This window comes from Actinoplanes sp. NPDC020271 (genome assembly GCF_044388125.1).
Classification (GTDB): Bacteria; Actinomycetota; Actinomycetes; order Mycobacteriales; family Micromonosporaceae; genus Actinoplanes.
In genome coordinates this window covers 144,058-199,126 of record NZ_JBIRWQ010000019.1, presented here as the reverse complement: position 1 = coordinate 199,126, position 55,069 = coordinate 144,058, and the positions used below count along the sequence as shown (strand labels likewise).

Sequence of the window (55,069 nt, the reverse complement as noted above, 5' to 3'; positions counted from 1 at the left end):
AGAAATAGATGCCGGAGAAGACCGCGAACACGATCGTGCCGAAGAGCACGTAGTGGAAGTGGGCGACCACGAAGTACGAGTCGGAGACGTGGAAGTCCATCGGCGGCGAGGCCAGAATGATGCCGGACAGGCCGCCGAACAGGAACGTGACCAGGAAGCCGACCGCGAACAGCATCGGCGTCTCGAAACTGACCTGGCCGCGCCACATGGTGCCGATCCAGGTGAAGAACTTCATGCCGGTCGGCACGCCGATCATGAACGTGAGGAAGCTGAAGAACGGCAGCAGCACCTGACCGGTCGCATACATGTGGTGCGCCCACACGCTCATCGACAGCGCGGCGATCGCGATGGTGGCGGCGACCAGACCCTTGTAGCCGAAGAGCGGTTTGCGGCTGAAGACCGGAATGACCTCGGTGATGATGCCGAAGAACGGCAGGGCGATGATGTAGACCTCGGGGTGGCCGAAGAACCAGAACAGGTGCTGCCAGAGCATCGGGCCGCCGGTCTCCACGTCGAACACGTGCGCGCCGATCACCCGGTCGGCGGCGAGCGCGAAGAGCGCGGCCGCCAGGAACGGGAACACCATGATCGCGAGCAGTGCGGTGACCAGCATGTTCCACGTCATGATCGGCATCCGGAACATGGTCATGCCGGGCGCGCGCAGGGTCAGGATCGTGGTGATCAGGTTGACCGAGCCGAGGATCGTGCCGAGACCGGAGATGGCCAGGCCGACCACCCAGGCGTTGCCGCCGATGCCGGGCGAGTGCAGCGAGTCGCTCAGCGGGGTGTAGGCGAACCAGCCGAAGTCGGCCGCGCCGCCCGGCATGACGAAACCGGTCATGGCGGTCAGCGTGCCGAACAGGTACAGCCAGTACGCGAACGCGTTCAGCCGTGGGAACGCGACGTCGGGCGCACCGATCTGGATCGGCACCACGAAGTTGCCGAACGCGAACACGATCGGCGTCGCGAAGAACAGCAGCATCGCCGTGCCGTGCATGGTGAAGAGCTGGTTGTACTGCTCCGGTGACAGGAACTGCATGCCCGGCCGGGCCAGTTCGGCCCGGATCAGCAAGGCCATGATGCCACCGATGACATAGAAGATGATCGAGGTGACCATGTACATGATCCCGATCTGCTTCGCATCGGTGGTGCGCAGGGTCCGGGCCAGTGCCGACCCTCTCACCTGCCGGCGGACCGGATGAGGCCTGATCGGGGTGGGCCTCGGGGCGACGGTGGTCATCCAGACTCCTCGACTGCGCATACGGAGATCTACTGCTCACCCTCTGTTATAGGCTTCTTGCGCATTAAGTCGTGGCAGATCGGCTATTCCTCTTATGTCCGGATGGGGGACGGCATGCTGGAGGAGAAGGACCGCCGCGCCCTCGCGGACATCGAACAGCAGCTCCACGCGACCGACCCGGGGTTCGCCCGGCGGATGAGCGCGGCGCCCTGCCCGTTCCCGACCGTGTCGGCGCTCTGCGTCGCCACGTTCCTGGCCATGCCGTTCCTCGGCCTGTTCCTGGGCCCGCGCGCGGTGCTGGTCGAGCTCGACGTCGCCGCCACCGTGGTGATGATCGTGCTGGTCAGCCGGGCCGGAGCAGCGCGCTGATCGGCTTCCGGACCCGCGGCGCGAGGCCGTCCTGTCTCGCCTCGGCCGGCGGCGTCACCCCGGCCGAGCGCAGGATCGCCGGCCCCGGCACGCTCGCCGGGTAGCCTCCGCGCTCGTGGTTGATCAGCGCATACGCCATCAGCCAGTAGACCTCGTCCCGGGCGAGCGCCCCGGCAGGGTCGCCTCGACGATCGGCCGGGCTGTCATCGACAACACGGTCCGACCATGGCCACAGGTCAGGCCGGTACGGTGGGGATGCTGGCGAGCCGGCGGTGACCGACCTGCCACAGCGTCAGGACCAGCAGGCCGCCGACGAGCAGCCAGGCGGCCAGGTGAGCGCCGAACGCGCCGAGCAGGATCGCGCCGGCCGCGGACGGCAGGGCCCATCCGAGCGTCCATCGAAGCGCCGTGCCCGACCCGCCGATCGGGCCTGCGACCAGGAAGTACACGGCTGCACCGCCGCACAGCACCCAGCGGACGGCGGCGCTCGCGTGCCCGGACTCGCCGGCCAGCCCGCCCAGCCCGGCGGCGATCGCCACGATCGCGGCGGTGGTCAGGTAGTGCACCGGCATGGTCAGACGCAACGCCCGCAGCGCTTCGGAGGCCGGCGCGGCGTTCAGCGTCAGCCACCAGAGCGCGACCAGAAGACCGAAACCGATCAACCCCAGCAACCACATTCGGTACGACCATTCGTCCACCCCGGCGGCCGCGTTGACCAACTGCGCGACGGCCTCGCCGAGCACGATGATCACGAACAGTCCCAGCCGCTCGACCAGGTGCGGCCGATCCGCCGCGGCGGCCTGCGGCTCCGGGTCGGCCTCGTGCCACGGCGCGTACCGGCGGACCAGTCGCGTCGTCCACCGGCGCTGGTCGCGCTCGTAGTCGCGGCGCTCGGCGGCGAGCAGCCGTTCCGGCGAGCGCGACGCCAGCAGCGAGAACCCGATGTCGAAGACGATCCCCAGCGCCCACAGCCAGTAGCGCGCCGGGGCGTCGAAGCCGAGCGACGCCACCCACGGGATGAGGCCGAGCGCCTGGTGCACGCCCGGCCACTCGGTCATCACCTCGTTCTCCCGCTTCCACGAGGCGATGGCGAGCATGCGGCAGGCCAGGTACGCGACGATGAACGGCTGCGGCCGGTCGTGCTCGGCCAGCTGCGGGACGGACGCGGCCATCACGGCGATGCCGAACATCGCGGCCAGCATGGTGAGCAGGCGAGTCCGGGTGGCGGCGACGTTCGCGTACAGCGTGAAACCGGTCCACACGCTCCACATCGCGTAGTAGAGAACCGCGAAGATCAGCAGCTGCCGGCCGTCCGGTTCGCTGTGCAGCAGGTGGGCGAGCTGGGCGACGGCGGCGACGATCACCAGGTCGAAGAAGAGCTCCAGCCAGGTGGCGTGCCGTTCCTCGACGGCCATGGGTGACATGGCCGCGAATCTATCCTTTGGCGGCGACCGGCTCGGGGGCCGGGGCGGGCGCTTTCCCGGGGAGCAGGAACGAGACCAGGACGGCCACGCCGGTGAACCCGATCGACCACCAGAACGCGGTGTCGAACCCGGTGATCAGCGAACCGCTGCGCTGCGCCGAAGCCGCCAGCACGACGGTGAGCAGCGCGACCCCGACCGAGCCGCCGACCTGCTGCCCGATCCGGACCACGATGCTGGCGTGCGGCACCTGCTCCCGGGCCAGGCCGACGAAGGCCATCTGCATCAGCGGGATCACCACCATGCCCAGCCCGAGCCCGCGGACGAAGAGCGTGACCAGCAGCGGCCAGTTGGCGGTGCCGGCGTCGGCGAACCCGAACGGGACGGTCGCCAGCCCGGTCAGCACGAAACCGATCAGCGCCACGCCGCGCCCGCCGACCCGCTCCGTGAGACGGCCGGTGGCGGCGCGGCTGAGCAGCGAACCGACGCCCTGCGGGATCAGCAGCAGACCCGCGCCGAGCGCGTCCTCGCCCCGGACCTCCTGCCAGTAGAGGGGGAGCAGGATCATCGCGCCGTACAGGGAGGCCCCGGAGAGGAACATCAGCGCGGTCGACGTCCAGGTCGGCCGGGACCGCAGCACGGCCAGGTCGACCAGCGCCGTCCCGGGCCGCCGGACCGCCCACAGCACGAACCCGGTCAGCAGCACCGCCCCGGCGACGATCGGCAGGACCGCGCCGCCGCTGTCCGTGCCGTTGATCTCGGACAGCCCGTAGAGCAGCGCGACCAGCGCGGGGGAGAGCAGGGCCAGGCCGACCACGTCGAGACGCACGCGCGGGGACGGCCGGTCGGCCGGGAGCAGCCGGGCCGCGAGGAACAGGCCGATCAGGCAGAGCGGCACGTTGACCAGGAACAGCCAGCGCCAGTCGCCGGCGCCGAGGATCAGGCCGCCGATCACCGGGCCGAGGATGGGCCCGAGCGCGGCCGGCAGCGCGACCAGCGACATCAGCCGCCCCACGTCCTTACCCTGCACCTGCTGCATGATCATGGTCATCATCAGCGGCATCATCGCGCCGCCGCCGAGGCCCTGGACCACGCGGAAGCCGATCAGGCCGGCCGCGCTCCAGGCGAACGAGCAGAGCACCGAGCCGAGCAGGAACACGGTGAGCGCGGCGATCCACAGCCGCTTGCCGCCGAGCCGGCTCTGCAGCCAGCCGACGAGCGGGGTGACCACGCCGAGCGCCAGCAGGTAGGCGGTGCTCACCCACTGGATGGTGCTGACGTCGGCGTGCAGGTCGGTGGCGAGTTCGTGCAGCGCGACGCTGACGATCGTCGAGTCGAGGATGACCGTGATGCCGCCGGTGAGCACCGCGATCGCGGTGCGCAGGGCGGTCGGGTCGATACGGGTTCCGGACATCGGTACCGCCTTAAGGTACGCGAGCGTATCTAACTTTGGCCACCGTACGGCGCCGCGATAAGATACGCAAGTGACTCTTAAGGGCACCCGTCGCCGCGGCGCCGAGCTCGAGGACGCGATCCTCGACGCCGCCTGGGACGTGCTGGTCGAGCAGGGCTACCCCCATTTCACGTACGAGGCGGTGGCCGCCCGCGCCGAGACCAGCCGCCCGGTGCTCTACCGCCGCTGGCCGCAGCGCGACGACCTGCTCCTGGCGACCCTGCGCAAACACTGGTGGTCGCGGCCGATCCCGGTGCCCGACACCGGCAACCTGCGCGACGACGCGGTCGAGTTCCTGCGGCACGCCGCCGACGGCCGGTTCCGGCTGTTCACGCTGCTCAGCGTGCAGCTGATGGATTACTTCCGGGAGAGTGGGAGCAGCTTCGCCCAGTTGCGGGACACGCTGCGGACGCCCGGGCAGCCGAACTCGCTGGAGCGGATCGTGGCGCGGGCGGTCGCGCGGGGCGAGGTGCCGGACGTTCCCCGGCCGCCGCGGATGATCAGCCTGCCGTTCGACCTGTTCCGGCACGAGCTGCTGATGACGATGAAGCCGGTGCCGGACGAGGCGATCGTCGACATCGTGGAGCAGTTGTGGCTGCCGATGCTGGGTTACCGGCCGTCACCGCCGGCTGATTGAGCGCCGACCGGCGAGCCGCAGGGCCGGGATCAGGCGCGGCCCCGCGTCCAGCGGGCCACCGGACGGCCGCCGCTCCGCGCCGGGCGCGAGCGGCAACCGAACGGTGAACGTCGCGCCCGCGCCCGGGCGCCCCTCCGCCACGATCGTGCCCCCGTGCCCGGTGACGACTTCCCGAAGCAACGCCAGCCCCAGCCCGAAACGCCGCTCCCCGGCGCCCGCTCCGCGGTGGAAACGGTCGAAGATCCTCGCGGCGTCGGCCGGGTCGAACCCGTCACCGGTGTCGGCCACCACCAGCTCGGCGCCGGTTGCCAGGGTCCGCACGGTGACCGTGACGCACCCGTCGGGCGTGTGCGTCAGCGCGTTGGCCAGCAGTTCGCTCACCACCCGGCGCAGCGCCGACTCCACCCCGCTGACCAGCACCGTCCTCGGCGGGACGTCCAGCGAGATCGGGGTGGCCGAGTTCTGGGCCCGCTCGGTCTCCTCCGCGGCCAGCCGCGCCAGGTCCACCGGCTGCCCCGGCGGCAGGTTCCCCGGGTCGGCGGCGAGCCGCGCCGACAACAGCAATTCGTCGACGATCTCGCCGAGCCGCCGCGTCGTGCTGACCAGTCGGTCCAGGTCGCGCTGGTCGGTGCCGTCGCGCGCGGCCCGCCGGGCGAGGAGCTGGGCCCGGGTGTGTACTTGAGCGATCGGCGTCCGCAACTCGTGGCTCGCGTCGGCCACGAACCGGCGCTGCCGCCCGAGCGCCTCGGCCAGCGGCGCCACCGCCCGGTGCCCCACCATCATCGCGGTCAGCACCGCCGCGAACAGCCCGGCCGCCGCCGCGAGCAGGAACGCGGTCAGCAGATGCCGCCGGTCGGCGAGCTGGAAACGGGCGTCGAACACGGCCTGGACGATCACCTCACCGCGCGTCTGGGTGCGCACCCAGTAGGTGGTGCCGTCCCGGTCGACCTGCCGGTTCTGGGTGACGCCGGTGGCCACCACCCGGTCGACGTCACCGCGCAACGGCAGACCGGCCGGGGCGGCCCGGTCACCGTGGGCCAGGGTGCCGTCGGTCGCGTAGAAGAAGACCCAGGTGCACGCCGGCGGTCCGGCGATGACACCGTTCTGGAGGCCGTAGTCCAGCTCGCGGCCGATCTGGTCCTCCTGGCTGTGGCGCAACACCTCGTACGAGATGGCGCCGGCCATCGCCAGCAGCACTCCGATCGCGAGCCCGACGAGCAACCCGATCCGCCAGCGCGCCTGCCGCACCGCCCGCAGTTCCAGCGACTGGCTCACAGCGCCCCCAGCCGGTAGCCGAGGCCGTGCACGGTCTGCACCACGGGACGTCCCAGCTTGCGGCGCAGGTAGTAGACGTAGGTGTCCACGATCGACGCCGCCGCGGCCTCGTCGAACACCTTGCTGCGCAGCACCGCCCGCGAGTGCACCGCCCGGGGCCGTGCCGCCAGGACCCGCAGCAGCTCGAACTCGCGCGCCGACAGGGACACGCGGGTGCCGTCGGGAAGGGCGACGTCGCGTACCCCCAGGTCGAGGAACCCGTCCCCGAGACGCAGCACGTCAGTGGCGTCGGACGTGCGCCGGCACAGGGCACGGATCCGGGCGCTCAGCTCGTCCAGATCGAACGGTTTCACCAGGTAGTCGTCGGCGCCGGCGTCCAGCCCGGCGATCCGGTCGTCGACGGTGCCGAGCGCCGTCAGCATCAGCGCGCGGGCCGCGACCGCCCGCGCCCGCAGGCGGGTGATCAGGTCCAGGCCGTCGAGCGCGGGTAGCCGCCGGTCGATCACCAGCACGTCATATGGCCTGGTCAGGCCCAGGTGGAGACCGCGCTGGCCATCCGGGGCCTGGTCGACGTGATACCCCTCGTCGACCAGCGTCTCGGTGACCATCTCGCGCAGATCCGAGTCGTCCTCGACCACAAGAAGCCGGCGCATGACATCGAAGATCTCATATGTAGTGACGTTCCGGGAGAAAAGTTTGATAATTCAACCAACTTCTTAAGAACCCCCAAGATCTTTCTTAAGGTACGTCGTGAACCGCGCTCAGTTACCGGCCAGGACCGGCGCCGGCGCCTCCGGGACCGGCGCACGCCGAGCCTCCCGGTGCTCCACCCAGGACAGCAACGGTGTCGTCATCAGCGTCGTCACCAGCGCGACCAGCACCAGCACCGTGAACAGCGACGAGTTCACGATCCCCGCCTCCAGGCCCACGTTCAGCGCGATCAGCTGCATCAGGCCGCGCGCGTTCATCAGGATCCCGACCCGCAACGCCACCGGCTGCGGCTCACCCCGCAACCGGGCAGTGGCCCAGCACGCGCCGAACTTCCCGGCGATCGCCAACGCCACGCACGCCCCGCCGAACGACAACACCCGCGGATCCCCGAACAGGCCGAACTCCGTCCGCAATCCGGAGAACGTGAAGAACAAGGGCAGGAACACCGCCGACGCGACCGGACCGACCCGCTCCATGATCCGATCCGTGCGCTCGTGCCGGGGCATCACCACACCCAGCGCGAACGCCCCGAACACGGCGTAGAGCCCGATCTCGTCGGTGTAGAACGCCACCAGGAACAGCAGCGCCACCACGCCCAGCATCCGGGCCCGTTCGTCGAGCCGGTCGGTGTGGATCAGCGGGCCGGTCACCCGCGGCGCCACCAGCCACAGGACCAGACCGAAAACGATCGTGCCACCGGCGGTGACGAACGCCGGACCGGCCTCACCCGACCCGAACGCCAGCACCACCGCCAGCATGATCCACGCGACGCAGTCGTCGACCGCACCACTGGCCAGCGCCAGCGAACCGTGACGGGTCCCGGCGATGTTGCGCTCGGTGATGATCCGCGCCAGCATCGGGAACGCGGTGATCGCCAGCGCCACGCCGACGAACGCGGCGGTCACCCCGATCGACACCCCGTCCACCCGGATCGGCACGACATCCGCGGTGGCCAGCACCAGCAGCGCACCGAGCGCGAGCGGCACCGTGACCCCGGCCAGGGAGACCGCGCCCGCGGTGCCGGCCAGCTTCGTGACCTTGTGGGACTTGAAGGCGTACCCGGTCTGGAACATGAAAAGGACCAGGCCGATCTGCCCGACCACGTAGAGGACCGGCAGCAGCGGCGCCGGGAACAGTGCCGCCTGCACCTGCGGGAAGAGCAGTCCCAGCAGCGACGGGCCGAGCAGGACGCCGGCCAGCATCTCGCTCACCACCGGGGGCTGGCCGACCTTGGCCAGCAGCCAGGTGACCAGGCGGCAGAACAGGATGATCACCGCGACCGCGATGAAGAACCGCGGCGCGAGTTCAGTGGGAGTCACCGGCGAACCTCCTCGAAGTAGGTGGTGCAGAGCTTCTGGCGCCGGGCGTCGAGCACCATCCAGGTACCGAGCACCAGTTGCTTGATCGAACGCCCCAGGTCGGCGAGCCGGTCGGCTCGGCGCAGGGCGGTGAGGCGGGCCCGGCTCGGGCCGTCGTGACCGACAGGGGTCAGGTACGCGGGGCCGCGGTGGGGCAGCGACCGGGTGTGCGGGACCGAGGACGCGAGGTGGAAGCGGCGCAGCACCTCGCGGGTGGCGGCCCGCAACATCACCGGCGCGGCGCCGCGCGCGGGGCATGCACGGTTCGCGGTCACGCCGTAGGGGATGAAGTGAGCGTCCCTGCGCTTGAGCGTGAGCCAGCGATCCGGGTCGAAGACGTCGTCGGCGGCCGGTCCCGTGCGCTGGAACGCCAGATAGTTGAAGAGCAGCACCGATCCGGTGGGGATCGTGACATCCCCGGCGACGATCGGCGCCGAGGTGATCCGATGCGCGATGCCGAAGAGCGGATGGACCCGCAGGGTCTCGTCGATGAGGCGGTCGATGCCGTCGTCGGAGCGGTCGGTGACCCCGGACTGCGCCGCGCAGAGCAGGACGTGGGCCATCGCCTCGGACATCTGGACGACGGCGGTGTTGAAGAACGCGCCCTGCAGGTACCAGGCGGTTTCCTGCTCGGTGAACGGTGCCGGGAGCACGACCGGGCAGGACTTTTCCGTCAAACGGGCCAGGAGGTATCGGGTCAGGCGCTGCCGGCGTCGCATGTGGCGCAGGCTCAGACCTTTCAGGGCGGTGACGACGTCGTCGGCGTTGGCGACGACAAGTTCCCGCACCTCCGGTGGGCACCTCTCCTCGAAGACGAGCTCGAAGAAGACTTCCGCCCAGACCGGCATCATCAGATCCCGGAGCCGGACGAAGGAAGTCCGCGCCGCCGGGAGCTCGTCCAGGGCCCGCCGGGTCGCCGCGGTCGCCAGCTCGTCCGAACGCGCGTGCGGGACGGCGAGAATCCTTCGCGTGGTCCGCGCGACCGTCTGATAGCGATCACCCGGCTCGAGGTGCTCCTGGTGCATCTGCGGACCGGGCGCCAGCCAGTACCAGAACAGATCCGACAGCCCGGCACCCCGACTGCGCCCGTCCGCGGCCGGGTCGCTGTAGACCCGCTCGAAGTGCTCGGCACCGACCAGCGGCCCGGGCACGGGAATCCCCTCCGCCCCGTTGACCCGCTGGAAGATCCACTCACGGAGGCGCACCACGGTGTTCACCCGGTCACCGTCACCAGGTCCGGGGTCAGGTCGGACGGGCGCCGGGCCCCGGCGAGGGCCATTGCCCGATCGAGGTCGGCGGTCAGGGTGCGCAGCTTCTCGTGGACGGCGGTGGCGCCGCCGGCGGCGAGGGCGTCCAGCACCGGCCGGCCGAGCAGCACCGCGGTAGCGCCACGGGCCAGGGCGATCAGCGCGTCCGTCCCGCGCCGGATTCCGCCGTCGACCAGCACCGGGATGCGGTTCGCGACCGCCTCCGCCACGGCCGGCAGGGCGTCGATGGTGGCGATGGCGCCGTCGAGTTGGCGACCGCCATGGTTGGAGACGATCAGGCCGTCCACCCCGTGCTCCACCGCCAGCCGTGCGTCGGCCGGGTGCAGCACGCCCTTGAGCACGATCGGCAATCCGGTCACCGAGCGCAACCAGGCGATCCGGTCCCAGCCGAGCGTCGCGTCCATGGCGACGGGCCGCACCCGCCCGGTGTCGTCGCGCATGTTCTCGCAGGCCAATCCGGCCGGCAGATCGGTGAAGCCGTTGCGCACGTCCCGGGCGCGGTGACCGAGGACGGGGGAGTCGACGGTCACGACCAGGGCCCGGCACCCGGCGGACTCGGCACGCTTCACCACCGCCGCGGTGAACGCCGGGTCCGGCTGCGGATACAGCTGGAACCACAACGGGCCACCGGCTGCGGCGATGATCTCCACCGGCTGGGTGGCGGCCATGCTCACCACCATGACGGTTCCGGCGGCGGCCGCCCCCTGCGCGGTCGCCGCCTCCCCGCCCGGGTGCGCCAGCAGGTGGAACGCGGTCGGCGCGACCAGGATCGGCGTCGCCAGCTCCGTGCCGAACAGGGTGGTGCGCAGGTCGCGGTCGCCGGTGGCGCGCAGCACCCGGGGGACGATCCGCAGCCGGTCGAACGCCGCGAGGTTGCCGCGCACCGTGCGTTCCTCACCGGCGCCACCGGCGAAGAAGTCGGCGTGAACGGGGTTCATGACAGGCTGCGCGTGACGAAACTTCTCAACGGGGCGACGTGCACGTCCGGCCGGTCCCACTGGTTCTCCAGGTTCTCGGCCAGGTGGTGCGTTGCCTCGTGCGTACCGTCGCGGAAGTACCGGACGACCGGGTGCAGGTACGCGGCGGCGTGTGCCTGACCCGGCACGTCCTGCGCGACCCGGGTCACCGTGACGTCGAACGGGTCGACCTTGTCGTGCTCGGGGCCGTACTCCAGCGTCACCGTGAACGCGTGCCGGTACTCGTGATCGCCGGTCGCCAGCCCGTGCTGCGCGAACCAGGCGACCGGCACCTCGTCGTGGTAGCGCGCGTCCGTCGCGGCGACCGTCACCACGTCGGCGAGGAAACCGAACTGCTGCCACAGCGCCGAGGACCGGTTGACCCGGGCAATGATGGCGTCGGTGACCGCTTCCGGCGTGGCATCGAGTTTCCCGGCCGGCCAGGGGACTTCCGCGTACGTACGTTCGAGGATTTTGTGAAGAGCGCGCACCGCATAGCGGAAGCCATGGATGAAACCGCTCGTGGATTTCTTGAAGTCCCGCACCTGGGAGATGGTTCCGGCGAAGAACAGGCCGGGAACGTTGACCGATTCCCAGGCCTCGGTCTGCGCGGGAAAGCGGTCCTTGATAATCATCTCGGGGCGGGCGGAACCGTCGAACATCGACGGGTCGAAACGGAATCCGGTGCAGGCCAGGACCCGGTCATAATACAGTTCTTTGACGACTTCGTTCGCCCGGGAGAAGCTGAACGTGACCCGGAAACCGTCGCCGTCGCGTTCGATCCGCCGGACCGTGCCGTCGAGGACGGCGTTCGCCGACTTCAACTGGTACGAGTCGAGGAAGTTGTTGTTGACCGCACGCAGATGCCCGACGTAATGCGTCCGCCAGGCCAGATGCACCGAACTCGGCCCGGCCACATGGATCACCGTGGTCGTCTCCATCAGGTTGTCCGCGGTCTCGAACGCCGAGTTGCCCTTGCCGATGATCAGCACCCGCTGGTCGAGGAAGTCGCGCGGGTCGACGGACATCTCGTCGTAGCCCTCGGCCAGCTCGAAGCCGGGGATGTCGGGCCGATGGGTTCTCGACACGCCCGTCGCCACGATCACGCATCTCGCGGAGAAAGTGCCGGCATCGGTCTCGGCCGTGAACAGTTCGTCGTTCTTGCTGATCCTGGTCACCCGGGAGTCGTATTTTATCCGCAGGCCGCGCGCGAAATCGTGGAGATAGCGCACGTAATCGTCGGCGGCCGGGAAATAGCGCTCGGTGTACTTTCCGAAGAGCAGATCCGGGTCGTCGCTCAGCAGCGAATTCCAGTCCAGCCGCAGGTTGAGCTCCGGATCGTCGGAGCCGGTGTGCGGCTTGTTGATGGAGATCAGCGTCCGGTGCCGGGGATAACGGGTGAAAAACGCGCCGGGCCCGGCCGCGCCCTCCAGCACCAGGTAGTCGCGCTTGCCGTCAGCTTCCAGCAGGGCGGCGAGCTGCAGGCCGGCCGGCCCCGCCCCGACGATCAAGTAATCAAGCGGCATGGCGCCGACGGTACGAATCAGAACTCAGCGAATTTTCAGAGCGCGCTCCGGCGCCCAGCTCGGTGGGCCGGGCCGGCGCTGAGCGTGGTCCCGGTAGGAGGGGGAGTGGCGGCCGGCGGCGGGACCGCGGTGAGTGACCGCCGGCGGTAGGGCCGCGGGCATGCTCGAGACCCAGCGGGAGCGCGTGCCCCTCGACGACGACGGTGAACTGGACACGGCGCCGGCGTTCCCGGCGTTCGCGCGGTCGTGCGTGTTGAAGAAGACCGACGGGCTCGACGAGGAGCAGTTGCGGCGGCGGCTGGTGGTGCCGGACACGACCCTGCTCGGGCTGGTGCAGCATCGGTGGCTGATCGCCCACGTGAGCAGCGAGACCGTGCGGCACGCCGGGTACGCCGACATCCTGCGCGAGCTGATCGACGGGGTCACCGGCCGCTGATCGGGCGCGGCGACCTCGTCGTGGCGGCGTGCACCGTCTGGCAGAGTGACAGGGTGAATCTTGCTGAGGGGGCCGGGCTGCTGCACCGGCTCACGTCGTACGTGCCGGACCGTGAGTGGGATGTCCCCGTCGATGATCCGCGGGTCCGTCACGACCTGACGCCGAACGATGCGTCCACGCTGCCGCCGCAGGTCAAGGCGTACGCGGATGGGCTCGGAACTCTGATTCTGCCGCAGGAACTGCCCGATCCGGGGGTGAGCGCCACGGCGGTCCTGGCCGGCGTCGACGCCCCGGCGCAGCGGCTGGACGCGGCGCAATTGGGTCGGCTGCTGTTCCTGGGCGCGGGTGTGGTGCGGACCGGGGAGCGCAACGGCAAGCCGCTCCTGTTCCGTGCGGCCGGGTCGGCCGGTGCCCGGTTCCCGCTGGAGATCTACGTCAGCGCTCGCGGCATCGACGGGGTTCCGGACGCGGTGTACTGGTACGACCCGGTCGCGCATGCTCTGGTCCGCGTCGCGCCGGCGGCCGGCGGGGCGGTGTCCACGCTGGTCGTGACCGGGATTCCGTGGCGGACCGGCTGGCGTTACGCCGAGCGCGGCTGGCGCCACCTGTACTGGGATGCCGGCACCGTGCTCGCCCAGCTGACCGCCGCGGCGGACAGTGCCGGGTTCGCGCCGCGGCTGCGGTCATTGTTCCCGGACGCGACAGTGCGGGACCTGGTCGGCGCGGACGGGGTGCACGAATACCCGCTGGCGCTGCTCTCGCTCGGGGACGGCGAACCGGCGATCCAGCCCGGTGGCGCCGCGACCCGGGGCGAGCTGCCCGAAGTGGAGTTCCCGCTGTGCACCGCCGCGCAGCGCGCCGGGGAGCGGGACACCCTGGGCGACCCCTGGCCGGTGGGCGGTGCGGTGCCGGAGGTGCCGCCGTCCGACCCGCTCGACGACATCGTCCGCCGCCGCGGGTCGCAGCGCCGGATGGATCGTTCCCGCACGCTCACCACCGAGCAGCTGCGCTGGCCCCTCGAAGCGGCGCTGCGCGGCGTGACGGTGCCGCACTGGGTGGTCGTGCACGGCGTCGACGGCGTCGGCGCGGGGCTCTACCGGTGGCCGGATCTGGAGCATCCGTTGCGGGCGGAGGACCTGCGCGACGAGTTGCTGCGGGTCTGCTTGGACCAGGCGCTGGCGGCTGACGCGGCGTACGTCGTCATCGCGGCCACACCGCTCGCCGGTCTCGACGACCGGGGCTACCGCGACGCCCAGTTGGCCGCGGGGCTGGTCGAAGGCCGGTTGCACCTTGCCGCGTACGCCCTGGGAGCGAGCGCCACCGGCATGACGTTCCTGGACTCGGAGGTGCCGGGGCTGCTCGGCGAGCCGGGCGAGCTGGCGACGCTGCTGTTCACGTGCGTCGGTGTTCCGGAGTACCGGTCGCGGCCGGGTGGGGGACCGGGTGCTCCGGTCGCCGTCCGCACGGTCACCCCGCGGCTGGGCGACTCCTGAGCTGCCACTGCTCGGCGTGCCGAGGCTGAGCACCGGACAGCCGGCGGATCCGGCGTTCAGCGCGGTGCCGGAGGTGGCTCCGGCGCGACGCCCGGATGGGTTTCCACGAGCTCGGCGGCTCGGCGGACGTCGGACTCCAGCGGCCGGTCCGGGTCGATCGGGGGGATCGCGTCGGCGAGAGCGGTGATCAGTCGCGCGCAGGCCGGCGCGGTCGGGGTGCGGGCGCCGACGTGCACGGCCTGGCGCAGGCCCAGCGCCAGCGAGCCGGTGATCAGGCTGAGCAGGCGGGACTGGTCCAGGGCGCGCAGGGCTGACTGCGTACCCAGGGGGATGATGTCCTGGTTGTGAAGGTTTGTCGGCAGGCTCTGGAGACCGGCCGGCATCGCGTCGCGGCGGATCTCCGCGATCAGCGCGGTGGACGCCAGTTGGACGCCCTGCAGGCCGTGCTGCCGGCCGGGGCCGGCGGCCAGCATCGGCGGGAGGCCACCGTTGCGGACCGGGTCGACCAGCAGGTCGAGCTGCCGTTCGGCCAGGTTGCCGAGTTGTCCCAGCACCATCGTGAGGACGTCGGCGGCGAAGGCGGCGGGTTGACCGAAGAAATTTCCACCGTGTACGACGTTGTCGGCGCCAGGAAAGAACAACGGGTTGTCGCTGACACTCGCCAGGTCGGCCGCGACGACGCCGTCGGCATAGCGCAACGCGTCCTCGGCCGCGCCGAGCAGCTGCGGCGTGCACCGGATCGAGTACGGCTCCTGCAACGGCCGCGTCCCCGACGGCGTCACCCCGTCGAGCAACGATCGCATCCGTGCGCCGACCGCGGCCGCGCCCGAGTGCCCGTAGGCGGCCAGCAGCGACGCGTCGAGGAACTGCGGGTCACAGCCGAGCAGGTCGGCCAGCACACACGAGAGCAGCTGGATCACACGGTGCGAGGTGCGGACCCGGTCGAGGGCGAGCGCGGCCGCGGCCGTGGTCAGCGACGTGCCGTTGACCAGCGCCAGCGCGTCGCGCCCGTCGAGCGGCAGCGGGGTGAGCCCGGCCCGGTCCAGCGCTTCCGCGGCGGGAAGGCGTTCGCCGTACACGTAAGCGTGTCCTCGCCCGCGCAGGGCCTGCGCCGCCGCGCCCAGCGGGATGAGGTCGCCGCTCGCGCCGACCGAGCCCAGCCGCGGCATCGCCGGGGCGAACGTGGTGCCCAGCGCCGCGACCAGGGCGTCGACGACGTGCGGGGACACGCCCGAGTGGCCGCGGGCGAGTGAGTGCGCGCGGACCAGCAGCGTGGCGCGGGCGAGATCCGGGTCGAGGTCCGGGCCGTGGCCGGCGCCGAGGTGCGCGAGCGTGTTGTCGGCCTGGTCGCGCTGGTCGGCGCGGCCCGCGTAGCCGACGAGGGCGCCGAAACCGGTGGTCGCGCCGTAGACCGCGCGGTCGTCGCCGAGCACCTTGGCCAGGAAGACCCGGCCGGCCGTGACCCGTTCGCGGACCCCCGGCCCGGCCAGCACGGTGATCGGCTCGCGGGCGGCGCGCAGGTCGGCGATGCGCAGCGGGGCTGCCAGGTCCACCTCGGTCGTCATGGCCGCCGACGCTAGTGAGAACTTCTCAGAGCCCTCTGAAATCGCGTCGGTAATTTCCGCCGCATGACGCACGACTATCTCATCATCGGCGCCGGACCGGCCGGCCTGCAGCTCGCCGCGCTGCTGGAGCGCGACGGTCATGACTACGTCGTCCTGGAGGCCGGTGACGCGGCGGGAACCTTCTTCACCCGGTATCCGCGGCACCGGACGCTGATCTCGATCAACAAGGTGTGGACCGGGTCGGACGACCCGGAGTTCAACCTGCGGGCGGACTGGAACTCGCTGCTGACCGAGGACCCGGCACTTCTTTTCAAGAACTACAGCCGGAAGTATTTTCCGGCCGCCGACGACTTCGTGCGTTACCTGAAGGATTTCTCCGACGGTTTGAACATTCTTTACGGCAGGAAAGTTCGACGGGTGTCGCGCTCGGGGCCGCCGTCGGCGGAGGCGATCTTCACCGTCGCCACCGCGGAGGAGACCTTCACGGCGAGGAGAATTGTCGTCGCCACCGGCGTCTCCCAGCTTTACGTCCCGCCGATCGAGGGCGCCGAGCTGTGCGAACGCTACGACACCGTCAGCGTCGACCCGGAGGACTTCGTCAACCAGCGGGTGCTGATCATCGGCAAGGGCAACTCGGCCTTCGAGACCGCGGATGCGCTCGTCGAGACCGCCGCGGTCATCCACGTGGCCGGCCCGCACTCCGTGCGCCTCGCCTGGCAGACGCACTACGTCGGGCACCTCCGCGCCGTCAACAACAACTTCCTCGACACGTACCAGCTGAAATCGCAGAATGCGGTGCTGGACGGCACCGTCGAACGCATCGTCCGCCGCGACGACGGCGGATTCCGGATCACCTTCCGTTACGCCCGGACCAGCGAACGGCTGCGCGAGATCGACTACGACCGGATCATTCTGGCCACCGGCTTCCGCTTCGACGCGTCGATCTTCGACGAGTCGGCCCGCCCGCGGCTGGTCATCAACGACCGGTTCCCGGAGCAGACCCCGGCCTTCGAGTCGGTCGACGTGCCCGGCCTCTACTTCGCCGGCACCCTCTCCCAGCAACGCGATTTCAAGAAGTCCACCAACGGCTTCATTCACGGATTCCGGTACGCCGTCCGCGCGCTGCACCACATCCTGCGCGAACGTCACCACGACATCGCGTGGCCGTCCACCCCGGTCGAGGCGAGCCCGGAGGCGATCACCGACGCGATCATCGCCCGGATCAACGTCTCCTCCGGGCTGTGGCAGCAGTTCGCGGTGCTCGCCGACGTGATCGCGGTGGACCGCGGCACCGCGGAGTACCGCCGGGAGGTGCCGGTCGCGTACCTGGCTCCGGAGCCGCTCGCGGTCGTGGTCACGCTCGAATACGGGCCCGGCCACGACCAGGTGGACCCGTTCGACATCACGATCCCGCGGGTGCCCGAGAACGACGCCGCGACCGCGCATCGTGCGAGCTACCTGCATCCGGTCGTCCGGGTCCGGCGGCACGGCGAGGTGGTCGCCGAGCACCACCTGGCGGAGAACCTGGAGAACCAGTGGAACCTGCCGCTGGTGCACCAGGAGCCCCTGGCTCGATTCATCAAGGGCGTCCTCTGACGACGTGGCCCGCCCCGGTGCTGGAGCTGCTCGCCGGGGGCGGGGACCGGCCGGTCTTCGAGGACGGCGGGCGGGTGGTCACCGCGGCGGAGATGTATGCGCTGGTCCGGCGGATCGCGACGGGGCTGCGGCATCACGGGCTCGGGCCGGGGCGCGGGGTGGCGTTGCGGCTCGGGGTGGACGCGCACGCGTTCGCGGCGACGATCGCGGCGTTCGCTGCCGGCGCGCGGGTGTCCGGGATGCCGTCCGGACTCGCCCCGGGCCAGTTGTCCTACCTGCTCGAACGCGACGACGCCGTGCTGATCGACGACGCGACGGTCAGGGCACTGGCCGACTTCCCGGAAAAACCCGTGGAAGCCGCCGGCCGCCCGGGTGACGTCGCCCGGATCATCTACACCAGCGGCAGCACCGGCAATCCGAAAGGCTGCGCCCAGACGTACGCCGCGATGTCCGCCGCCTGGGCGCCGCACCCGGACCGCTGGCCGACGGCCATCGCCGAACTGGCGAAACGACTCGACCGCTACCTCGTGTTCGGGTCGCTGAGCAGCCAGGTCATGCTCGAGTACGGCATCTTGACCCTCGCCGCCGGCGGCACGCTCGTCGCGGCCCACCCGCCGGCCTTCCCGGGCGCGATCGTCGAGCACCGGGCCACCGCGAGCGTGATCACGGTCGGCAAACTGCACCAGCTGGTCCGCGCCCAGCGCACCGAACCGGTCGACCTGAGCAGCCTCCGGGCGCTGATGGTCTCCGGCTCGCCGCTGGAACCGGGCCGGCTGCGGGAGGCGCTCGACGTGCTCGGTCCGGTGATCTTCCACGGCTACGGGCAGACCGAGACCGGCATGATCGCCATGACCACACCGGGGGAGCGGCTCGACTCGGTCGGCCGGCCACCGCCGGTGACGTCGCTGCGGTTCGAGGGCGGAGAGCTTTATGTGCGTACGCCCGCGCAGGCGAGTTTCTACTGGCAGGACCCGGAAGAGTCGGCGCGGGTGTTCGTCGACGGCTGGGTCCGCACCCGCGACCTGGCCACACTCGGTGACGACGGCTATCTGCGCCTGCTCGGCCGGGCCCGGGACGTGATCATCGTGCAGGCGACGCTGGTCTACGCCGGCCCGATCGAACGCGCGCTGGCGACGGACCCGTCGGTCGCGGAGGCCTATGTGATCGGTCGCCCTGACGACGAGACAGGAGAAGCAATTCACGCGTACGTCGTCCCGGCCACCGACCGCACCCCGGATCCGGCCGCCCTGCGCGCCCTGGTCGCGGCCCAACTCGGCCCGTCCTCAGTGCCCCGGTCCGTGACCGTTATCGACCAAATCCCGCTGGCGCCGAGCGGCAAGCCCGACAAGTCCGCCCTCCCGGCCCCGGCAACGCCGTGAGCCCGCGATTCCGGCCGGCGCTGACGGCGTGCCGCGGCTGTTGACGCACCCCTCGGCGCCGGCCGGTCCCGCGACGGGGGCCGGCCCTGCGGGGCGGCTCTCGCTCTCCGGCTGGTTCTCACCCCCTGTTACGAGGGCCGAACATCCGTGGTGAGAACCAGCCGGGGCCGGTAGTCGTGGGACTTCCGCACGTGGCGGCGGCCTCGCGGACGGATGTCACGAGGCCGCGCTTTCCGGACGTACGCGGAAAGGATTATGCCTTTTTGGTCTCCCAGAAGATGGTGGAGATCTCCTCGATCTTCGCGAGCAGTCGGCCGGCGACGGCGGGATCGACCGAGCCCTTCGCGCCGCCGGCGCCGGCGAGCTTCGTGGCCTCGTTGAAGAGCTGGTGCAGGTGTGGGTACTTCTCGAAGTGCGGCGCCTTGAAGTAGTCGGTCCACAACACCCAGAGATGGTGTTTGATCAGCTCGGCGCGCTGTTCCTTGATGATCAGGGCGCGGGTGCGGAACTCCGGGTCCTCGCTGGCCTGGTACTTCTCGGCAATCGCCTTGATCGACTCCGCCTCGATGCGGGCCTGCGCCGGGTCGTAGACGCCGCAGGGCAGATCGCAATGCGCGCTCACGACGGTACGCGGGCGCAGGAGACGCGACAGACGCATCAGAATTCCTCCGTGCTCAAGAATTGCCGGGAATGGTGAATCAGGGGACGATCCTCGGGGCCGTGAAAGACTTCGAGAACATTCGCCACGACCAATGTCGAGTCGCCGACCGGCACGAGGTGCAACGGTGCGCTGCGCAGCGCGGCGACCGCGTCGAACAGGATCGGCTCGCCCGTCGGCAGCGTGCTCCAGCCCTGACCGGGCGTGAACCGCTCGCCGCCGGAGCGGGCGAAGTGGCGGGCCAGGTCCGCGTGGCGGGTGCCGAGCAGGTGCACGACGAAACTCGGCGCGGTCAGCAGCGCCCGCGCCGAGTTGCCGCCCATGACCGAAAATGACAACGCGGGCGGGTCGACCGCGACCGAGGCGACACTGGAGGCCGTCAGCCCGACCGGACCGTCCGGGCCGGCCGCGGTGATCACCGCCACCCCGGTGGGATATCGGCGGAACGCGCCCTTCATGCGCTCGCCGACACCCGGCAAAGTTCCTAGATCCACGCGTCGACGGTAAAACCTCAAGCTGACTTCAGGTCAAGGTGCGGTCGGCCGACGAGACATGCGCCACGGAACGGGGACGCGATCCCATCGGCGAGCAGGAGGTCGACGACGAGGTTCACGTGGACGAGGGTTCGCGTGGCGGCCCGGCGCATCGTGGCGGCTCCCTGAACGGGCAGTATGGAAGGCATGGAACCTCAGCGCGTGGAACGGGACCGGGACGCGACCGGCCGGGCCCGCAACGCCCGGCCGCGGGACGGGCTCGGCCGGCCCCTGCCGCACGGCCTGACCGGTGTTCCCACCACCCCGGACGATCTCGTGCTGCCGCCCGGCGAGGCGTTGCGCGAGGCGGAGCGTCTGCTCGCCGCCGGTCGGCCGTTCCACGCGCACGAGGTGCTCGAAGGCGCGTGGAAGGCGTGCGACGACGACACGAGGGAGCTGTGGAAAGGGTTGGCCCAGCTCGCGGCCGGCGTGACCCACCTGCGGCGCGGCAACGAGATCGGGGCGGTCCGGTTGCTCGGCCGGGCGGGGGAGCGGATCTCGGCGTACGCGCCGATCGGCCCGCACGAGATCCCCGTCGCCGCGCTGACCACCTGGACCGACGAACTCATCGCGATGATCGGCCGCGAGCCGATCCCGGAGGCGATGCTCGCGCCCAAGCTCACCCCTGGGGTCTAGCCGGCCCGCCCACCTTCGCCACGGTGCCGCTGTACAGCATCCGCGTCCGTCTTCGCCGCCGAGCGCCCGGACCGGCTCATGGTCGGCGCCGACCCGACCAGCCCGGTCGCCCCGTGGCAGCTCGGCTGAGAGTTCACGAGCCGCCGAACAGCTCCGGAAACCACAGGCGCGCGGCGGCGTCGCGGGCGACGAGGAAACCGGCGATGCCCAGCATCCAGCCCAGCAAGCCGGCGCCCTTGGCCGTCACCCACGTGTTCAGACGCTCCAGAGGTCGCTCGACTCGCGCGGCGCCGATCGCGCGCAGCGACAGCAGCGCCAGCGCCGGCACGACCATCACCAGGCAGTAGCCGGCGAGAACCAGCGGAACGGACCACCCGGGCAAGCCGGCCGAGGCCATCATCCCGATCGCGCCCACATAAGGCAGCATCGTCGCCACCTCGGCCAGCGCCGCGAGCAGAGCCAGGCCGGTCAACGCCCCGGAATCGGCCGCGCCGCTCACGGCTCGGTCGCGCCAGCGCAGGATCCGCGTGGTGGTGGCGCTGCGGCGCTTCTCCACCCAGAAGCTGAGGGCGAACAGGGCCGCACCGATCACCAGCTGGACGATCAGCAGTGGCCGGGCCGGCAGCGCCGCGGCGGCGGACGCGAGCCGGGAGCCACCGACGACGAGCACCAGGCCGACGCCGAAGTAGAACGCCGCGATCGTGGCGAGGTAGCCGACCAGACGCGCGGTGCGCACCCCGCCCGGCGCGAGCAGCAGCCACACCGGGATGAACAGGGTGCCGATGCTGGTGCTGTCGATCAGCGCGAGACCGGTGAGTGACAGCAACAGCGGCAGATTCATGGACCCATGATGCCGACCGTGCGGGGCATCGGGCGACCCCGTCAGCACCGGACCGGTGTCGGGTACGGCGGGATCAGTCGGCCGGGGTGAGGCCGGTCGCGGCGCGCAAGGAGCCGTCCATCTCGAACGGGACCGACTCGTGCTCGTGTGTGACCAGCCACCGGCCGTCGATGCGGCGCAACCCCAGGGTCACCCGGAACCACATGCTGAAGCCCCCGGTCGCGCCGCGAGGCACCGCGCTGAGCCGGTCGAGGCTGGTTGCGAACGCCACGTCGCCGTCCGTGGTGATCTCCAACTGGGTGACCTCGCGGCGCGGCGGCTTCTCGAAACCGGCCATCCACGCTTTCAGCTGGGCACCGTCGCCGGGCCCGCTGGGTTGGCGCAGCGGCGGGGCGAGGTTGTACTCGACGTACCCGGGTGCGTAGTGCGACATGATGGCTTCCACGTCGCCGGTCTCCAGCAGCGCGGCTTTGCGTTCGATGGTTTCTTGGATCTCGTTCATGCCCTGATGTCGAAACCGGCCGGCCCGGCTTCGACGTCCTGGGCAGAGAGAAGGAGAGAATTGGTGAAATATCTGATCCTGATCCAGTCGAACCCGCAGTCGCTGGCGGTCTGGGAGACGCTGACCGAGCAGCAGCGCACCGATTTCGGCCTCGGTCATCTGCGCCTGAGCGAGGAGATGCGCGAGGCCGGGGTGCTCGTGGTCAGCGAAGGGCTGGGCGATCCGGCGCTGGCCACCCAGGTGAGTGTGCGCGACGGCCGGACGATCACCTCCGACGGGCCGTACGCCGAGGTCAAGGAGCATCTGGCCGGTTTCTACCTGATCGACGTCGCCGATCTCGACGAGGCGGTGGCCTGGGCCGCGAAGGCGCCGGACGCCGCGTACACCCGGGTCGAAGTTCGTCCGGTCCTCGACATGAGCGCCTGGGAGCAATGACCGCGCTGCCGGACCTGCTGCGGGAGTGCGCGCCGCAGGTCCTGGCCACGGTCGTGCGGCGTTACGGCGACTTCGAGGCCTGCGAGGACGCGGTGCAGGAGGCTTTGATCGCGGCGGCTCAGCAGTGGCCGCGGGACGGTGTCCCGGAGCAGCCGAAGAGCTGGCTGACAACCGTGGCGAGCCGCCGCCGGGTCGAGCTGACGCGCAACGAGACTTCGCGCCGGCGTCGTGAGGAAGCGGTCCGGCACGAGCCCGAGCCGGAGGTCCGCGGTGACGACGAGCTGGCGGTGCTGCTGCTCTGCTGTCATCCCGCGCTGAGCGTGCCGGCACAGGTCACGCTGACCCTGCGGGCGGTCGGCGGGCTCACCACCGCGGAGATCGCGCGGGCGTTGCTGCTGCCGGAGGCGACCGTGGGTCAACGGATCAGCCGGGCCAAGCAGCGGATCCGGGCGACCGGCACCCGTTTCGACCTGCCGGCCACCGACGAGCGGCTCACCGCGGTCCGGCACGTGCTCTATCTGATCTTCAACGAGGGGTACACGGCCAGTTCCGGCGACGACCTGCACCGGGTGGAGCTGACCCGGGAGGCGATCCGGCTGACCCGGCAGTTGCGCCGGCTGCGGCCGGACGACGGGGAGGTGGCCGGGCTGCTCGCCTTGATGCTGCTCACCGACGCCCGTCGGCCCGCGCGGACCCGGGCCGACGGCAGCCTGGTCCCGCTGGCCGAGCAGGACCGCAGCCGCTGGGACGCGGCCGCCGTCGCCGAGGGCGTCGCGCTCATCACGGACACGCTGACCCGGGCGCCGGTCGGCCCGCTGCAGGTGCAGGCCGCGATCGCTGCGGTGCACGACGAGGCGACGCGGGCCGAGGAGACCGATTGGCCGCAAATTCTTTCCCTGTACGGGTTGTTGCACGCGCTCGCCCCGAGCCCGATGGTGACGCTGAACCGGGTCGTCGCGCGCCATGGTCGACGGCCCGCAGCCCGCGCTCGCCGAGCTGAACCGGGCCACCGAGGATCCGCTGCTGGACCGCCATCACCGCACCGCCGCGGTCCGCGCCCACCTGCTGGAGCTGGCCGGTGAGCGGGACGCGGCGCGCGAGCAGTATCGGCGGGCGGCCCGGCTCACGCTCAGCCGGCCCGAGCAGCGTTACCTGGAGTCGCGGGCCGCGCGACTGTCAGGGCAGCGGTAGCGGCGACTGCTGTTTCGTCACCGCGAACGCGAACGTCGTCTTGATCGACGCGAACGCCGGAATCGGCCGGATCTCGCGGCGCAGCAGGTCCTCGTAGGCGGCGAACGACGGGATGACGATTTTGACCAGGTAGTCGTCGTCCCCGGCCAGCAGGTACGCCTCGACCACCTCGGGGATCGCCCGCAGCCGGGCCTCCACCTCGTCGACGGCCTCCGACGTGTGCGACAGCAACGTCAGCCGGGCGAACGCGGTGATCGGCAGGCCGACCGCCTCCTGCGACAGCACGGCCGTGTACCGCGCGATCACGCCGGACTCCTGCAGGTGGCGCACGCGGCGCAGGCACGGTGACGGGGAGAGCCCGACCCGGTCGGCGAGCTCCTGGTTGGTGAGCCGCCCGTCGCGCTGCAGTTCGAGGAGAATCCGGCGGTCGATGGCGTCGAGAGTCGTCACAGTGGCAGATTCTGCCACTGGACTCCGCGGTACTGGCAGAATTCGCAATCGGCTGCCGGGCGTTTGTTCCTAGCGTTGCTGTCATGCAACGTCGAAGCGGCATGGCCGCCTTAGCGGTCGCCGTCGTCCTCTGGGCGTCGTTCGCCCTCACCATCCGCGGGATCGGCGCCTCCGGTCTGACCCCGGTCGACGCCGCCGTGCTGCGGTTCGGCACGCCGGTGATCATCCTGGCGCCGTGGCTGCCGCGGGCGTTCCGCGCGGTGCGCCGCGAGCGGCCCGGCACGATTCTGGCGCTGAGCCTCGCCGGGCTGCCGCACTACCTGCTCTCCGCGGCCGGCGGCAGCCTCACCTCGGCGGCGCTGGTCGGCCTGCTCCTGCCCGGTTCGGTGCCGCTTTTCGTCGCGATTATTTCCGCAGTACGTCGTAACGACCGCCCCACCGGCCGGAAACTGGCCGCCCTGACCGCGATCACGCTCGGAGTCGCCGCCACCGCCGTGTTCACCGGGTCGACGGCCAGCCTCGCCGGAATCGGGATCCTGCTCGCCGCCGGGTGCGCGTGGGCCGTCTACACGATCGCGCTGCGCGCCACACGACTGGATCTGATCAGCGTCGTGCTCGTCGTGTGCGTGCCGTCGGCGGTGGTGGCGCTGGCGCTCGACCTCGGTGACGGAGCGCATCTGCTCAGCGTGCCCACGAGATCCCACATCATGTTCTTGATCTTGCAAGGCGTCGGGACGGGGATCTTTTCCACGCTCAGTTACGTCCATGCGGTCCGCTGCCTGGGCAGCGGGATCCCGGCGGTGACCGGCGCGCTGAGTCCCGTGCTGACCACGCTGCTGGCCGTGCCGATCTTCGGCGAGCCGATCACCGCCGGTGTCCTGGTGGCGCTGGCGCTGGTCACCGGCGGTGTCGTCGCCTACAACCGGGCGTCAGTGCGGGCTGACCTTGACGTCCGGCGCCGGCAGGCCCTCGAACCAGGCCGCCTCCCGCAGCGTGTCCAGGATCCGCTGCCGGCCCTCGGCGTCCTGCCGGTCGATGAACAGGATGCCGTCGAGGTGGTCGGTCTCGTGCTGCATGCAGCGGGCCAGGATGCCGTCGCCGACGACCTGGACAGGATCGCCCTTCTTCGTGAAACCCTTGGCGGAGACATTCATGCGGCGCTTGGTGTCGAGGTAGATCCCGGGGATCGACAGGCAGCCCTCCGGGCCCGCCTGCTCCTGATCGTCAGGGAACGCCAGCACCGGGTTGACCAGGTGATCGAGCTTCAGATCGTTACCGGGCAGATCCGGGTTGATCGCGAAGACCCGCAGGCTGACGCCGATCTGCGGCGCGGCCAGCCCGGCGCCGCGAGACTCGGCCAGTGTCTGCGTCAGATCACTGACCAGCCGATCCAGCTCGGCGTCGAAGTCGGTGACCGGCGCGGCAACCCGCCGGAGCACCGGGTCGCCGACTCTGCGGATGGAGACTACGGTCACAGCGGACCTCCAGGAATCACTGTCGATGGGCCATCTACTTCGTACGCCATCGGATGCTCCCGCGACCAGTCGGCGACAGCGTCCAGCACCGGCATCACGGTACGGCCCGGATCGGTCAGCGAATACTCGACATGGACCACCGGCGCACCACCGAAGCGACCGCCCCGCGACTGCGTGCCGTCGCCCTGGCCCGCCGTTTCCGACCCGCCGCCTCCAGCGGTTCGGGGCCTCGGATTCTTGTCGTACTCCGGTCGTAGGGTGCCGGGCGTGACGACGACGGAGGACCGGCTGTACTTCTTCTCGGGCTCGGCTGACCTGCCGCCCGGGCAGGGAGTTCACGAGCAGGTGGCCGATGCGGGCCGCTACGGCGCGCTGGCGGGTGTGCGGCATTGGCGGCGCATGCTGTCGAACTTCTGGCCGGCTGAGTTCAACCTGGGCAACCGGACCTACCGGACGGTGGAGCATGCGTTCCAGGCGGCGAAGATCGCCCTGGTGGACGCTCGACTGGCCGGGCAGTTCGCGCTGGAGAGCGGGACCGAGCTGGCCCGCGGTGCCGGTGTCGCGGCACGTAAGCAGCGCAGACTCGTGCTGCTGGACGACGTGCAGCTGCGCCGGTGGGACGAGCTGAAGAACCAGGTGATGCGTGATGCGATGACGGCCAAGTTCAGCCGGCACGAGGCGCTGCGGGCGGTGCTGGTGGGTACCGGGCCGGCGCAACTGTGGCACGGCACCGGTCGCGGGCAGCCGCCCGCTCGGATTCACGACCTGGAGGCGATCCGCGACGTCTGTCAGGGCGTCGTGGCCAGAAACCCGATCGCCTCGGTGCCGCCGCAGGGGATGGCAATCAGCCCGACTGCCCATCCCGAAAGGACACCTGCCGCGAAGCCGGGGGAGGTCCGTCGAACCGAGAAGTAGAGCGTGAGACAGATGACGCACCACGCCAGCTCCGCCACTCCGGTCAGGACGGCCACCATGAACACGGAGTCGGGCACGGCGTGACGCGTGAACGTGAAAGTGGCGTACGACCAGGGCGCGGCAGCGACGGTACGGCCGGCTGCGGCCGGAAGCACTCCGGCCAGAAGTGGCGGGCGTGATGTCGATCGGAGTGTCACGGCCGTAAGGCTGCTCGTGGGCCGGGCGTTGGTCCAGGTGGCGGGCGGATCCTCTACAGGGTCTCCCGATGCTCCGCGCATTCTCCACACGTCCGGCCCGGTCAGCCAGGCCTTCGGAATTGCGCGGAGGACGGCCTGCCGGGCGTGTCCCCGGGCGGGCTCGACGGATGTGGTGCGGGGCTGCCCCGGCTTGCTCGACCGCCGGCTCCACCGACTGGGCCGCCTTGATCCGCGCAGGCCGCGGCAGCCACGACGGGACCGTACCGGGGTCTTCGGCCGACGGGCCGGGTCAGTCGTGGGGGAGGAGCATCTCGTTCTTCTCGGGTTGGCCGGCGAAGCCGCCGTATATCTGGTTGGGGCCGGTGACCAGGGGAGCCACGGCGGGCTTGGTCAGGCGGCGGACGGTGGTGCCGTCGTCGAAGCCGTTCTGGACGCAGCCGGCGTAGCGCACCGTGGCCTCGCTGGTGCCGGTCGCGGCCCGGATCAGGAGGAGAATGATCTGGTCGCCGTGGGCTACCTCCGGTGCGCAGTCGGCTGGGGTGTCGAGGTCGCCTGCTCCGATGGGGGCGGCGGCGATCTGCTGAATCTCGTCCGCGGCGGCGGCGCCGTCCAGGCGAAGGCTGGACAGCAAACGGGGCGACAGCGCGGGACTGGTTTCCGGCAGTGGGTACTTGCAGACGGAAACCGAGGTGACGTCACGCAACGTGGCGAGGTCGGCGGGCGGGGTGGGGCGCAGGTCGGGGCCGGTGCTGATCCGATGGCTCGTCGGGCAGCCGGCGCTGTCGACCTCCACCTGGTGGACGGTGGCGGTGATCTGGTCGCGTAACTGTTGCGGGGCCTGGACGATCACTTCGACGGTGTCGCGCCGGATCGTGGTGCGGTCGCCTTCGTGGGTGATGCCGTCCGGCCGGTCCGTGCGGGCGAATCCGACGGTCCAGCCGGTGTTCGTGATCAGGGAGCCGGTCGGTGTCCCGTTGGTCGCTGCCGGGCAGCCGATGGCGGGGACTCCGGCGCCGGGCCGGGCGACGGCGGGCGGGTGATTTCCCGGCTTGATGCACCAGGCGTCGAGCCGGAGTGCCTGGCTGGCCCAGCCCCAATCGGCCGGGACGCCGACCTGGACACCGCCGTACGACTCCCACCGCCAGCCGGCCGGCAGCGTGGGCTGCGAGCTGCTCGGCTGCGGAGCCGCCGGCGGTGAGTCCGCCGGGCGGGCGCAGGCCGCCAGCACACCCACTGCCATGACGAAGGTGATTGCCCTGACCACACCACGCATCGGTCTTCCCCCATGTTCTCGCTGGTGATTCCGGTGATGAGACGTTGCCGGGGCGACGATGGTTCCACCGGGATGACATCTGTCATCGCCGGGGCGTGACGATCGGCCTCTGCCCGCGGCAGCGGACGTTCATAGCGTGATGGGCATGGATGACACAGATTCGCCGGCGTTCACGGGCCGGGACGGGGCTGCCTGGTACATCTCGCTCTTCGGAGGGCTCAAGCGGCGCGGCGAGTGGAAGATGCCACGGGACATGCGGTTCGTCGGGACGGTCGGTGGCGTCAATCTTGACCTGAGCGAAGCCGGCCTGGAGAAGGGGGAGCCGTACTGGCTCACCGAGTTCAGCTTGGTGGGCGGCGTGTCGCTGCAGGTGCCGGCGGGGGTCAGCGTCGTGCCGGAGGGGTTCCGGATCTTCGGGCCGGTGCGGAACGCGGCGCCGGTGCGGGGCGGGGACGAGATCGTGGTGCGAGTGCGGGCGTTCGGCCTGGTCGGAGGAATCCACGTCGAGCGCGTGTGAGGCGTCGAGCGCGTGTGAGGCGCTGAGCGGGTGCGAAGCGCTGAGCGCGGGTGTGAAGCGCTGAGCGGGTGTGAAGCGCTGAGCGCGGGTGTGAAGCGCTGAGCGGGTGTGAAGCGGCGCATGGCGTGGAGCGTCGAGCGGGTGTGACGCCAGGCGCCGGAAGCTGCCCGAAAGGGGCCGGCGGAGGATCGACAAGTGTGCCCGCTCGCGCGGGCGGGTATCGGCGGTCTCGTGGAAAACAGCGCGGACAACGGCCGTACCGAAAATGGGTCTGAAAAGGAAAAGGGCAGCGCCTGGACGGTGATCGTGGCGGTGGCCGCGAATCTGGCCATCGCCATCGCGAAAATCGTCGCCGGGTTGCTGACCGGGTCGGCGTCGATGTGGGCGGAGGCGGCACACTCGGTCGCGGACACCGGCAACGAGGTGTTGTTGCTGATCGGCTTGAAGAAGTCCCGCAAGGAACCCGATGCGAAACACCCTTTCGGGTACGGCCAGGAACGTTATTTCTGGACGTTCCTCGCCGCGCTGGGGATCTTCCTGGTCGGTGGTGTGCTGTCGATCGGTGAGGGGATCCGGAGTCTGCTGGCGCCCGAGCCGGTGGAGTCGCTGTGGGTCGGTGTCGGTGTCCTACTGGTGGCCGCCGTTTTCGAGAGTTATTCCTGGTACACCGCGCACAAGCAGCTGCGCCAGGAGGCCCGGGAGCGGGACCGGTCGATGCGGCACCACCTGCGGCACGCGTCCGACCCGAGCGCGACGACGGTCTTCCTGGAGGACACCGCGGCGCTGATCGGTCTGGCGGTGGCGCTCGCGGCGCTGGTGCTGCACGCGACGACCGGCTGGGCCGGGTGGGATGCGGTCGGCAGCATGACGATCGGGTTGCTGCTGATCGTGGTGGCGTTCCTGCTGGCGCGGCGGTCGAAGGGGCTGCTGCTGGACGAGTCGGCGCCGGAGGACGTGCTCGACCCGATCCGCGAGCGGGTGCGGGACGAGGAGTGGGTGGCCACGATCAAGGATCTGCACGGGGTCTGGGTCGGGCCGTCGCAGCTGCTGGTCAACCTGTGGCTGACGCCGAAGGACGAGGTCGACCTGGTGGGCCGGGTGACGCGGTTGCGCCGTGCTCTTCTGGAGGACGACAACGTCACCCAGGTGACGGTCACCCTGGAGTGACAATGCCTATCGGCGTACTGGGGAATCGGCGCTGAGAACCGGTTCGGAACGATCGTGGACAGGGGCAGGTTACTGTCCCTACATCGTTACCAAATGAGTATAAAAGTACCCAGGCTGCATTTTTCGTAAACACCAGCGAAATGCGCTTTCTCGGGGCGAGGCTTGAAGTATGCGCCGGGCTGATCAGCCCGGCGCGAAGCCGGCTGACGAGAGGGTGCGCGGGGATGAGTGCGGTGGCCACAGAGGTGGCGCGGCGGACGACGGGCACGCTGCAGGACCTGGTCTCCCCACTGGGCGGCCTGATAACCGGCGTGGCGCGGCTGCCGGTGGAGCCCTCGAACCCGCCGCTCAAGGTCTTCTCGGCGAACCTCGGCGACGTGTCGGCGGTGATCGACACCATGTGTGGGCCGGACTGTCTGGGCAGCCTGGACGGGACCGGTACCGGGGTGGACGCCGACCACGCGCGGATGGTCGCCTGTGCCGAGGCGCTCGAACGGTACGCGAACAGCCTCTACGCCGACGAGCAACTGCGCTGGGCGACCGCGGACGAGCTGGTGGCGCTCGGCGAGGACGTGCTCGACCTGGACGTGCTGCCGCGCTGCTCGGCGACGGAACTCGCCGACCCGCGCTGCCCGGTCGTGCTGCCCGCAAAGTCGGAGCGGATGCGGTGGATCAAGGGCATGAACCTCCGTACGCGCAAATTGTCCTGGGTCCCGGCGGTGCTGGTCTACATGCACATCTCCGCGCACGGGGCGGAGAGGATCACCAACCCGATCTCGACCGGCGCGGCAGCGCACACCGACCCGGTCCGCGCGATCACCGGCGCGCTCTGCGAGGTGATCGAACGCGACGCGATCAGCCTGGTCTGGCTGCAGGAACTCGCGCTGCCGCGGATCGAGCCCGACGTCGTCGGCCCGCGACTGCAGAGCTTCCTCGACCTGTACGCCGACCGTGACGTGACGATCGAGCTGTTCGACGCGACCACGGACCTCGGGATCCCGATCGTGTACGCCGTCTCCACCGCCCCGCACCATCCCGACTGCGACACCGTCGTGGCGTGCGCCGCGAGCCTGGACCCGCAGGTCGCGGCCGCGAAGGCGATCTCGGAGACGGTGTCCGTGCGGATCGCGCTGCAGGGCGACAAGGCGCCGGACGACGTGCAGGACTTCAGCGGCGTGTCCGACGGCGCGATCTACATGGGCCACCCGTCGCGGGCGCACGCCTACGACTTCCTGCTCGGCGGCACCGCCCGCCGCCGCCTGTCCGAGATGCCGGACCTGTCCACCGGCGACGCGACCGGCGACCTGCGGGTGGTGCTCGACCGGCTGGACGCGAGCGGGCTCGACTCGTACCTGGTGGATCTCACCCCGGACGAGGCGATCCGGGCCGGGACGACCGTGGTCCGCGCCGTGATCCCCGGGTTGCTGCCGCTCTCGTTCACGTACCGCTCGCGTTTCCTCGGCAGCCCGCGGCTGTACGAGGCGCCGGTGCGGATGGGTTACCCGAGCCGGCCCGAATCCGAGCTCAATTCCTGGCCGCAGCCGTTCGCCTGAGGAGTCACGATGTCGCATCTGAGCATCACGCCGGTGGGGCCGTTCGGGTTCGCGGTCGCCGAGCGGCTGCGGGACCTGGTTCACGACGTTTCCGTGGTGGACGCACCCGATGGCGTTTTATCGGGAAAAAGCGGACTGAATCTTCTCGCCGCCTGGCGCCGCACCCCGCAACGGGAGCGCGAGTTCGACGAGGAGTCGTTCCGCACCGGGCAGCCGTGGCTCCCGGTCATCCTCGACCATCCGCAACTGGAGGTCGGCCCGGCGATCGTCCCCGGCCACGGCGCCTGCCACGGCTGCTACCGCCGTCGCATCGCCCAGCACGACAACGCCCGCGTGATCCGCGCCGCCACCGGCGAGTACTACGACGCCCACCCCGAGGCCGGGCCGGACGGCTTCCTCCCGTCGACCGCCCTGCTCGCCGCGGCTCTCGCCGCCGAGGCGGTCGAACGGCTGCGCACCGACCCCGGCGCCGAAGCCGGGCGGGTCCGCCAGATCGAGGTACCGACCCAGCAGATCCGCGCCGGCCGGACGGTCGGCGCGCACGGCTGCCCGCGGTGCGGGCTGGGACGGGACGAGACGACGCGGTCGTACGAACGGCTGCCCGAGATGCTGCAGGGAGTGTGGCGATGATCCAGGTCGAGGAGAACACCCGCGCCGACGGGCGGATGGACGCCGCGACCATGGCGTACGCCGTGGCCACCGACCCCCAGTTCGCCCCGCCCGTACGCCCGTGCCTGGTGACCGGCCTGGTCCAGGTCCCGCTGGTCGACGGCGTGGCGTTCGCGGGCACCGGCAACCGGCAGACCGTCCTCCGCGGCCGCTCGGCCGTGCAGCTCATCCCGCGGCTGCTGCCGTACCTGGACGGCACCCGCACGGTCGACGAGCTGGCCGAGGCGTTGCCGCGGGTACCGCTGAAGACGCTGCACGCCTGCGTCTCCCTGCTCTACGTGAGCGGCCTGCTGCAGGACGGCCCGATCGGCGAGATCGTCGAGGTGATCCCGCCCGAGGTCGCCGGCTACCTGGGCCGCAACCTCGACACCACCCGGGTCAACCGCAGCCGCGACCAGGCCTGCGAACGACTGGCCCGGGCCCGGGTCCTGGTCGCCGGGGACGGGCCGCTGGCCGCGACGCTCCGCGCCGAACTGGCCGGGGCCGGCGCGGACGCGCACGCCTGGGCCGGTGAGGAACTGACCGTAGGGGACTTCCTGGTCGCCGTCGACGACGGGGACGCGGCCGCGATGGCCAAGGTCGACGCCGCCTGCCGGGAGGCCGGGATCAGCTGGCTGCGGACCGCCGCCGGCGCGAACACGGCCGAGGTCGGGCCGCTGTTCGACGCCCGCTACACCTGCTGCCACGACTGCTTCTCGCGCCGCCGCCCGGGCCCGGCCGGGGTGCCGTCCGCGGCGCGGGCCGCGGCCTGGGTAGCGCTGGCCGTGACCGAAACCGTTCACCTGCTGTCGCGGGTCGGCCAGACGCCGTCGATGCAGGTCTGCACGGTCTACGACCTGAACGAGTGGTCGCAGCTCGCGGTCGGCGCGTTCCGCCGCCCCGGCTGCCCGACCTGCCTGCCGACCGATCCGCGTGCCGCGACGGAGACGCTGCCGCCGGCCCACCGCTACGAGCAGGCGGTCGCGTTCCCGGCCCGCGAATGGCTCAACCTCAAGGAGCACCAGGCGCACTACCGGCCGGCCAACCACGCACTGCAGCGCTACCACAAGGAGTTCCGGGCCGCTCCGCGACTCGCGCTGGGCGACGGGTCGCTCTCGGACCTTCTTCGCCGTACGGCCGGTCTGCGCGATCTCGGTGCGAAGGCCCTCCCGGGTCAGATCAGCCGGTGGGCCCCGACCGGCGGGAACCTGGGGTCGGTGCAGGCGTACCTGCTCGCGCTCGACGTCGAGGGGCTCGACCCGGCGTGGTACTTCTACCAGCGCGCCGACCACACCCTCGGCCGCATCCGGGGCGCGTCGGCCGGGGTCAGCCCCGAGCTGGAGGAGACCGGCCCGTCCGCGCTGCTCGTCCTCACCGGCGCTCTCGCCGTGGTCGGCGCCAAGTACTACGACTTCGCCTACCGGATCCTCGGGCTCGACGCCGGGTGCGCGCTCGCCCAGCTCTCCGCGGTCGCGGCGACGCGTGGCATCACCACCCGGTTCGCCGCCCGCTGGGACGACACGGCGATCCACGAGGCGTTGCGTACCGACCCGGACACCGAGCCGGTGACGGCCGTGATCGCCCTGGAGGGCCTGCGATGAGTGTGACCACCGACCAGGATCGCTATCGGCTCCTCGGCGACCTGATGATCGACAGCCGGCTCGACGCCGATGCGGTCCGGCGCCCGCTCGCGCCCGTGCCCGCGTACTTGATGCCCGCTCCTGATCAGGGGCCGATCGTCGAGCTGCCGGCGCCGGCCGCCCCGCGCGCCACCCTGGACGACGTCCTGCCCGGCCGGGTCGCGGTCCGCGACTACGCGCCCGGCCCGATCACCGCCGCCGAGGTCTCCGCGATCCTCGCCGCCGCCGAGACGATGGACGCCCAGTCGTGGCCCGGCGAGCGTGCCGGCGGCGTCGGACTGGAGTTCTTCTGCGCTGCCTGGCGGGTCACCGGCGTCGACACCGGCCTCTACCGCTACCTGCCCGGACGTGACGCCCTGCGCCGGGTCGCGAGCCTGCCGACCGGACCCGCCGCGGCCGAACTGGTCATCCAGACCGAGTTCGCCGACGCGGCCGCGCTGCTCGTGGTCACCGGCAACCTGGCCGCGTCGCTCGACCGGCACGGCAGCCACGGCCACCGGCTGCTGCTGTCCCGTGCCGGTGCCGCCGGGCACGCCGCGTGGCTGGCCGCCCTGCGCCTGCGCCTGGCCGGCACCGTCTTCGCCGGACTGCTGCCCCACGTGCTGCGGGAACGCGCGGGCGCCGACGGATATCACCGGGCGCCGCTGCTCGCCTTCGCCGTCGCGCATCCCGCGGCGGAACCGGCGGCGTAGCGCCCGGTCCACAGTCTGGGGTCCGCGCATCCGGCGTACGGACCCCGGCCGCCCGGCCCGACAGCCGGGCGGAGCCTGCATGGACACGACACATCGAAGGAGCTGAGTCGCATGCACAGTGAACTGAACGGGCCCGAGGTGATCGAGGAACTCGACCTCTGGCTGGAGGACGATCTGACCGCCGAGCAGCTGCCGACCGTGGTGAGCGCGTCGCTGCTCGGCACCGGCGGCTGCGGTGGCTGCGGCCCCTGTGGGCCGTGCGGCCCGTGTGGCCCGTGCGGCCCCTGCGGCGGCACCCGTGGCTGTCACCACTGCGGCCCGTGCGGCCCCTGCGGCGGCACCCGAGGCTGCCACCACTGCGGCCCGTGCGGTGGCTGCGGCGGCACCCGCGGCATGCACTGACGAACGAGAGGCACGATGCCGGTCGGGGGCACGCCCCCGGCCGGTCCGGCGAGGAAAGGCACGATGACCACCACGGACTGGCTGGAAGGACCCGTCGCGCTGGCCCCCGAGGTCACCCTCATCGACGGCGCCGACGGCCACCCCCTGCTCTTCGACCCCGTCAGCGGCACCTACGTCCGGCTCAGCCCGACCGGGGCGCGCCTCGTCCCGCTGCTCGACGGCTCACGCACGGGCACCGCGCTGCTGGACGCCGCCCGGCGGTCGCGCGGTCCTGACGGCGTACGGGATCGGGCTCCTGTTCTTCTGTCCTTCCTGACCGACCTGCGGGCGGCCGGCGTCCTGTCGGTCCCGCCGGAACCGCTGCGGGGGCGGGACCGGACGTTCTTCTGGTTCCTGCGGCTCGCGCCCCGCATCCGCATCCCGGCGCGGCACCTGAACCGGATGCTGCGGCCGCCGTCGACGGTGCTGGCCCGGTTCCCGCGCACGTGCACCGGACTGACATTGCTGTCCGCGCTGGTGTCGACGGTTCTCGTCGTGCTCGCGACGGCGCTGCCGGCGCCACTCACCCACGCCGGGCCGCCGTGGCTGCTGACCGCCGGCGCGCTGCTGGTGCAGGCCGCGGTGCACGAGATGGGGCACGCGTCGGTCTGCCAGGCGCTCGGCGTTCCCGTCCGCGAGGCCGGGGTGAAGATGTTCTGCCTGATCATCCCGCTGACGTATGTCGACCGGACCGACGCCTACCGCGTCCGCTCGCGATTCGGGCGCAGCGCGGTCGCTCTGATCGGGCCGCTGATCGACCTCGTCGCGACCGGGATCTGCGCGGGGCTGATCGTGGCCGACCCGGTGCGGTTCGAGAGTCTGCGCTGGCTGCTGGGCATGCAGTTGTTCGTCGTCCTCAACAACCTGAACCCGCTGCTGCCGTTCACCGACGGGCATCACGCGATGGAGGCCGGGCTCGGTGAGATCAACCTGCGGGATCGCGCTTTCCGTTACCTGGGGCACGTGATCCTCCGCCGGCCGTTGCCCGCGGCGCATCGAGCCGTCTCCGCTGCGCGGCGTGCGATGTACCTGGCGTATGGCCTGATCAGCGCTGTTTTCGTGGCGATGCTGCTGGCCATGATCTCGATGAATTACTACCGTCTGCTCACCCGGTTCATCAACTGATTTCCGGTACGCGGCGCGACGTGGGCTGTGGTCCGGGCCGTGGCGCGGCGCGGGCCTCCGGCCGGGGTTGCGTGCCCCGGCCGGGGGGAGGTGCGGTGAGATGGTCATCGACAGGTTTCCCGCGCCCCGTTGCTGTGCTTCGGGGCGCACTCGTCCACTGGGGAGAGCGCGATGGTTGCAGGCATTCACAGCATCACGTTCGACACGAGCGGTGATCCGTACGAGCTGGCGCAGTTCTGGTCGCTGGTAGTGGGCCGTCCGCCGGCCGACGACGATCAGCCCGGGGACCCCGAGGCGTCGCTGGCCGCCGAAGGACTGCCGACGATGCTGTTCATCCGGGTGCCCGAAGGCAAAGCGGTGAAGAACCGGGTGCACCTCGACCTGCAGCCGCAGGACCGCAGCCGGGACGAGGAGGTCGAGCGGCTGATCGGGGCCGGTGCCAAACTCGTCGGGGATCACCGCAGGCCGGACGGGACCGGATGGGTCACGCTCGCCGACCCGGAAGGCAACGAGTTCTGTATCGAGCGCAGCGCCGCCGAGCGTGCCGCCTCATGACATCGGCCGGGCCGCCCCGCCGCTGCGCGCCGTTGTGTGCCCGGCGCGTGGTCCGCGGCTGGGTGGCAGGGCGGTCGTCGGAGGGTGCGGTGACGCGAGTGCGCCGCCTTTGACCACGAGCGCCGGCGTCCGGGGGCGAGCCCGGACGCCGGCGGGGTGGTCAGGATGCGTAGGTCTCGAACTCGGCGACCTTCGGCGTACCGGAAGCGGAGTTGATCTTGAAGGTGATCTTCGTCGTGGAGGTGGCGGCGAAACTGATCACGCCGGCTCCGGAACCGGAGGCCAGGACGGCGCCGGTGGCGCCGTTGATCACCTGGTAGGAGCCGATGACGCCGCTGGTGACCTCGCGGATGTTGATGCGCGAGACGGTGGTGGCCGAACCCCACTTGATGGAGATGTCACCGGTGGTGCCGCTCGGTGACCAGTACGTGGTGAGGCTGCCGTCCTTCACGTTGCCGTAGCTGGTGCCGCCGGCCTTGCTGGAACCGTCGGCGCCGGCGCCCGAGGCGAGGCTCAGGTTGGTGCCGCTGGGCGTGGCCGGCGACGTCGAGGTCGACGGTGACGCGGTGGGGCCGGTCGACGTGGTCGGGCTGGGGCTGCTCGTGGTGGTGGCGCAGGTGCCGGTGGAACTCTTCAGCCCGGTGTCCGCCCCGGCCGTCGCCTTCACGATCGTCGGTACGCAGGACGCGTTGTCCAGCGTGTACGCGTACGGGATGGAGACGGTCGTGTTCGAAACCGGGTTCGGGCCGGCCGGGTTGGTCTCCGAGTCGGCCGGCGACCAGGTCACGTTGTCGAAGATGTTGCCGCTGACCTGCCAGTATCCAGCCAGGTCGGTGTAGAACGTGCCGAGCACGTCCTTCGAGTCCTGGAAGTAGTTGTTGTCGACCTTGGCCTTGCCGCCGGCGCGCGGGTTGATCCCGGACTCGTTGAGGCTGTGGTAGTAGTTGTTGTAGATGTGCGCGGTCGCGCCCCGCAGCAGGGGCGTGCGCGAGTCGATGTTCTCGTACCAGTTGTGGTGGAACGTGATCGGCCCGTTGGCCAGGTCGCTGTCGCTGGAGCCGACGAGCCCGCCCCGGCCGGAGTTGCGCAGGATGCTGTAGGACAGCGTGACGTACTTCGTGTTGTCCTTCATGTCGAACAGGCCGTCGTAACCGGCGGACTCGCCGCCCGAGGCGATCAGCGTGGTGTGGTCGACCCAGACGTTGTGGACGTCGGTCTCCATGCCGATCGCGTCACCGCCGTTCGACGTCGGTGAGCCGGACTTCTTCACGTTCTGGACGGTCACGTTCTGAATGATGATGTTGCTGGAGTTCCTGATGTGGATGCCCAGCTGGTCGAAGACGGCGTTGCCGACCCCGACGATCGTGACGTTGGAGATGTCCTTCAGCTCGATCTTGTCGGCGGCGGTGTTGCAGCTGGCGCCGGAGACCTTCGTCGTGTTGCCGTGGTTGATGGTGCCGGTCACCTCGATGACGATCGGGGTGCTGGCGCTGGCCCGGCTGCACAGGGCCTGGTGGATCTGGGTGCCGGTGGTGGCCCGCACGGTGGTGCCGCCGGTCGTGCCGCCGTTCTGGGTGGCGAAACCGCTGGCCGAGCCGGTGACGGCGGCGGAGGCCTGGGCGTTGGGGAGGACGAGGGCGATGGCGCCCGCGGCGACGGCGGTGCCCGCGGCGGCGATGAACCGGGTTTTTCTCATGCTCGGCGCTCCTTGGGGATGGGGTGCAGGAAAGCGCTTTCCTAAGCTTCTTCAGCCGAGCATAGAAGGACGTCGATTAACACACAAGAAACTTCGTCGTTTGCATTTTGTTGCAGCCCAGCGACCGCCGGAGCGGGCCGCAGCCCGTACGCTCCTTCCCCGCCGGAGCGCTGATCGGCGCAGCCGGAGGCCAACTGGTGGACCCTCGTGGTATCGAGCGCGTTCTCGCGATGATGGAGGCATGAGCAGCTACTTCAGAATCGTTCCGGAAGCATCGGTGCCGTCGCCGGCCGGGCCGTCGCGCACCTTCGACGGCGACGTGTGGCAGGCCGAGATCCTCGACCGGCAGCGCCCCGGCGGGCTGCGCGGGCACCGGTTCTCGTACGCGCCGGGCAGCCGCTCCCACTGGCACGTCCACACCGGCGAGCAGGCGCTGATCGTCGTCACCGGCCGCGGGCTGATCCAGTGGGAGGGGCTCGACGAGCCGCGTGAGCTGCGGGCCGGCGACTGGGTGCACGTCGAGCCGGGGGTTCCGCACTGGCACGGTGCCACCGACGACAGCATCTTCGTCCACTTGGCGGTGACCGCCACCGGCGAGACCGAGTGGGGTGACCGGGTCGAACGCTGAGCCGGCCGGGCGAGTGGTGGCGTTGCCGACGGCGGTCAGCCGTGGCGAAGCGCGGGGATCTCGCCTGGGCGGCCGCTGGTCGTGCCGCACTGCGTGCAGATGGCCGCCACCCGGCCTCGGCCCGCCCAGCGCTGAGCCGGCCTCGGGCTGAGCCGGCCTCGGGCTGAGCCGGCCTCGGGCTGAGCCGGCCTCGGGCTGAGCCGGCCTCGGGCTGAGCCGGCCTCGGGCTGAGCCGGGCTCGGGCTGAGCCGGGCTCGGGCTGAGCCGGGCTCGGGCTGAGCCGGGCTCGGGCTGAGTCGGCCGTGAGCTGAGCCGGCCGGTACCGCGCAGGCCATCCGGCCGCGGGATCGAGCAGTTCTGGAGAAGCGGCCGGCCCGGCGCGTTCCGTAGCGTGCGGCCATGATGACGAAGCTGAACGTCGCATCGATTTTTGTGCTGGACAAGGACGAAGCGCTGGAGTTCTACGCCGGCAGGCTCGGTCTGGAGAAGAGCAACGACGTCCAGCAGGGCTCCTACCGCTGGCTGACCGTCCGCGTCCCGGGTGGTGACACCGAGATCCGCCTGGAGCAGCCGGGCCCGCCCCTGCACGACGAGGCCACCGCCGAGCAGTTGCGCGAGCTGATCGCGAAGGGCGCGCTGAACGGCCTCGTGCTCAACACCGACGACATCCACGGGCTGTACGAGAGTCTCAAGGCGAGCGGTTTCACCGACTTCACGCAGGAACCGATCCGGCACTTCTACGGCACCGACATGGGCCTGCGTGACCCGTCCGGCAACGCGATCCGGATCCTGCAGCAATAAATACCGTGTGGTGGGGAATGCGGCCGGTATGACCATCACCAAAGAAGATCAGCAGGCGAAGGAGCCGCAGCAGCGGCCGCCCGGGCACACCAGCCGGATGGACCGCAAGCCCGATCACGGCGAGGAGTCGTACCGGGGTTCGGGGCGGCTCACCGGCAAGCGGGCGGTGATCACCGGCGGGGACAGCGGGATCGGGCGGGCGGTGGCGATCGCGTTCGCCCGGGAGGGCGCCGACGTGCTGATCTCCTACCTGCCGGAGGAGCAGGACGACGCGCGGGACACCGCGGCGCTTGTCGAGGCGGCCGGGCGCAAGGTGGCGCTGGCACCCGGGGACCTGACCGACCCGGCGCTGAGCAAGCGGATCGTCGACCAGGCGGTGCGCGAGCTCGGCGGGATCGACGTGCTGGTGAACAACGCGGCGTTCCAGATGACGCACGAGACGGTGGAGGAGATCCCCGACGAGGAGTGGCAGCACACCTTCGACACCAATATCACCGCGATGTTCCGGCTGGTCAAGGCGGCGCTGCCGCACCTCGGGGAGGGGGCGTCGATCATCAACACCAGCTCGGTCAACTATGACCAGCCGAAGCCGACGCTGCTGCCGTACGCGACGACTAAGGGTGCGATCGCGAACTTCACCGCGGGGCTGGCGCAGATGCTCGGCGAACGGGGGATCCGGGTCAACGCGGTCGCGCCCGGGCCGATCTGGACGCCGCTGATCCCGTCGACGATGCCACCGGAGCAGGTGGCGGAGTTCGGCAAGAACACACCCCTGGGGCGCGCCGGGGAGCCGAAGGAGGTCGCTCCCGCCTACGTGCTGCTCGCCTCCGACGAGGGCAGTTACATCTCCGGCGCGATCATCCCGGTCACGGGCGGCAAACCGATCCTGTGACGTGCCGTCCCGTTCTGTGACGCGCGGCTTCCGATACAGCGAGGACCAACGCCCGTACCAGCAAAAAGGCCGCCGGGAGCACCGGCGGCCTTTCGCGTGTGCAGGTCAGCGCTTGGCGCGCCGAGCGGCGGTCTTCTCGTCCTTGACGCCCTCGGTCACCAGCACGCCGGCCGCGTTCTCCAGGTGGGCGCGCACGAACCAGTGGTACTGCTCGAGCTGCCCGGCCTGGGCGATGAGCAGGTCCTGCGTGACCGGGTCGGGCTCGTCGGTCTTCTCGATCGCCTCGCGGTGCGCCTCGATCACGCCGGTGTAGACGATGTCGAGCGCGGCCAGGTGCGAGTTGGTGTCGGCGCGGCCGATCGAGTAGTCGTCCCAGGTCCGCTGGGCGACCAGCGCGCCGGGCGTGCCGACCGGGGAACCGCCGAGGGTGGCGATGCGCTCGGCGATGTCGTCGACCATCTCGCGGACCGCGTCGACCTGCGGGTCGAGCATCTGGTGAACGGCGATGAAATGCGGCCCGACGACGTTCCAGTGAATGTGCTTCAAGGTGAGCGCGAGGTCGTTCAGCGCGTTCAGCCGGTCCTGCAACAGCGTGATGACCTCACCCGCAACTTCGGGCTTGATCCCGGGCACGGTGTAGCTCGGGCTCGTGGTGCTGACTGTCGCTCGCTTACGCGGTGGCATCGCTCATCACTCCTTTTCCGGATAGTCGACTCGCGTTGTTCCCTGTCGACGAATGCGCAAACGCCATTCCGGAGAAGGTGCCGGAGACCACTGCCGGGTAAAGAATGGCATCCATGACTCTGGCTCGATATCTGCTGTCCGCTGTCGCTGTCCGTCTCGCCGACGAGGGCGCCCGGGTCGCTATCGTGCTGCTCGCGCTGGAGCGCGCCGGCGACGCGGCTCTCGGCGGTCTCCTGGTGGCGGCGCTGATGGTGCCGCATGTGCTCGCCGCGCCGCTGGTCGGAGCGGCCGCCGATCGCATCCGCCGCCGTCGATTGCTTTATTCAACCGCTTTCATTTGGTACGGCGTGAGTCTGGCCGTAGCCGCGACCCTGATCGGCTCGTGGTCCTGGGTGGCCGCGCTGATCCTGGTCAGCGCCGGTTGCCTCTCCCCGCTGATGCTCGGCGGTCTCAGCAGTCTGCTCGGTGAACTGGTTCCGGAGAACCGGGCCCGCGCGTTCAGTCTCGACGCCGGGACCTACGGGACCGCGGGGATCGCCGGCCCGGCGGTCGCGGCGGTGCTCGCCGGCTGGGCGGGCGCGGGCTGGGCCCTGGCCGGGTTGGGCGCGTTCGTGGTGGCGGGTGCGGCGCTGTTCCTGACGTTGCCGTTGCGCGGCTGGTCGCCGTCGACGGCTCGGGCCGTACGCCCCATGGCGGGTTTCGGGGTTTTTGTGAAACGGCGTCGACTGGCTGCGGTGACCGCCGCCTCGACGTTTCAGATGCTCGGTTTCGGGGCGCTGCCGCTGGCCGCTGCCTCGATCGCGGCCCACCAGCACCGGCCCGCGCTGACCGGTCTGCTTCTTTCGGTGAGCGCGTGCGGCGGGCTGCTCGCCTCGGTGCTCTGCACGCGGATCCCGGCCGTGCACCGGCGGCCGGAACTCGTGGTGGTGCTCTGCACGGCGGCGATGACAGTGCCGTTCGGGCTGGCCACGCTCGCCTGGCCGGCGGTGTCCTTCGCCGTGGCCGGGGTGTTCAGCGGCGTCGCGGCGGTCGCGCTGTTGAGCACCCGGGACCGGGAGGCCCCGCCGGAGCTGCGCACTCAGGTGTTCAGCCTGGGCGCCGGGTTCAAGGTGACCGCGGCGGCGGCCGGAGCCGCCGCCGGTGGTCTGCTCGCGTCGGGCGATCCCGCGATCCTGCTGGTCGCCATTGCCGCGTGTCAATTGCTCGGAGCGGCAACCGGGGGATTGCTTCTGGTCAGACCTTCTGCGTCTCGGTCGTTGACGGATGCAGCTCAGCGGTCGTCTTCTTGACGAACCGGCCGGTGCTGGTGCTCCGGTTCACCTCCCGGTCGCCGCGTTCCTTGCCGACGTGCTCGGTGCTCGTGGCCTTCGGATCCTTCTTCGCGGTCGACTCCTTGACGAATCGGCCGCTGCGCGCACTGCGATTCACGTCGTGTTCCTTGCCGGCCATGTCGGGCGACCTCCTGTCGTGTCGTGAGTGGTCCTCTCTTAACGTGCCCATCGGGAAAAGGTGGAAACGTATGGATCTGCCGTGCGGGTCTCACCGGCGGAACGTCATCGAACGAGTCCGAGCCGTGCCGCCAGGGTCGCGGGGTGCACCGCGTCCGGCGGGGGACCGAGAGTGACCAAGGCCAGGCGCAGGGTGTTGCGGATCGGGGCGGTGGCCACCAGGTCGGCCGGGTCCGCATACATCCGGGCCAGGCAGCGCGGCATCAGCGCCGGCACGCGGAGGGACCGGGCCATGCGCACCGCCGTCTCCGCGGTCGCGGCGTGCCGCGGCTCGGCACCCAGGGCGGTCAGCCGGTCGCGCAGGACCGGCGACGACATGTCGATCGTGTAGACGATCACGACCCTGTCCCGGTACGGCCGGCGACCGCGGCCCGGACCGGCAACCCCGGCCGGGAACAGCATCGCGTGACTGTCGCGCCCGATCGGGGTCGCGACCACGCCCGGCGGCAGCGTCACCTGGTCGGCGATCGCCACCACCACCGCGTCCAGCGAACCCTCCGCCACCCATCCGATCATCCGATCGCCGTGGTCGGTGACCTGCGTGACCGGCATGTCCAGGGCCGGGAACAGCAGCGGCGCGAAACTGGAGAACGTGCCGACGGTCAACGGCCGCTCCCGCGCGGCGGCCCGGGTCTGGTCGACGAGCGCGGCCAGGTGGTGCAGGATGTGCGCCGCCCGGTCGGCCATCTCCCGCCCGGCGCTGGTCGGCCGTGCGCCGGTCGGATCGCGGTCGAAGAGCCGCTCGCCGACCCGGCGCTCCAGCGCGGCCAGCCGCTGACTCGCCGACGGCTGACTGATCAGAAGTTCTCGCGCGGCGGCACCGACCGAGCCGAGGCGGGCGACCGCGGTGACCAGGCGAAGATCGTCGACCTCCGGCAATGAACCCATAGGCCCAGCCTATGCTGACCACCGCGGACGTGCACGCTACCGTGCGTCACCGATCGTCGGCAGCATCAGGGCATGGGAGAACGACGGGACCTGGGAATCCTGCTGCTGGCCACGGCCGTCAGCTGGATGGGCCAGCGGCTGACCGCTGTCGCGTTGCCGCTGGTCGCGCTGGAACAGACCGGCTCGGCATGGACCACCGGGCTGGTCGCCGGGGCGGCCGGGCTGCCGCTGGTCACGTCCGGGTGGTGGGCCGGGCGGTTGCGGCGGCTCGTCACCGACGGGCGATCACTTTCGGTGCCGATGCTCGTGCAGGTGGCCGGGTTGCTCATCGTGCCGGTGGCTGCTTCGACGGGCGGGGTCACGGCCGTACATCTGGCAATTGCGGGTTTGATCTCAGGTTCTGCCGCGGCCGTCGCCGGGCCGGCGCGGCACGCGTTGACCGCCGACATCGGGGATCGCCTCGGCGCCGGAACGCCCGCGCGGGCCCTGGCGTGGCAGGATCTCGCACATCGCGTCAGCATGGTCATCGCGCCACCGATCGCCGCTGCCGCTGTCGCGGCGGGCGGCACCATTCCCCTTCTCTGGTCCGAATGCTGCGGCATCGTGCTGGCCGCTCTGCTGCAATTCCCGGTACGCGGTGAGCGCGCCCGCCCGCCATTCCGCGAACCGCCGGTCCGCCTCCGGCAGGTGTGGCACGGCCACGCGGAACTGCGCCGGATCATCGTGATGAGTGGCGTCGGCGGCCTCGCCTGGTTCGCGTTCACGCTGGGTCTGGCCGTGCTCGGCGCGCAGGTCGGCCGCCCCGGCGTGCTGATCGCGGCGGGTCTGACCGGATATGGCATCGGCTCGGTCTCCGGCGCGATCCTGGTCCCGTCGATGACCGGTCGGCTGTCCGCATTGCCGACCGCCGCGGTCGCCTGGATCGTTCTCGGAACGTCGTTCGTGGCGATAGCGGCCGGGGCGAATTCGGTTCCGTTCGTCGGAGCGTGCGCGGCCGTGGGCGGTGCGGTCATGCCATTCGGGATAGCCGCCGTGAATACGCTGATCAGCCGCCGGACGACGGGCGGGGAACGGCGCGCCGCGTTCGCCGCGGAAAGCGTCGCCCACGACGGCGCGTCGACCGTCGGCATGCTGTTCGGTGGCGCGATCATCGGGGTTGCCGGTGCCCGGCCGACCCTGGTGGTGGCGGGGCTGTTGCAGATCGCGGCCGCCGCCTTCGCGCTGACCCGAGCCGACGGAAGGCGGGCCGCCGAGCGCGCTCACGCCGGGCTTGAAGATTGAATATCATCGCTGGATGGCAGTCGCGCTGTTGATCCCGGGTGGGGACTACTCGGCGGAACGCCCGCTCCTGCACTTCGCCGGCGAGGTGTTCGCGAAACACGGCTGGAGGACGCGGGCGGTCCGGTGGCCGTCGCTGCTACCGCCTCGCGGCGACGACTTCGCGCTGTGGAACCGGCAGTTGCGCTCCTACGTCCACCAGTACCTGAGTCAGTTGCTCGGTGGGGAGCCGGATCGGCGGGTCGCCCTGGCCGGGAAGTCGATGGGCTGCTTCGCGGCCGCGCTCGCCGCTGATCGGGGGCTGCCCGCGGTGTGGCTCACGCCGGTGCTGCGCGACTCCGAGCTGCCGGGCGACCTGCAGCGGGCGACCGCGCCGTTCCTGCTGCTCGGCGGGACGGCCGACCCGACCTGGGCGCCGGCGATCGCCCGTGGTCTCGGGCGCCCGTTCTTCGAGGCGGCGAACGCCGACCACCGGCTGGCGATCCCGGGCGACCCGGTCCGGTCCGTCGAGGTGTTGCGGCAGGCCACCGCCGCGATGGACTCGTTCGTCAGCGCCCTGGCGCCGAAGGCCCCGGCTGGTTGAAGCGGGCGGCGAAGCGGGCCGTGAACAGGTCGGCGCCTTTGCGCTGGTGGACGGTTTCGGGGGTGGCTGCAACGGGCCCGTCGGCGGCCGGGAGCTGGCCGACGCCGGCGTGCGGGCCCAGTGGCAGGAGGATCCGCCGCCCGCGCGTCGGGGTGTGGGTGGTCCCGGGCGCGTCGCCGGCGAGCTGCGCCCGGATGTTCGCCGCCACGATCGCGGCGTGCTCCATGGCGAAGGACGCCATCTTCGGGTCCGGCAGGTCGGCGATGTCGCCGATGGCGTAGACGTGGTCGTAGCCGCGGACGTTGAGGTGCCCGGTCACGGGGACGGTTCCGGCACCGGTCAGTGGCGTCAGGCGTCCGTCGGTCAGGTAGCCGGTGTTGATCTCGACGCCGAACGCGCGGAACCAGATGTCGGCGGTGACCGGCTCGCCCTCGCCGGTGGTGACCGTGAAACGGGTCGCCCGGCCGGCCGGGACCGGCGGCAGCGCGGTCAAGGTGGTGCCGAGCCGCAGGGCGATGCCCTTCTCGTCCAGCTGGCGGTGCAGGCCGTCACGGACCTCGGGCAGGAAGCCGGGAAGGAGCCGGTCGCCGCGGTCGGTGACGAGCACGTTCTTCTCCGGCCAGACGTCCTTGATCTCCCCGGCGAGCTCCAGACCGACCGGGCCGGCGCCGACGATCAGGACGCGGCCGGCGCCGGCGAGTTGCTCGTGGGTGTCGCGGAGGTCGTCCAGCTGCTGGGCGATGTCGTCCGCGCCGGGCTGTGGCTTGGCCGGGTACGAGTAGCCCGAACCGGTGGCCAGCACCAGGTAGTCGGCGTGAACACGCCGGCCCGAAGCGAGGGTCACGCCCTCGGGGCCGGCCGAGACGACCCGATCACGGACGACTTCTCCCCGGTCGAGCAGGGTTCCGTACGGGAAGAAGGCGTTGGCGGCCCATGCCGGGCGGGTCAGGGCCCGCAGTGACGCGGCGGCGTTGACGAACCCCTCCCGAGGGTCGACGAGGATGACGTCGGCGTCGGCATCCAGTTCCTTGGCCACCAGTGTCCCGCCGTAGCCTCCGCCGACGATCACGACCGTACGCCCCATGACGTTCCTCCTCGAGTGAGTTTCCGATTCGAGTTGACGCGACAACTGTAACCCGATGAGTTGTCGTGTCAACTCGGTACGGATAGCATTTCGTCATGGCTGAACCGCAGACGCTGAAACCGGAACAGTGGGAGCTGTGGCACCTCTGGATGCAGGCCCATCGCCTGCTCAGCCAGGCGCTGGACCAGGATCTGCAGCGGCAGTACGGGATCTCCAAGGCCGAGTTCAGCGTGCTCGTCACCCTGCACCGGACGGCTCGCGGGCAGATGCGCGTCGGTGAGCTGGCCGAGTCACTCACCTGGGAGAAGAGCCGGGTCGCGCACCAGCTGACCCGGATGGAGAACCGCGACCTGGTCCTGCGGACCGACCACGAGACCAGCGGACGCCGCGTCGCGATCGGCCTGACCGAGAAGGGGCGCCGGGCCGTCGAGAACGCGATCCTGGGGCACGCGGACAACATCCGCCGCTACTTCTTCGACACGTTGACTCCCGAGCAGGCGGAAGCCGTCCACACCTGGAGCCGGCAGACCGTCGACCGCATCGAGTCCGGCGACGCACGACCGGTGGGCGGTGGGCTCGAAGCGATCGGGCCTGGGTGAGCGACCGACAACGGGATGGCAGCCGGTGGCGCCATCGGACCAACCCGACGGCGGTGCGGCCGTCGCCGTACCATCCGCCGGCCGACGCGCAGCCGGAGGCGACCCGTGGCAGGCGGTCGACGGCCCGGCGATCAGCGTGCGGGTCGCCGCGCCACCCGGCCGGTCCGCGGACCGTGCGCGGTGCGCCTGAACCACATCACGGCGGGAGACGCGTCCTCCGAGGACCTACCCGGCCGTGGAGTTGCGATGCTTGCCGGAATTGTGGGTGCGCTGCTCAGGCCGGCGGGGCGGTGCTGGCGCGGACGAGCAGGCGGGTCGGCTGGTCCGGCTCGGAGCTGGGGGAGCGGCCGTCGATCACGTCCAGCATGACTTTCGCGGTGTGCACGCCGTACGCCTGGATGTCGCGGGCCAGCGCGGTCAGCGCCGGCCGGACCAGGAAGCACAGCGTGGAATCGTCGCCGGCGACGATGGACAGCTCGTCCGGGACGGCGACGTTCATCTCCTGGGCGACGTTGAGCGCGGCAGCGGCCATCACGTCGTTGTCGTACATGATCGCGGTCGGGCGGTCGCGCCGGGACAGCAGCGTGCGGGTGGCGCGCACGCCCGCCTCCCAGGTGTAGTCGGTCTCGATGACCTGCGGGTCGGCCAGGCCGTGGGCGCGGATCGCGGTGCGGAAGGCGCTGATGCGCACCTGCGTGTGTTCCAGGGCGGGCAGGCCGGCGGCGCGGGCGATGCGCTGGTGGCCGAGCGCGACGAGGTAGTCGACGGCCCCGGTGACCGCTTCGATGTCGTCGGTCCAGACCGAGGGCAGGCGGCTGTCCGTGCGCGGGCCGCCGACCAGCACGGACGGGATGCCGAGTTCCTCCAGGACCGGAATGCGCGAGTCGTGCGTCCACAGGTCGGTGAGGATCATGCCGTCGACGCGGCGTTCGGCCCAGCAGCGGCGTGTCTCCTCGATCGCGGCGCGGTGGTCGTCGACGACCTGCAGCAGGAGGCCGATGTGCTGGCGGGACAGTTCACGTTCGAGACCGGCGATGAAGCGCATGAAGAACGGTTCGGCGCCGAGGGTGTCGGCGGGGCGGGCGATGACCAGGCCGACGCTGTGCGCGCGGGAGCCCGACAACGAGCGGGCGGCGACGCTGGGTCGCCATCCGATCTCGTCGGCGATCTGCAGAATGCGGCGCCGCGTCTCCGCCGACACGCCGGGGCGGCCGTTGAGCGCATAGGACACGGCGCCGATCGAGACGCCGGCCCGGGCGGCTATCTCCGCGATCGTCGGGCGCTTCATCCGCACCCCCTGATTAAGCGTTTAAGCCGAGTCGGGCTGCACGAAGACATCGTACGTGATGAATGTGCTTTGCGGTCTTGACTTAAAGGCTTAAGTTCGCAAGCGTGCGGCGAAGCGGCAGCCCCCGATCTGCCGCATCCCCACGCAAGGAGAAAAGCTCACATGCGATTTCGCCGTACGTCGTCAGTCGCCGCAGTCGGTGTGCTGGCTGCGACCGCCCTGGTCGGGGTGGTCCTGCCGGCCTCGGCCGCGGCCTCCGGGTGCTCGGTGAACTACACCGTGACCGGCCGCTGGCAGAACGGTTTCCAGGGCTCGGTCGCGATCACCAACCTCGGTGATCCGCTCACCGCCTGGAAACTCGAATTCGACTTCCCCGACGCCGGTCAGAAGGTGACCCAGGGGTGGAATGCCACCTGGGCGCAGACCGGCTCGCACGTCACGGTCACGAACGCGAGTTGGAACGGGAGCGTCCCCACGGGCGGCAGCGTGTCGTCGCTGGGCTTCATCGGCTCATTCACCAGCGCCAATGCAGATCCGACCGCTTTCCGGGTCAACGGTGTGGCCTGCAACGGCGGGACGACGACTCCCAGTTCGCCTCCGCCGAGCAGCAGCAGCGGACCCGCTCCGGCACTGCACGTCTCCGGCAACAAGCTGGTGACCGCGGCCGGCAAACCCTACCGGCTGCTCGGCGTCAACCGGTCCAGCGGCGAGTTCGCCTGTGTGCAGGGCAAAGGCATGTGGGACGGCGAGCCGGGCACTCAGGCGAACATCGACGCGATGAAGGCGTGGAACGTGCACGCGGTGCGGATCCCGCTCAACGAGGACTGCTGGCTCGGCACCTACGGCACGCCCAGCGGGGCCGCGTACCAGCAGGAGGTCAAAGCGTTCGCGGACGCTCTGGTCGCCAACGGGATCAATCCGATCCTCGACCTGCACTGGACGCACGGCGTCTACACCGGCACGTCGACCGCCTGCGCCGACGTCAACGCGACCTGCCAGAAGCCGATGCCGGACGCCGAGTACGCCCCGAAGTTCTGGGCCGGCGTCGCCGGCGTCTTCAAGGGCAACAACGCGGTGCTGTTCGACCTGTTCAACGAGCCGTACCCGGACGCCGCGAACAACTGGACCGACGCGACCGCGGCCTGGAAATGCCTGCGCGACGGCGGCACCTGCACCGGCATCAGCTACCCGGTCGCCGGTATGCAGAGCCTGGTCGACGCGGTCCGCGGCACCGGCGCGACCAACGTCCTGCTGGTCGCCGGGCTGACCTGGACGAACGACCTGACCCAGTGGCTGACCTACAAGCCCAGCGACCCGGCCGGAAACATCGTCGCGTCCTGGCACTCCTACAACTTCAACGCCTGCGTGACCGTGGCCTGCTGGGACAGCCAGATCGGCACGGTCGCGGCGCAGGTCCCGGTGACCGCCGGGGAGATCGGGCAGAACACTTGCGCCCATGACTACATCGACCAGGTGATGGCCTGGGCCGACAAGAACGCGGTCGGCTACCTGGCCTGGACGTGGAACGCCTGGGGGATCTGCGGCAGTTCCGGCAACGTGCTGATCGAGAACGTGGACGGCACGCCGACCAAGACCTACGGGGAAGGGTTCAAAGCCCATCTGCTGACGGTCACTCCGTGAGCGCAGCGGCCCGGGCAGTGATCCAGCGGCCCGGGCCGCCCCGGCGCGGCGCCGAGGTGCAGGGGAGCGCGGTCACGCCGCCACCGGGCGGCCCGGCTCACGGCCGTCGGCGGCCATCTTCACTCCGCCCTGCGCCATGTCGCCCGACGTGCTCCGCGAGGCGATACAGGGCTGGTCACTGATCGAAGGGGAACGGCGCGCGATCGGGAGCGACCCAGCCCTGCCTGGCGGCCGGGCCGGCCAGTGTCGCCGGGTGGTAGAAGCGAGTGAGCAACCGCTTGTCGAGCAGGGCCGGGTGGCGCTCCGCGAAACGGGCGAAGCTTTCCTCAGGGGTCTCGGACGCGTGGTGCCCGATGAGTTCGACCCAGGCCCGGCTGACCGTCGCGTGGTATTTCTGCGGCGCGCCGGCATAGCGGGCGGTGCGCTGGATGCCGTCGCTGATGAGGGCGACCGCTTCGGGTGTTCCGTACCGGCGCACGGCCAGCCAGGTCAGGTGGACATGCTCCCGGTGGCCGAACAGCTCGGCGGTGGCCATCACCTGGGCCATCAACGATGCGAAGGCTGCCGCTGCGGCACTCGACGACGAAGGGGTCGTCATGCCGGCATTCCCGCCAGGATCTCCAGGCTCTGCCGCAGGACGGCGATCTCGGCGGCCGACCGGCCTTCGAGCGCTCGTTGCTCGATGCGAGTGATCGACTCGCGGATGGCGGTGGCTGCCTCGCGGCCGGCCGCGGTCAGCTCGACGACGACAACCCGGCGGTCCCCCGGGCGGGCGCCCCGGGTGATGTGGTCACGTCGCTCGAGACGGTCCAGCACGCTGCTGAGCGTGGTGGGTCGCACGCCCACCGCCTTACCCAGCTCGGAGATCGTGCGGCCCCGGCCGTCGGCGAGGTTGGCCAAGGCGTTGATCTCGGAGGCGGTCAGATCGAGATCGACCAGTTCGGCGGCGAGAACCTGCAGAGTGGCGTGGGTCGCGCGCTGCAGGGCGAGCAGGGCTGACCAGTCGGGTGGCACCTCATCGGATATCACGATTTCGGAATATACGATTTCGTAGTACCGCGGTCAAGGCGAGCCATGGCCATGCCCCGCCCTGGAGGTGCCGACAAGAGCATCGACCCCGGGGGTGACGGAAGGTCAGAGCACGGCGAGCCGGTCCACCAGCAGTTGCGTCCGGCGCTCGGCCAGCTCCGGCGGCAGTCGACCGGCCCGGGTCAACGTGGCCAGCCCGTGCAGCCCGGCCCAGAACAGCTCGGTGAACAGCCCCGGCTCGACTCCGTCGCCGGCGACGTCCCCGAGGTTCTCCAGCAGGGCGGCGAACGCGTCCTTCAACGGCTCCGGGGTGTCCTCCCGGGCGAACGCCAGGCCGCCGTCGAGCTGGAACATCGCGTCGTAGACGGCGGGACTTCGCGCGGCGAAGCCGAGGTAGGCACGGGCGAGGGCGACAACCCGGTCACGCGGCTCGTCGGCGGCACCGACTGCGGCCCGCAGCGCCACCGCCAGCTCGGTGGCACCTTCGAGGGCGACGGCGCCGATGATCTCGCGCTTGCCCCGGAAGTGGCTGTAGAGCACCGGCTGGCTGTACTCGATCCGCTCGGCGAGCCGCCGGGTGGTGACCGCGTCCCACCCCTGCTGCTCGGCGATCTCACGGGCCGTCGCCAGGATCAGGCGCTCGCGCTCGGCTCGTTCGCGTTCCTTGCGTCCCTGTACCGACATGGCCGAATCCTAGCACCGCTAGCCAATCGAGCATGAGCAATGCTAGCGTCGACACATCATCTGTCAGTGCTAGATTCTGGAGGGTCGCCATGCTGCAAGTGCTCACCATCGTGGTCGTCGGCGTGATGGTCGGCGTCGAGTTCGCCGTCGCCTTCGTGATCAACCCGATCCTCGCCGGCCTGCCGGACGACAGCCTCATCGCCGGTCGCGCCCACGGCGGCCGGATGCTCGGCGCCGTCATGCCCTTCTGGTACATCGGCTCGCTCGTCCTCGTCACGATCTGGGCCGTCACCGCCCACCACGAGTCCGGCGTTGCCCTCGTCGTCACCGCGGGCGGGCTCCTGCTGCTCAGCGTGATCATGTCGATCGCGCTGCTCGTCCCGATCAACAACCGCGGCAAGACGTGGACCGCCGCGAACCGCCCGGCCGACTGGCGGCGGCAGATGAGCCGCTGGGACCGCTTCCACCACGTGCGCGTCGCGATCATCATCGCGGCCTTCACCCTGCTGGCCACCGCTCTCGTCTGACCCCGGTGCCAACCAGGATCAAGCCCCTGATTGCGTACGCCGTGAAAGCGCCCGTCCCGCCAGCAGCGCGTCCAGCGCCGGGTTCCCGATGTCCCCGGCCAGCAACCGAGCCGCCTCCCGATCCCCGGCGCCGCCCAGCGCACCCCCGTGCCACATCGCCCGCACCACCATCTCCCGCATCCCGGTCCGTGACGCCAGCCGCCGCAGCGCACCGACCCACAGCGGCGTGTTCGGATGCCCGTGCCGCCGCCCCAGCCGGCACTGCGCGTCAAGGATGTACGCGTCGAGCCACACATACGAGTCGGCCATCCGGTTCGACCGCCGCCGTGCGTCCGCCAGCAGCTCGAACGCCCGCCCGCTGTCCCCGCTCGCTTCCGCGATCAGCGCCAGCGACCGCGCCGCGATCCCCTCCCAGCACGGATCCCCGAGCCGGCAGGCCCGTGCGAAGGCCTGCTGCAGCATGCTCGCCGCGATCTCCGGTTCCGCCGCGGCGAGGTGCACTTCTCCGCGCAGGGCCTGCGGCCACGGCAGAAACGCCAGCCAGTGGTCCTGCTCGGCGAGCCGGACAGCCGCGTCGAGGTGCTCCGCCGCCGACGGAAGGCTCCCGGTGAGCAGCTGCACCCGGCCGAGCATGGACAACGCGTACGCCTCAGTTCGTCGGTCCCCGCAGGAACGCGCAAGCCCGGCCGCCTGCGAGAGCAGCCGCCGGGCCGGGCCGTAAGCCGCCCGGTCGCTCTCCACCGAGCCGAGGTAGGTGGTGACCCGAGCGGTGATCGCCTCCGACCCGCCGGCGACGGCCAGCGCATCGCTGAGCCACCGATGACTACGGTCGTAACGGCCACGCAGAAAGTCGACATACCCGATCTCCGCCCGGGCCCGCGCCACCGCCGCCAGGTCGCCGCCGTCGAGCCCGAGCCGTTCCGCCTCGTAGAGCACGGCCAGCCCTTCCTCGTCCAGGCCCCGCAACGAATGGATCAGCGCCTCGGCCAACCGCAGCCGAGCTGTCAGCCGCAGCGCCCCACTGCCGGCCCGGTCGGCCAGCGACATCGCGGTCCGCAACGACCGCACCCCGGTCTCCACCACCCCGGCCGCCACCGCCGCCGCGCCCGACTCCACGATCGCCTCGACGGACGCGTCGTCCGCCGCGGCCTCCCGGCGCCGCCGCCCTTCTCCGATCGCCTGCTCGACCGCCCGCCCCGGCGCGGCCCCGAGCTCTCGGCGGAACAGTTCGGTGACCGCCGCGAACTGCCGGTCCGCGGCCCGATCGTCCCCGGCCAGCCGGTACAACCGGATCACCAGCGCCTGGTGGTTCTCGTCGAGCGGACTCATCGCGGCCGCACGCTGCGCCAGGCGGGTCGCCGCGTCGAGATCGTCCTCGGCGAGCCGGCCCAGGGCCGCCTCGTGCAGGATCGCCTCGGCCGCCGCGGCGATCCGCCGCCGCTCGGAGAGCAGCCACGACTCGAACGCCGGCGCGTCCCGCACGGTGACGCCCTCGAGGAGTTCGGCACCGAGACCGGGCAGGTCGACCGCGGCGGTCCAGGAACCGTGGGCCAGCACGGTGACGTCGACGACGGCGTCCGGCGGCAGGCCCAGCACCACCGGATCGCCGTCGAGGGTGACCCCCAGGCAGCGGCGGATCTCGGCCAGACCCCAGCGCAGGGCCCGCAGCGGGTCCTGCGCCTCCGCGTACAGCAGCCCGGCGAGCCGCCCGCGGGTCAGCGGTCGCTCGCTGAGCAGCAGGCAGGCCAGCAACGCCCAACTCTTGCGGCTGCGCATCTGGCAGGCATCCGCGCCGGGCCGCTCGACCCGCGGCGGACCGAGCAGATGCACGGTCAGACCCATCGCCGGCCCGGCCCTCCCCTCGACCGATCAGCCCTGCGCGCTGATCGGGTAGATCTCGTCGGCCACCAGCCCGTGCGCCTTGCGGTGCACCGCGCCGGCCGCCTCCGCGTCCGGCGCGTCGACCAGGCAGAAGATCTTCCCGCCGGTCTCGTCCACCCAGTACTTCAAGTAGTTGACACCGAAGTCGGACTGCGTGGCCAGATCGGCCTCGTGCGCGGCGGCGACGTCACCGGCCAGCAGCCCGTCGCCGACATTGTGGACATCCATGAACAGCGGCATTGTCGTCTCCCGACAGTATCGGCCCGGGCGTTTCCCGGCCCTGCGCCCATCAGACCGCTGCCCCGTTTGACGCTCCGTTTGACGCCGGCTCGGCGTCATCGGCATTCCTTCCGGGCGGGCTTGACTCTGCCCCAAGGGCAGACCCGAGCATCGAAGGCATGAGAAGAACAACCGTTTCAGGCGTAGGTCGTGAGCCCACCGCCCAGCACCGGCGTGCCCGTGGCCACGGGCACGCTGTGGGACCGCGCGGCGATGAGCCCGGCGGCGTCCGGGGCGGTCGGGGTGCCGGGGATGACGGGGCCAGCCGCAGAGGAGTTGTGCCGGCGGGTGGACGGCGCGGTCAGGCCGGCTGGTCGGAGTCGGCGAGCAGGTCCCACAGGATCGCAGCGTCGGAGGCGTCCAGCCCGGCGGCGAACTGCCGCAGCACGGCGTGCCGGTCGGAGCCGTCGGCCAGCACCGCCCGCATCCGAGCCGCAGCGGTGGTCGCGGCATCCTCGACCGGCCAGTACTCATGCCCGCGCCCGGCCCGGCGCCGCTGCAGCATCCCCTTCTCGTGCAGCCGGATCAGGATCGTCTGCAGCGTGTTGTACGCCAGGTCGCCGCCGACCCGCTCCTGCACCTGGGCCGCGGTCATCGGCGCGCCTGCCGCCCACAGCGCTGTCATGACGGCACCTTCGAGCGCTCCGGGCCGCCGCCTGTCCTTCGTCACCCCGTGAGAATATCGGCAACCCCTCACCGGCAAGCTGACCGTGACCGCGCTGGTCGGCCTGCTCGCGGTGGCCTTGGGCGGCTGACCGGTTCCGCGCTGATCGGCCTGCTCATGCTCGCCCTGGTCGGCTGAACGCGCCGGCCGATCAGCTCGCCCGGCCACGAACTGGTCCCGCCCGTCCGGGCGCACCGTCGCCTCGGCGGCCGCAGCGCTTGTCCGGCTGATGGCCGGCCGGCCGCTGTCGCGCACCCGCCGCCTTCGCGCGACCGCCCCCAGCGCGGCGAGCAGACCTGGCGCGACGG

The 55,069-nt window shown here is 70.9% G+C and carries 58 protein-coding genes and 2 pseudogenes (1 of these 60 cut by a window edge); 29 read left to right on the top strand and 31 right to left on the bottom strand.

Going from position 1 to position 55,069, the window contains the following annotated elements; genetic code table 11:
* On the bottom strand, positions 1–1,240 hold the 5' portion of the coding sequence (gene ctaD, locus ACH442_RS33490) for a cytochrome c oxidase subunit I (protein WP_396341990.1). 533 nt of this gene lie to the left of the window's left edge; only the first 1,240 of its 1,773 coding nucleotides appear in the window; the start codon lies at positions 1,238–1,240; its stop codon lies off the left edge, out of view.
* A gap of 57 nt (positions 1,241–1,297) precedes the next feature.
* On the opposite strand from ctaD, the gene ACH442_RS33485 reads away from it, so the two are divergent.
* Positions 1,298–1,609: a DUF3040 domain-containing protein gene (locus ACH442_RS33485; RefSeq protein WP_396341991.1), complete on the top strand. Its 312-nt coding sequence runs from the start codon at positions 1,298–1,300 to the stop codon at positions 1,607–1,609.
* Here the strand turns inward: ACH442_RS33485 and ACH442_RS33480 are convergent.
* From ACH442_RS33480 to ACH442_RS33470, 3 genes are all read right to left on the bottom strand, one after another.
* Positions 1,584–1,748, bottom strand: coding sequence for a hypothetical protein (locus ACH442_RS33480; protein WP_396341992.1), 165 nt, complete (start codon positions 1,746–1,748; stop codon positions 1,584–1,586). The genes ACH442_RS33485 and ACH442_RS33480 overlap by 26 nt on opposite strands.
* A gap of 97 nt (positions 1,749–1,845) precedes the next feature.
* A complete protein-coding gene (locus tag ACH442_RS33475) occupies positions 1,846–3,033 on the bottom strand; it encodes a low temperature requirement protein A (RefSeq protein WP_396341993.1) in 1,188 nt (395 codons plus the stop codon).
* Between the two features lie 10 nt (positions 3,034–3,043).
* Positions 3,044–4,444: an MDR family MFS transporter gene (locus tag ACH442_RS33470; protein ID WP_396341994.1), complete on the bottom strand. Its 1,401-nt coding sequence runs from the start codon at positions 4,442–4,444 to the stop codon at positions 3,044–3,046.
* Between the two features lie 70 nt (positions 4,445–4,514).
* On the opposite strand from ACH442_RS33470, the gene ACH442_RS33465 reads away from it, so the two are divergent.
* A complete protein-coding gene (locus tag ACH442_RS33465; protein ID WP_396341995.1) occupies positions 4,515–5,120 on the top strand; it encodes a TetR/AcrR family transcriptional regulator in 606 nt (201 codons plus the stop codon).
* On the opposite strand, the gene ACH442_RS33460 is transcribed toward ACH442_RS33465, so the two are convergent.
* From ACH442_RS33460 to ACH442_RS33435, 6 genes are all read right to left on the bottom strand, one after another.
* Complete coding sequence (locus tag ACH442_RS33460; protein WP_396341996.1) at positions 5,103–6,395, bottom strand: sensor histidine kinase; 1,293 nt, start codon at positions 6,393–6,395, stop codon at positions 5,103–5,105. The genes ACH442_RS33465 and ACH442_RS33460 overlap by 18 nt on opposite strands.
* Entirely contained in the window at positions 6,392–7,048 is a 657-nt protein-coding gene (locus tag ACH442_RS33455) for a response regulator transcription factor (protein WP_396341997.1), read from the bottom strand. Before ACH442_RS33455 ends, ACH442_RS33460 begins: the two co-directional genes overlap by 4 nt.
* 108 nt (positions 7,049–7,156) lie before the next feature.
* Positions 7,157–8,425: a cation:proton antiporter gene (locus ACH442_RS33450; RefSeq protein WP_396341998.1), complete on the bottom strand. Its 1,269-nt coding sequence runs from the start codon at positions 8,423–8,425 to the stop codon at positions 7,157–7,159.
* Positions 8,422–9,681 (bottom strand): cytochrome P450, encoded by a 1,260-nt coding sequence (locus tag ACH442_RS33445; protein ID WP_396341999.1) that lies wholly within the window; start codon positions 9,679–9,681, stop codon positions 8,422–8,424. Before ACH442_RS33445 ends, ACH442_RS33450 begins: the two co-directional genes overlap by 4 nt.
* Positions 9,678–10,670: an alpha-hydroxy acid oxidase gene (locus ACH442_RS33440; RefSeq protein ID WP_396342000.1), complete on the bottom strand. Its 993-nt coding sequence runs from the start codon at positions 10,668–10,670 to the stop codon at positions 9,678–9,680. The genes ACH442_RS33445 and ACH442_RS33440 overlap by 4 nt, the downstream gene beginning before the upstream one ends.
* The gene (locus tag ACH442_RS33435; protein WP_396342001.1) at positions 10,667–12,214 is read right to left on the bottom strand and encodes an NAD(P)-binding domain-containing protein; all 1,548 of its coding nucleotides are present in this window, start codon (positions 12,212–12,214) and stop codon (positions 10,667–10,669) included. Before ACH442_RS33435 ends, ACH442_RS33440 begins: the two co-directional genes overlap by 4 nt.
* Before the next feature lie 160 nt (positions 12,215–12,374).
* Between ACH442_RS33435 and ACH442_RS33430 the strand changes: the two genes are divergently transcribed.
* Together ACH442_RS33430 and ACH442_RS33425 are read left to right on the top strand one after the other, a co-directional pair.
* Positions 12,375–12,650 (top strand): DUF664 domain-containing protein, encoded by a 276-nt coding sequence (locus tag ACH442_RS33430; protein ID WP_396342002.1) that lies wholly within the window; start codon positions 12,375–12,377, stop codon positions 12,648–12,650.
* A 53-nt stretch (positions 12,651–12,703) separates the two neighbouring features.
* Entirely contained in the window at positions 12,704–14,143 is a 1,440-nt protein-coding gene (locus tag ACH442_RS33425) for a SagB/ThcOx family dehydrogenase (RefSeq protein ID WP_396342003.1), read from the top strand.
* A gap of 56 nt (positions 14,144–14,199) precedes the next feature.
* Here ACH442_RS33425 and ACH442_RS33420 read toward each other — a convergent pair whose 3' ends face one another.
* Positions 14,200–15,708, bottom strand: a complete 1,509-nt coding sequence (locus ACH442_RS33420; RefSeq protein ID WP_396342004.1) for an aromatic amino acid ammonia-lyase — start codon at positions 15,706–15,708, stop codon at positions 14,200–14,202.
* 63 nt (positions 15,709–15,771) lie between these two features.
* Between ACH442_RS33420 and ACH442_RS33415 the strand changes: the two genes are divergently transcribed.
* A complete protein-coding gene (locus ACH442_RS33415) occupies positions 15,772–17,304 on the top strand; it encodes an NAD(P)-binding domain-containing protein (protein ID WP_396342005.1) in 1,533 nt (510 codons plus the stop codon).
* A 17-nt stretch (positions 17,305–17,321) separates the two neighbouring features.
* Positions 17,322–18,683 carry a class I adenylate-forming enzyme family protein gene (locus tag ACH442_RS33410; protein WP_396342006.1) on the top strand — a complete coding sequence of 454 codons (1,362 nt, stop codon included), beginning with the start codon at positions 17,322–17,324 and terminating at the stop codon, positions 18,681–18,683.
* Between the two features lie 253 nt (positions 18,684–18,936).
* Here the strand turns inward: ACH442_RS33410 and sodN are convergent, their stop codons facing one another.
* Positions 18,937–19,341 (bottom strand): superoxide dismutase, Ni, encoded by a 405-nt coding sequence (sodN, locus tag ACH442_RS33405; RefSeq protein ID WP_396342007.1) that lies wholly within the window; start codon positions 19,339–19,341, stop codon positions 18,937–18,939.
* A complete protein-coding gene (locus ACH442_RS33400) occupies positions 19,341–19,835 on the bottom strand; it encodes a flavin reductase family protein (protein ID WP_396342008.1) in 495 nt (164 codons plus the stop codon). The genes sodN and ACH442_RS33400 overlap by 1 nt, the downstream gene beginning before the upstream one ends.
* 186 nt (positions 19,836–20,021) lie before the next feature.
* On the opposite strand from ACH442_RS33400, the gene ACH442_RS33395 reads away from it, so the two are divergent.
* Positions 20,022–20,510: a DUF309 domain-containing protein gene (locus tag ACH442_RS33395; RefSeq protein WP_396342009.1), complete on the top strand. Its 489-nt coding sequence runs from the start codon at positions 20,022–20,024 to the stop codon at positions 20,508–20,510.
* A gap of 133 nt (positions 20,511–20,643) precedes the next feature.
* Here ACH442_RS33395 and ACH442_RS33390 read toward each other — a convergent pair whose 3' ends face one another.
* Both ACH442_RS33390 and ACH442_RS33385 read right to left on the bottom strand, forming a co-directional pair.
* Complete coding sequence (locus ACH442_RS33390) at positions 20,644–21,351, bottom strand: GAP family protein (protein ID WP_396342010.1); 708 nt, start codon at positions 21,349–21,351, stop codon at positions 20,644–20,646.
* A gap of 73 nt (positions 21,352–21,424) precedes the next feature.
* Positions 21,425–21,853 carry a YybH family protein gene (locus ACH442_RS33385; RefSeq protein WP_396342011.1) on the bottom strand — a complete coding sequence of 143 codons (429 nt, stop codon included), beginning with the start codon at positions 21,851–21,853 and terminating at the stop codon, positions 21,425–21,427.
* A gap of 63 nt (positions 21,854–21,916) precedes the next feature.
* Between ACH442_RS33385 and ACH442_RS33380 the strand changes: the two genes are divergently transcribed.
* Complete coding sequence (locus ACH442_RS33380; protein WP_396342012.1) at positions 21,917–22,288, top strand: YciI family protein; 372 nt, start codon at positions 21,917–21,919, stop codon at positions 22,286–22,288.
* Positions 22,285–23,479 (top strand): annotated as a pseudogene (locus ACH442_RS33375) (RNA polymerase sigma factor). Before ACH442_RS33380 ends, ACH442_RS33375 begins: the two are co-directional and overlap by 4 nt.
* On the opposite strand, the gene ACH442_RS33370 reads toward ACH442_RS33375, so the two are convergent.
* Positions 23,465–23,929 (bottom strand): Lrp/AsnC family transcriptional regulator, encoded by a 465-nt coding sequence (locus tag ACH442_RS33370; RefSeq protein ID WP_396342013.1) that lies wholly within the window; start codon positions 23,927–23,929, stop codon positions 23,465–23,467. The pseudogene ACH442_RS33375 and the gene ACH442_RS33370 overlap by 15 nt on opposite strands.
* Before the next feature lie 83 nt (positions 23,930–24,012).
* Between ACH442_RS33370 and ACH442_RS33365 the strand changes: the two are divergent.
* Positions 24,013–24,834: pseudogene (locus ACH442_RS33365) on the top strand (DMT family transporter); the annotation flags it as partial.
* A 24-nt stretch (positions 24,835–24,858) separates the two neighbouring features.
* Here ACH442_RS33365 and def read toward each other — a convergent pair.
* Positions 24,859–25,404, bottom strand: a complete 546-nt coding sequence (def, locus tag ACH442_RS33360; RefSeq protein WP_396342014.1) for a peptide deformylase — start codon at positions 25,402–25,404, stop codon at positions 24,859–24,861.
* A complete protein-coding gene (locus ACH442_RS33355; protein ID WP_396342075.1) occupies positions 25,401–25,502 on the bottom strand; it encodes a hypothetical protein in 102 nt (33 codons plus the stop codon). Before ACH442_RS33355 ends, def begins: the two co-directional genes overlap by 4 nt.
* Positions 25,503–25,803: 301 nt before the next feature.
* On the opposite strand from ACH442_RS33355, the gene ACH442_RS33350 reads away from it, so the two are divergent.
* The gene (locus tag ACH442_RS33350) at positions 25,804–26,319 is read left to right on the top strand and encodes an NADAR family protein (protein WP_396342072.1); all 516 of its coding nucleotides are present in this window, start codon (positions 25,804–25,806) and stop codon (positions 26,317–26,319) included.
* A gap of 486 nt (positions 26,320–26,805) precedes the next feature.
* On the opposite strand, the gene ACH442_RS33345 is transcribed toward ACH442_RS33350, so the two are convergent.
* On the bottom strand, positions 26,806–27,756 hold the full coding sequence (locus ACH442_RS33345; protein ID WP_396342016.1) for a hypothetical protein: 951 nt from the start codon (positions 27,754–27,756) through the stop codon (positions 26,806–26,808).
* A 178-nt stretch (positions 27,757–27,934) separates the two neighbouring features.
* On the opposite strand from ACH442_RS33345, the gene ACH442_RS33340 reads away from it, so the two are divergent.
* From ACH442_RS33340 to ACH442_RS33300, 9 genes are all read left to right on the top strand, one after another.
* Positions 27,935–28,306, top strand: a complete 372-nt coding sequence (locus ACH442_RS33340) for a hypothetical protein (RefSeq protein ID WP_396342017.1) — start codon at positions 27,935–27,937, stop codon at positions 28,304–28,306.
* A 300-nt stretch (positions 28,307–28,606) separates the two neighbouring features.
* Positions 28,607–29,473: a cation diffusion facilitator family transporter gene (locus ACH442_RS33335; protein ID WP_396342018.1), complete on the top strand. Its 867-nt coding sequence runs from the start codon at positions 28,607–28,609 to the stop codon at positions 29,471–29,473.
* Between the two features lie 224 nt (positions 29,474–29,697).
* The gene (locus ACH442_RS33330; RefSeq protein ID WP_396342019.1) at positions 29,698–31,026 is read left to right on the top strand and encodes a YcaO-like family protein; all 1,329 of its coding nucleotides are present in this window, start codon (positions 29,698–29,700) and stop codon (positions 31,024–31,026) included.
* Between the two features lie 9 nt (positions 31,027–31,035).
* A complete protein-coding gene (locus ACH442_RS33325) occupies positions 31,036–31,656 on the top strand; it encodes a TOMM precursor leader peptide-binding protein (protein ID WP_396342020.1) in 621 nt (206 codons plus the stop codon).
* A complete protein-coding gene (locus ACH442_RS33320) occupies positions 31,653–33,275 on the top strand; it encodes a hypothetical protein (protein ID WP_396342021.1) in 1,623 nt (540 codons plus the stop codon). The genes ACH442_RS33325 and ACH442_RS33320 overlap by 4 nt, the downstream gene beginning before the upstream one ends.
* Positions 33,272–34,006 (top strand): nitroreductase family protein, encoded by a 735-nt coding sequence (locus tag ACH442_RS33315; protein ID WP_396342022.1) that lies wholly within the window; start codon positions 33,272–33,274, stop codon positions 34,004–34,006. The genes ACH442_RS33320 and ACH442_RS33315 overlap by 4 nt, the downstream gene beginning before the upstream one ends.
* 111 nt (positions 34,007–34,117) lie before the next feature.
* Positions 34,118–34,408: a hypothetical protein gene (locus ACH442_RS33310; RefSeq protein ID WP_396342023.1), complete on the top strand. Its 291-nt coding sequence runs from the start codon at positions 34,118–34,120 to the stop codon at positions 34,406–34,408.
* Positions 34,409–34,471: 63 nt separating this feature from the next.
* Complete coding sequence (locus ACH442_RS33305) at positions 34,472–35,572, top strand: hypothetical protein (protein ID WP_396342024.1); 1,101 nt, start codon at positions 34,472–34,474, stop codon at positions 35,570–35,572.
* Between the two features lie 171 nt (positions 35,573–35,743).
* A complete protein-coding gene (locus ACH442_RS33300; protein ID WP_396342025.1) occupies positions 35,744–36,127 on the top strand; it encodes a VOC family protein in 384 nt (127 codons plus the stop codon).
* Between the two features lie 160 nt (positions 36,128–36,287).
* Here ACH442_RS33300 and ACH442_RS33295 read toward each other — a convergent pair whose 3' ends face one another.
* Entirely contained in the window at positions 36,288–37,823 is a 1,536-nt protein-coding gene (locus ACH442_RS33295) for a polysaccharide lyase family 1 protein (protein WP_396342026.1), read from the bottom strand.
* Positions 37,824–38,064: 241 nt separating this feature from the next.
* On the opposite strand from ACH442_RS33295, the gene ACH442_RS33290 reads away from it, so the two are divergent.
* The 3 genes from ACH442_RS33290 to ACH442_RS33280 all read left to right on the top strand — a co-directional run bounded on the left by ACH442_RS33290 (position 38,065) and on the right by ACH442_RS33280 (position 40,144).
* The gene (locus ACH442_RS33290; RefSeq protein WP_396342027.1) at positions 38,065–38,451 is read left to right on the top strand and encodes a cupin domain-containing protein; all 387 of its coding nucleotides are present in this window, start codon (positions 38,065–38,067) and stop codon (positions 38,449–38,451) included.
* Positions 38,452–38,850: 399 nt separating this feature from the next.
* Positions 38,851–39,252, top strand: a complete 402-nt coding sequence (locus ACH442_RS33285; RefSeq protein WP_396342028.1) for a VOC family protein — start codon at positions 38,851–38,853, stop codon at positions 39,250–39,252.
* A gap of 28 nt (positions 39,253–39,280) precedes the next feature.
* The gene (locus ACH442_RS33280; protein WP_396342029.1) at positions 39,281–40,144 is read left to right on the top strand and encodes an SDR family oxidoreductase; all 864 of its coding nucleotides are present in this window, start codon (positions 39,281–39,283) and stop codon (positions 40,142–40,144) included.
* A 105-nt stretch (positions 40,145–40,249) separates the two neighbouring features.
* On the opposite strand, the gene ACH442_RS33275 is transcribed toward ACH442_RS33280, so the two are convergent.
* Positions 40,250–40,828 (bottom strand): Dps family protein, encoded by a 579-nt coding sequence (locus tag ACH442_RS33275; RefSeq protein ID WP_396342030.1) that lies wholly within the window; start codon positions 40,826–40,828, stop codon positions 40,250–40,252.
* A 113-nt stretch (positions 40,829–40,941) separates the two neighbouring features.
* Here ACH442_RS33275 and ACH442_RS33270 point away from each other — a divergent pair, with 113 nt between their 5' ends.
* Positions 40,942–42,117 (top strand): MFS transporter, encoded by a 1,176-nt coding sequence (locus tag ACH442_RS33270; protein ID WP_396342031.1) that lies wholly within the window; start codon positions 40,942–40,944, stop codon positions 42,115–42,117.
* Here the strand turns inward: ACH442_RS33270 and ACH442_RS33265 are convergent.
* Both ACH442_RS33265 and ACH442_RS33260 read right to left on the bottom strand, forming a co-directional pair.
* Positions 42,062–42,256 (bottom strand): hypothetical protein, encoded by a 195-nt coding sequence (locus ACH442_RS33265; protein ID WP_396342032.1) that lies wholly within the window; start codon positions 42,254–42,256, stop codon positions 42,062–42,064. The two genes, ACH442_RS33270 and ACH442_RS33265, sit on opposite strands and share 56 nt — an antisense overlap.
* Before the next feature lie 125 nt (positions 42,257–42,381).
* Positions 42,382–43,224 (bottom strand): LysR family transcriptional regulator, encoded by an 843-nt coding sequence (locus tag ACH442_RS33260; protein WP_396342033.1) that lies wholly within the window; start codon positions 43,222–43,224, stop codon positions 42,382–42,384.
* A gap of 72 nt (positions 43,225–43,296) precedes the next feature.
* On the opposite strand from ACH442_RS33260, the gene ACH442_RS33255 reads away from it, so the two are divergent.
* Together ACH442_RS33255 and ACH442_RS33250 are read left to right on the top strand one after the other, a co-directional pair.
* Entirely contained in the window at positions 43,297–44,505 is a 1,209-nt protein-coding gene (locus ACH442_RS33255; RefSeq protein ID WP_396342034.1) for an MFS transporter, read from the top strand.
* A 13-nt stretch (positions 44,506–44,518) separates the two neighbouring features.
* On the top strand, positions 44,519–45,085 hold the full coding sequence (locus ACH442_RS33250; RefSeq protein WP_396342035.1) for an alpha/beta hydrolase: 567 nt from the start codon (positions 44,519–44,521) through the stop codon (positions 45,083–45,085).
* Here the strand turns inward: ACH442_RS33250 and ACH442_RS33245 are convergent.
* On the bottom strand, positions 45,051–46,169 hold the full coding sequence (locus ACH442_RS33245) for an NAD(P)/FAD-dependent oxidoreductase (RefSeq protein ID WP_396342036.1): 1,119 nt from the start codon (positions 46,167–46,169) through the stop codon (positions 45,051–45,053). The genes ACH442_RS33250 and ACH442_RS33245 overlap by 35 nt on opposite strands.
* 95 nt (positions 46,170–46,264) lie before the next feature.
* Between ACH442_RS33245 and ACH442_RS33240 the strand changes: the two genes are divergently transcribed.
* The gene (locus tag ACH442_RS33240; protein WP_396342037.1) at positions 46,265–46,768 is read left to right on the top strand and encodes a MarR family winged helix-turn-helix transcriptional regulator; all 504 of its coding nucleotides are present in this window, start codon (positions 46,265–46,267) and stop codon (positions 46,766–46,768) included.
* Between the two features lie 274 nt (positions 46,769–47,042).
* On the opposite strand, the gene ACH442_RS33235 is transcribed toward ACH442_RS33240, so the two are convergent.
* Positions 47,043–48,056 (bottom strand): LacI family DNA-binding transcriptional regulator, encoded by a 1,014-nt coding sequence (locus ACH442_RS33235; RefSeq protein ID WP_396342038.1) that lies wholly within the window; start codon positions 48,054–48,056, stop codon positions 47,043–47,045.
* 162 nt (positions 48,057–48,218) lie between these two features.
* On the opposite strand from ACH442_RS33235, the gene ACH442_RS33230 reads away from it, so the two are divergent.
* Positions 48,219–49,697: a cellulase family glycosylhydrolase gene (locus ACH442_RS33230; RefSeq protein ID WP_396342039.1), complete on the top strand. Its 1,479-nt coding sequence runs from the start codon at positions 48,219–48,221 to the stop codon at positions 49,695–49,697.
* Between the two features lie 175 nt (positions 49,698–49,872).
* Here ACH442_RS33230 and ACH442_RS33225 read toward each other — a convergent pair whose 3' ends face one another.
* From ACH442_RS33225 to ACH442_RS33215, 3 genes are all read right to left on the bottom strand, one after another.
* Positions 49,873–50,295 (bottom strand): hypothetical protein, encoded by a 423-nt coding sequence (locus ACH442_RS33225; protein ID WP_396342040.1) that lies wholly within the window; start codon positions 50,293–50,295, stop codon positions 49,873–49,875.
* Positions 50,292–50,726 (bottom strand): MarR family winged helix-turn-helix transcriptional regulator, encoded by a 435-nt coding sequence (locus ACH442_RS33220; RefSeq protein WP_396342041.1) that lies wholly within the window; start codon positions 50,724–50,726, stop codon positions 50,292–50,294. Before ACH442_RS33220 ends, ACH442_RS33225 begins: the two co-directional genes overlap by 4 nt.
* Before the next feature lie 105 nt (positions 50,727–50,831).
* Positions 50,832–51,410: a TetR/AcrR family transcriptional regulator gene (locus ACH442_RS33215; RefSeq protein ID WP_396342042.1), complete on the bottom strand. Its 579-nt coding sequence runs from the start codon at positions 51,408–51,410 to the stop codon at positions 50,832–50,834.
* 89 nt (positions 51,411–51,499) lie between these two features.
* On the opposite strand from ACH442_RS33215, the gene ACH442_RS33210 reads away from it, so the two are divergent.
* Positions 51,500–51,937, top strand: a complete 438-nt coding sequence (locus ACH442_RS33210) for an anthrone oxygenase family protein (RefSeq protein WP_396342043.1) — start codon at positions 51,500–51,502, stop codon at positions 51,935–51,937.
* Positions 51,938–51,955: 18 nt separating this feature from the next.
* On the opposite strand, the gene ACH442_RS33205 is transcribed toward ACH442_RS33210, so the two are convergent.
* The 3 genes from ACH442_RS33205 to ACH442_RS33195 all read right to left on the bottom strand — a co-directional run bounded on the left by ACH442_RS33205 (position 51,956) and on the right by ACH442_RS33195 (position 54,767).
* Positions 51,956–53,779, bottom strand: a complete 1,824-nt coding sequence (locus ACH442_RS33205) for a BTAD domain-containing putative transcriptional regulator (protein ID WP_396342044.1) — start codon at positions 53,777–53,779, stop codon at positions 51,956–51,958.
* 27 nt (positions 53,780–53,806) lie between these two features.
* The gene (locus tag ACH442_RS33200) at positions 53,807–54,058 is read right to left on the bottom strand and encodes a DUF4242 domain-containing protein (RefSeq protein WP_396342045.1); all 252 of its coding nucleotides are present in this window, start codon (positions 54,056–54,058) and stop codon (positions 53,807–53,809) included.
* A 340-nt stretch (positions 54,059–54,398) separates the two neighbouring features.
* Entirely contained in the window at positions 54,399–54,767 is a 369-nt protein-coding gene (locus tag ACH442_RS33195; RefSeq protein ID WP_396342074.1) for a BlaI/MecI/CopY family transcriptional regulator, read from the bottom strand.
* Between the last annotated feature and the right edge of the window lie 302 nt (positions 54,768–55,069).

Coding starts and splice junctions, on each gene's coding strand:
- ACH442_RS33275 (WP_396342030.1), bottom strand. CDS start 40,828: ATGCCACCGCGTAAGCGAGCGACAGTCAGCACCACGAGCCCGAGCTAC.
- ACH442_RS33240 (WP_396342037.1), top strand. CDS start 46,265: ATGGCTGAACCGCAGACGCTGAAACCGGAACAGTGGGAGCTGTGGCAC.
- ACH442_RS33340 (WP_396342017.1), top strand. CDS start 27,935: ATGGATGACACAGATTCGCCGGCGTTCACGGGCCGGGACGGGGCTGCC.
- ACH442_RS33235 (WP_396342038.1), bottom strand. CDS start 48,056: ATGAAGCGCCCGACGATCGCGGAGATAGCCGCCCGGGCCGGCGTCTCG.
- ACH442_RS33390 (WP_396342010.1), bottom strand. CDS start 21,351: ATGAATCTGCCGCTGTTGCTGTCACTCACCGGTCTCGCGCTGATCGAC.
- ACH442_RS33255 (WP_396342034.1), top strand. CDS start 43,297: ATGGGAGAACGACGGGACCTGGGAATCCTGCTGCTGGCCACGGCCGTC.
- ACH442_RS33280 (WP_396342029.1), top strand. CDS start 39,281: ATGACCATCACCAAAGAAGATCAGCAGGCGAAGGAGCCGCAGCAGCGG.
- ACH442_RS33250 (WP_396342035.1), top strand. CDS start 44,519: ATGGCAGTCGCGCTGTTGATCCCGGGTGGGGACTACTCGGCGGAACGC.
- ACH442_RS33285 (WP_396342028.1), top strand. CDS start 38,851: ATGATGACGAAGCTGAACGTCGCATCGATTTTTGTGCTGGACAAGGAC.
- ACH442_RS33315 (WP_396342022.1), top strand. CDS start 33,272: ATGAGTGTGACCACCGACCAGGATCGCTATCGGCTCCTCGGCGACCTG.
- ACH442_RS33385 (WP_396342011.1), bottom strand. CDS start 21,853: ATGAACGAGATCCAAGAAACCATCGAACGCAAAGCCGCGCTGCTGGAG.
- ACH442_RS33480 (WP_396341992.1), bottom strand. CDS start 1,748: ATGGCGTATGCGCTGATCAACCACGAGCGCGGAGGCTACCCGGCGAGC.
- ACH442_RS33290 (WP_396342027.1), top strand. CDS start 38,065: ATGAGCAGCTACTTCAGAATCGTTCCGGAAGCATCGGTGCCGTCGCCG.
- ACH442_RS33470 (WP_396341994.1), bottom strand. CDS start 4,444: ATGTCCGGAACCCGTATCGACCCGACCGCCCTGCGCACCGCGATCGCG.
- ACH442_RS33200 (WP_396342045.1), bottom strand. CDS start 54,058: ATGCCGCTGTTCATGGATGTCCACAATGTCGGCGACGGGCTGCTGGCC.
- sodN (WP_396342007.1), bottom strand. CDS start 19,341: ATGCGTCTGTCGCGTCTCCTGCGCCCGCGTACCGTCGTGAGCGCGCAT.
- ACH442_RS33345 (WP_396342016.1), bottom strand. CDS start 27,756: ATGGCAGTGGGTGTGCTGGCGGCCTGCGCCCGCCCGGCGGACTCACCG.
- ACH442_RS33210 (WP_396342043.1), top strand. CDS start 51,500: ATGCTGCAAGTGCTCACCATCGTGGTCGTCGGCGTGATGGTCGGCGTC.
- ACH442_RS33310 (WP_396342023.1), top strand. CDS start 34,118: ATGCACAGTGAACTGAACGGGCCCGAGGTGATCGAGGAACTCGACCTC.
- ACH442_RS33430 (WP_396342002.1), top strand. CDS start 12,375: ATGCTCGAGACCCAGCGGGAGCGCGTGCCCCTCGACGACGACGGTGAA.
- ACH442_RS33420 (WP_396342004.1), bottom strand. CDS start 15,708: ATGACGACCGAGGTGGACCTGGCAGCCCCGCTGCGCATCGCCGACCTG.
- ACH442_RS33205 (WP_396342044.1), bottom strand. CDS start 53,779: ATGGGTCTGACCGTGCATCTGCTCGGTCCGCCGCGGGTCGAGCGGCCC.
- ACH442_RS33225 (WP_396342040.1), bottom strand. CDS start 50,295: ATGACGACCCCTTCGTCGTCGAGTGCCGCAGCGGCAGCCTTCGCATCG.
- ACH442_RS33260 (WP_396342033.1), bottom strand. CDS start 43,224: ATGGGTTCATTGCCGGAGGTCGACGATCTTCGCCTGGTCACCGCGGTC.
- ACH442_RS33305 (WP_396342024.1), top strand. CDS start 34,472: ATGACCACCACGGACTGGCTGGAAGGACCCGTCGCGCTGGCCCCCGAG.
- ACH442_RS33330 (WP_396342019.1), top strand. CDS start 29,698: ATGAGTGCGGTGGCCACAGAGGTGGCGCGGCGGACGACGGGCACGCTG.
- ACH442_RS33395 (WP_396342009.1), top strand. CDS start 20,022: ATGGAACCTCAGCGCGTGGAACGGGACCGGGACGCGACCGGCCGGGCC.
- ACH442_RS33325 (WP_396342020.1), top strand. CDS start 31,036: ATGTCGCATCTGAGCATCACGCCGGTGGGGCCGTTCGGGTTCGCGGTC.
- ACH442_RS33455 (WP_396341997.1), bottom strand. CDS start 7,048: ATGCGCCGGCTTCTTGTGGTCGAGGACGACTCGGATCTGCGCGAGATG.
- ACH442_RS33475 (WP_396341993.1), bottom strand. CDS start 3,033: ATGTCACCCATGGCCGTCGAGGAACGGCACGCCACCTGGCTGGAGCTC.
- ACH442_RS33350 (WP_396342072.1), top strand. CDS start 25,804: ATGCTGTCGAACTTCTGGCCGGCTGAGTTCAACCTGGGCAACCGGACC.
- ACH442_RS33435 (WP_396342001.1), bottom strand. CDS start 12,214: ATGCCGCTTGATTACTTGATCGTCGGGGCGGGGCCGGCCGGCCTGCAG.
- ACH442_RS33270 (WP_396342031.1), top strand. CDS start 40,942: ATGACTCTGGCTCGATATCTGCTGTCCGCTGTCGCTGTCCGTCTCGCC.
- ACH442_RS33215 (WP_396342042.1), bottom strand. CDS start 51,410: ATGTCGGTACAGGGACGCAAGGAACGCGAACGAGCCGAGCGCGAGCGC.
- ACH442_RS33415 (WP_396342005.1), top strand. CDS start 15,772: ATGACGCACGACTATCTCATCATCGGCGCCGGACCGGCCGGCCTGCAG.
- ACH442_RS33230 (WP_396342039.1), top strand. CDS start 48,219: ATGCGATTTCGCCGTACGTCGTCAGTCGCCGCAGTCGGTGTGCTGGCT.
- ACH442_RS33320 (WP_396342021.1), top strand. CDS start 31,653: ATGATCCAGGTCGAGGAGAACACCCGCGCCGACGGGCGGATGGACGCC.
- ACH442_RS33245 (WP_396342036.1), bottom strand. CDS start 46,169: ATGGGGCGTACGGTCGTGATCGTCGGCGGAGGCTACGGCGGGACACTG.
- ACH442_RS33440 (WP_396342000.1), bottom strand. CDS start 10,670: ATGAACCCCGTTCACGCCGACTTCTTCGCCGGTGGCGCCGGTGAGGAA.
- ACH442_RS33295 (WP_396342026.1), bottom strand. CDS start 37,823: ATGAGAAAAACCCGGTTCATCGCCGCCGCGGGCACCGCCGTCGCCGCG.
- ACH442_RS33300 (WP_396342025.1), top strand. CDS start 35,744: ATGGTTGCAGGCATTCACAGCATCACGTTCGACACGAGCGGTGATCCG.